This is a genomic window from Dolomitihabitans soli (genome assembly GCF_022213955.1).
Taxonomy (GTDB): Bacteria; Actinomycetota; Actinomycetes; order Streptosporangiales; family Streptosporangiaceae; genus Streptosporangium_A; species Streptosporangium_A soli.
In genome coordinates, this window is the sequence record NZ_JAKNTW010000051.1 from 1 (window position 1) to 56,502 (window position 56,502).

53 protein-coding genes (1 of these 53 only partly in view) are annotated in these 56,502 nt (G+C 70.1%); 23 read left to right on the forward strand and 30 right to left on the reverse strand.

Annotated features, from left to right (window positions below; genetic code table 11):
* Positions 1-315: thioredoxin-like domain-containing protein (locus MBA17_RS47375; protein WP_238505483.1), on the forward strand; the 315-nt coding region annotated here is incomplete at its 5' end.
* Positions 316-525: 210 nt separating this feature from the next.
* Here MBA17_RS47375 and MBA17_RS47385 read toward each other — a convergent pair.
* Entirely contained in the window at positions 526-1,809 is a 1,284-nt protein-coding gene (locus tag MBA17_RS47385; RefSeq protein ID WP_238505484.1) for a family 43 glycosylhydrolase, read from the reverse strand.
* Positions 1,810-1,946: 137 nt separating this feature from the next.
* Between MBA17_RS47385 and MBA17_RS50880 the strand changes: the two genes are divergently transcribed.
* Complete coding sequence (locus tag MBA17_RS50880; protein ID WP_455432988.1) at positions 1,947-2,195, forward strand: substrate-binding domain-containing protein; 249 nt, start codon at positions 1,947-1,949, stop codon at positions 2,193-2,195.
* 164 nt (positions 2,196-2,359) lie between these two features.
* On the opposite strand, the gene MBA17_RS47390 is transcribed toward MBA17_RS50880, so the two are convergent.
* Complete coding sequence (locus tag MBA17_RS47390) at positions 2,360-3,301, reverse strand: LacI family DNA-binding transcriptional regulator (protein WP_238505485.1); 942 nt, start codon at positions 3,299-3,301, stop codon at positions 2,360-2,362.
* Positions 3,302-3,465: 164 nt separating this feature from the next.
* Between MBA17_RS47390 and MBA17_RS47395 the strand changes: the two genes are divergently transcribed.
* The 5 genes from MBA17_RS47395 to MBA17_RS47415 are packed head-to-tail and all read left to right on the forward strand — an operon-like array spanning position 3,466 to position 8,155.
* On the forward strand, positions 3,466-4,257 hold the full coding sequence (locus MBA17_RS47395; protein ID WP_238505486.1) for an ABC transporter permease: 792 nt from the start codon (positions 3,466-3,468) through the stop codon (positions 4,255-4,257).
* A complete protein-coding gene (locus MBA17_RS47400) occupies positions 4,254-5,045 on the forward strand; it encodes an ABC transporter permease (protein WP_238505487.1) in 792 nt (263 codons plus the stop codon). The genes MBA17_RS47395 and MBA17_RS47400 overlap by 4 nt, the downstream gene beginning before the upstream one ends.
* Positions 5,042-6,019, forward strand: a complete 978-nt coding sequence (locus MBA17_RS47405) for an ABC transporter ATP-binding protein (protein WP_238505488.1) — start codon at positions 5,042-5,044, stop codon at positions 6,017-6,019. Before MBA17_RS47400 ends, MBA17_RS47405 begins: the two co-directional genes overlap by 4 nt.
* A gap of 13 nt (positions 6,020-6,032) precedes the next feature.
* The gene (locus MBA17_RS47410; RefSeq protein ID WP_238505489.1) at positions 6,033-7,085 is read left to right on the forward strand and encodes an ABC transporter substrate-binding protein; all 1,053 of its coding nucleotides are present in this window, start codon (positions 6,033-6,035) and stop codon (positions 7,083-7,085) included.
* Positions 7,082-8,155: an adenosine deaminase family protein gene (locus MBA17_RS47415; protein WP_238505490.1), complete on the forward strand. Its 1,074-nt coding sequence runs from the start codon at positions 7,082-7,084 to the stop codon at positions 8,153-8,155. The genes MBA17_RS47410 and MBA17_RS47415 overlap by 4 nt, the downstream gene beginning before the upstream one ends.
* A gap of 197 nt (positions 8,156-8,352) precedes the next feature.
* Here MBA17_RS47415 and MBA17_RS47420 read toward each other — a convergent pair whose 3' ends face one another.
* From MBA17_RS47420 to MBA17_RS47430, 3 genes are all read right to left on the reverse strand, one after another.
* Positions 8,353-9,612: a hypothetical protein gene (locus tag MBA17_RS47420; protein WP_238505491.1), complete on the reverse strand. Its 1,260-nt coding sequence runs from the start codon at positions 9,610-9,612 to the stop codon at positions 8,353-8,355.
* Entirely contained in the window at positions 9,609-10,121 is a 513-nt protein-coding gene (locus MBA17_RS47425; RefSeq protein ID WP_238505492.1) for an RNA polymerase sigma factor, read from the reverse strand. The genes MBA17_RS47420 and MBA17_RS47425 overlap by 4 nt, the downstream gene beginning before the upstream one ends.
* A gap of 251 nt (positions 10,122-10,372) precedes the next feature.
* Entirely contained in the window at positions 10,373-11,062 is a 690-nt protein-coding gene (locus MBA17_RS47430; protein ID WP_238505493.1) for a FadR/GntR family transcriptional regulator, read from the reverse strand.
* Positions 11,063-11,221: 159 nt separating this feature from the next.
* On the opposite strand from MBA17_RS47430, the gene MBA17_RS47435 reads away from it, so the two are divergent.
* Positions 11,222-12,178 carry a dihydrodipicolinate synthase family protein gene (locus MBA17_RS47435; protein ID WP_238505494.1) on the forward strand — a complete coding sequence of 319 codons (957 nt, stop codon included), beginning with the start codon at positions 11,222-11,224 and terminating at the stop codon, positions 12,176-12,178.
* Positions 12,179-12,304: 126 nt separating this feature from the next.
* On the opposite strand, the gene MBA17_RS47440 is transcribed toward MBA17_RS47435, so the two are convergent.
* From MBA17_RS47440 to MBA17_RS50105, 3 genes are all read right to left on the reverse strand, one after another.
* Positions 12,305-14,215: an exo-alpha-sialidase gene (locus MBA17_RS47440; RefSeq protein WP_238505495.1), complete on the reverse strand. Its 1,911-nt coding sequence runs from the start codon at positions 14,213-14,215 to the stop codon at positions 12,305-12,307.
* 466 nt (positions 14,216-14,681) lie between these two features.
* On the reverse strand, positions 14,682-14,915 hold the full coding sequence (locus MBA17_RS47445; protein ID WP_238505496.1) for a hypothetical protein: 234 nt from the start codon (positions 14,913-14,915) through the stop codon (positions 14,682-14,684).
* A 469-nt stretch (positions 14,916-15,384) separates the two neighbouring features.
* A complete protein-coding gene (locus tag MBA17_RS50105) occupies positions 15,385-15,516 on the reverse strand; it encodes an Ig-like domain-containing protein (protein ID WP_274387051.1) in 132 nt (43 codons plus the stop codon).
* Positions 15,517-15,939: 423 nt separating this feature from the next.
* Between MBA17_RS50105 and MBA17_RS47450 the strand changes: the two genes are divergently transcribed.
* The gene (locus MBA17_RS47450; protein ID WP_238505497.1) at positions 15,940-17,175 is read left to right on the forward strand and encodes an MFS transporter; all 1,236 of its coding nucleotides are present in this window, start codon (positions 15,940-15,942) and stop codon (positions 17,173-17,175) included.
* A 79-nt stretch (positions 17,176-17,254) separates the two neighbouring features.
* Here MBA17_RS47450 and MBA17_RS47455 read toward each other — a convergent pair whose 3' ends face one another.
* The 7 genes from MBA17_RS47455 to MBA17_RS47480 form a co-directional block, all read right to left on the reverse strand.
* Positions 17,255-18,124 carry a carbon-nitrogen hydrolase family protein gene (locus tag MBA17_RS47455; RefSeq protein WP_238505498.1) on the reverse strand — a complete coding sequence of 290 codons (870 nt, stop codon included), beginning with the start codon at positions 18,122-18,124 and terminating at the stop codon, positions 17,255-17,257.
* A gap of 50 nt (positions 18,125-18,174) precedes the next feature.
* Positions 18,175-18,801 (reverse strand): nitrile hydratase subunit alpha, encoded by a 627-nt coding sequence (locus MBA17_RS47460; RefSeq protein ID WP_238505499.1) that lies wholly within the window; start codon positions 18,799-18,801, stop codon positions 18,175-18,177.
* Positions 18,798-19,088, reverse strand: a complete 291-nt coding sequence (locus MBA17_RS50110) for an SH3-like domain-containing protein (protein ID WP_274387034.1) — start codon at positions 19,086-19,088, stop codon at positions 18,798-18,800. Before MBA17_RS50110 ends, MBA17_RS47460 begins: the two co-directional genes overlap by 4 nt.
* The gene (locus tag MBA17_RS50115; protein WP_274387035.1) at positions 19,085-19,348 is read right to left on the reverse strand and encodes an SH3-like domain-containing protein; all 264 of its coding nucleotides are present in this window, start codon (positions 19,346-19,348) and stop codon (positions 19,085-19,087) included. The genes MBA17_RS50110 and MBA17_RS50115 overlap by 4 nt, the downstream gene beginning before the upstream one ends.
* Positions 19,332-20,387, reverse strand: coding sequence for a zinc-binding dehydrogenase (locus MBA17_RS47470; protein ID WP_238505500.1), 1,056 nt, complete (start codon positions 20,385-20,387; stop codon positions 19,332-19,334). Before MBA17_RS47470 ends, MBA17_RS50115 begins: the two co-directional genes overlap by 17 nt.
* An 85-nt stretch (positions 20,388-20,472) precedes the next feature.
* On the reverse strand, positions 20,473-21,249 hold the full coding sequence (locus tag MBA17_RS47475; RefSeq protein ID WP_238505501.1) for an enoyl-CoA hydratase/isomerase family protein: 777 nt from the start codon (positions 21,247-21,249) through the stop codon (positions 20,473-20,475).
* Complete coding sequence (locus MBA17_RS47480) at positions 21,246-22,451, reverse strand: CaiB/BaiF CoA transferase family protein (protein ID WP_238505502.1); 1,206 nt, start codon at positions 22,449-22,451, stop codon at positions 21,246-21,248. Before MBA17_RS47480 ends, MBA17_RS47475 begins: the two co-directional genes overlap by 4 nt.
* A gap of 131 nt (positions 22,452-22,582) precedes the next feature.
* On the opposite strand from MBA17_RS47480, the gene MBA17_RS47485 reads away from it, so the two are divergent.
* Positions 22,583-23,332 (forward strand): IclR family transcriptional regulator, encoded by a 750-nt coding sequence (locus MBA17_RS47485; protein ID WP_238505503.1) that lies wholly within the window; start codon positions 22,583-22,585, stop codon positions 23,330-23,332.
* A gap of 11 nt (positions 23,333-23,343) precedes the next feature.
* On the opposite strand, the gene MBA17_RS47490 is transcribed toward MBA17_RS47485, so the two are convergent.
* Positions 23,344-25,035, reverse strand: coding sequence for an amidase (locus MBA17_RS47490; protein ID WP_455432989.1), 1,692 nt, complete (start codon positions 25,033-25,035; stop codon positions 23,344-23,346).
* Here MBA17_RS47490 and MBA17_RS47495 point away from each other — a divergent pair.
* From MBA17_RS47495 to dmpG, 3 genes are read left to right on the forward strand one after another with little or no spacing between them, the layout of a single operon-like run.
* Entirely contained in the window at positions 24,920-25,735 is an 816-nt protein-coding gene (locus MBA17_RS47495; protein ID WP_238505505.1) for a 2-keto-4-pentenoate hydratase, read from the forward strand. The genes MBA17_RS47490 and MBA17_RS47495 overlap by 116 nt on opposite strands.
* Positions 25,732-26,679 (forward strand): acetaldehyde dehydrogenase (acetylating), encoded by a 948-nt coding sequence (locus MBA17_RS47500; RefSeq protein WP_455432990.1) that lies wholly within the window; start codon positions 25,732-25,734, stop codon positions 26,677-26,679. Before MBA17_RS47495 ends, MBA17_RS47500 begins: the two co-directional genes overlap by 4 nt.
* Positions 26,676-27,701 (forward strand): 4-hydroxy-2-oxovalerate aldolase, encoded by a 1,026-nt coding sequence (gene dmpG / locus MBA17_RS47505; protein ID WP_238505506.1) that lies wholly within the window; start codon positions 26,676-26,678, stop codon positions 27,699-27,701. The genes MBA17_RS47500 and dmpG overlap by 4 nt, the downstream gene beginning before the upstream one ends.
* Positions 27,702-27,756: 55 nt before the next feature.
* Here the strand turns inward: dmpG and MBA17_RS47510 are convergent, their stop codons facing one another.
* Positions 27,757-28,341 carry a helix-turn-helix domain-containing protein gene (locus MBA17_RS47510; RefSeq protein ID WP_238505507.1) on the reverse strand — a complete coding sequence of 195 codons (585 nt, stop codon included), beginning with the start codon at positions 28,339-28,341 and terminating at the stop codon, positions 27,757-27,759.
* 119 nt (positions 28,342-28,460) lie between these two features.
* Here MBA17_RS47510 and MBA17_RS47515 point away from each other — a divergent pair, with 119 nt between their 5' ends.
* Both MBA17_RS47515 and MBA17_RS47520 read left to right on the forward strand, forming a co-directional pair.
* Positions 28,461-29,321, forward strand: a complete 861-nt coding sequence (locus MBA17_RS47515; RefSeq protein ID WP_238505508.1) for an IclR family transcriptional regulator — start codon at positions 28,461-28,463, stop codon at positions 29,319-29,321.
* 134 nt (positions 29,322-29,455) lie between these two features.
* The gene (locus MBA17_RS47520; protein ID WP_238505509.1) at positions 29,456-30,400 is read left to right on the forward strand and encodes a molybdopterin-dependent oxidoreductase; all 945 of its coding nucleotides are present in this window, start codon (positions 29,456-29,458) and stop codon (positions 30,398-30,400) included.
* Positions 30,401-30,405: 5 nt separating this feature from the next.
* On the opposite strand, the gene MBA17_RS47525 is transcribed toward MBA17_RS47520, so the two are convergent.
* The 7 genes from MBA17_RS47525 to MBA17_RS47555 form a co-directional block, all read right to left on the reverse strand.
* Entirely contained in the window at positions 30,406-30,867 is a 462-nt protein-coding gene (locus tag MBA17_RS47525) for a hypothetical protein (RefSeq protein WP_238505510.1), read from the reverse strand.
* Between the two features lie 100 nt (positions 30,868-30,967).
* Positions 30,968-31,801, reverse strand: a complete 834-nt coding sequence (gene hcaB / locus MBA17_RS47530; protein ID WP_238505511.1) for a 3-(cis-5,6-dihydroxycyclohexa-1,3-dien-1-yl)propanoate dehydrogenase — start codon at positions 31,799-31,801, stop codon at positions 30,968-30,970.
* Entirely contained in the window at positions 31,798-32,658 is an 861-nt protein-coding gene (locus MBA17_RS47535) for an alpha/beta fold hydrolase (protein WP_238505512.1), read from the reverse strand. The genes hcaB and MBA17_RS47535 overlap by 4 nt, the downstream gene beginning before the upstream one ends.
* A gap of 28 nt (positions 32,659-32,686) precedes the next feature.
* Positions 32,687-33,250 carry a 3-phenylpropionate/cinnamic acid dioxygenase subunit beta gene (locus tag MBA17_RS47540; protein WP_238505513.1) on the reverse strand — a complete coding sequence of 188 codons (564 nt, stop codon included), beginning with the start codon at positions 33,248-33,250 and terminating at the stop codon, positions 32,687-32,689.
* Positions 33,247-34,521, reverse strand: a complete 1,275-nt coding sequence (locus MBA17_RS47545; protein WP_238505514.1) for an NAD(P)/FAD-dependent oxidoreductase — start codon at positions 34,519-34,521, stop codon at positions 33,247-33,249. The genes MBA17_RS47540 and MBA17_RS47545 overlap by 4 nt, the downstream gene beginning before the upstream one ends.
* Complete coding sequence (locus MBA17_RS47550) at positions 34,518-34,859, reverse strand: bifunctional 3-phenylpropionate/cinnamic acid dioxygenase ferredoxin subunit (protein ID WP_238505515.1); 342 nt, start codon at positions 34,857-34,859, stop codon at positions 34,518-34,520. The genes MBA17_RS47545 and MBA17_RS47550 overlap by 4 nt, the downstream gene beginning before the upstream one ends.
* On the reverse strand, positions 34,856-36,259 hold the full coding sequence (locus tag MBA17_RS47555) for an aromatic ring-hydroxylating dioxygenase subunit alpha (protein ID WP_238505516.1): 1,404 nt from the start codon (positions 36,257-36,259) through the stop codon (positions 34,856-34,858). The genes MBA17_RS47550 and MBA17_RS47555 overlap by 4 nt, the downstream gene beginning before the upstream one ends.
* Before the next feature lie 100 nt (positions 36,260-36,359).
* Here MBA17_RS47555 and MBA17_RS47560 point away from each other — a divergent pair, with 100 nt between their 5' ends.
* The 8 genes from MBA17_RS47560 (at position 36,360) to MBA17_RS47595 (ending at position 48,994) form a co-directional block, all read left to right on the forward strand.
* Positions 36,360-37,340, forward strand: a complete 981-nt coding sequence (locus tag MBA17_RS47560) for a zinc-binding dehydrogenase (protein WP_238505517.1) — start codon at positions 36,360-36,362, stop codon at positions 37,338-37,340.
* Between the two features lie 11 nt (positions 37,341-37,351).
* Positions 37,352-38,296 carry a 3-carboxyethylcatechol 2,3-dioxygenase gene (locus MBA17_RS47565; protein ID WP_238505518.1) on the forward strand — a complete coding sequence of 315 codons (945 nt, stop codon included), beginning with the start codon at positions 37,352-37,354 and terminating at the stop codon, positions 38,294-38,296.
* Between the two features lie 111 nt (positions 38,297-38,407).
* On the forward strand, positions 38,408-41,353 hold the full coding sequence (locus tag MBA17_RS47570) for a helix-turn-helix transcriptional regulator (protein ID WP_238505519.1): 2,946 nt from the start codon (positions 38,408-38,410) through the stop codon (positions 41,351-41,353).
* A gap of 38 nt (positions 41,354-41,391) precedes the next feature.
* Positions 41,392-41,544: a hypothetical protein gene (locus MBA17_RS47575; RefSeq protein WP_238505520.1), complete on the forward strand. Its 153-nt coding sequence runs from the start codon at positions 41,392-41,394 to the stop codon at positions 41,542-41,544.
* 81 nt (positions 41,545-41,625) lie between these two features.
* Positions 41,626-44,049: a hypothetical protein gene (locus MBA17_RS47580; protein WP_238505521.1), complete on the forward strand. Its 2,424-nt coding sequence runs from the start codon at positions 41,626-41,628 to the stop codon at positions 44,047-44,049.
* Between the two features lie 12 nt (positions 44,050-44,061).
* Complete coding sequence (locus MBA17_RS47585) at positions 44,062-45,252, forward strand: S8/S53 family peptidase (RefSeq protein WP_238505522.1); 1,191 nt, start codon at positions 44,062-44,064, stop codon at positions 45,250-45,252.
* A gap of 9 nt (positions 45,253-45,261) precedes the next feature.
* A complete protein-coding gene (locus tag MBA17_RS47590; protein ID WP_238505523.1) occupies positions 45,262-46,476 on the forward strand; it encodes a WD40/YVTN/BNR-like repeat-containing protein in 1,215 nt (404 codons plus the stop codon).
* 1 nt (position 46,477) lies between these two features.
* Positions 46,478-48,994, forward strand: coding sequence for a S8 family serine peptidase (locus tag MBA17_RS47595; RefSeq protein ID WP_238505524.1), 2,517 nt, complete (start codon positions 46,478-46,480; stop codon positions 48,992-48,994).
* A gap of 125 nt (positions 48,995-49,119) precedes the next feature.
* Here MBA17_RS47595 and MBA17_RS47600 read toward each other — a convergent pair whose 3' ends face one another.
* The 6 genes in view from MBA17_RS47600 to MBA17_RS47625 are tightly spaced (at most 22 nt apart) and all read right to left on the reverse strand, a layout consistent with a single transcriptional unit that may run on beyond the window.
* The gene (locus MBA17_RS47600) at positions 49,120-49,962 is read right to left on the reverse strand and encodes an NAD-dependent epimerase/dehydratase family protein (protein ID WP_238505525.1); all 843 of its coding nucleotides are present in this window, start codon (positions 49,960-49,962) and stop codon (positions 49,120-49,122) included.
* Complete coding sequence (locus MBA17_RS47605; RefSeq protein WP_238505526.1) at positions 49,959-52,196, reverse strand: FAD-dependent oxidoreductase; 2,238 nt, start codon at positions 52,194-52,196, stop codon at positions 49,959-49,961. Before MBA17_RS47605 ends, MBA17_RS47600 begins: the two co-directional genes overlap by 4 nt.
* Positions 52,193-54,439, reverse strand: a complete 2,247-nt coding sequence (locus tag MBA17_RS47610) for a hypothetical protein (RefSeq protein ID WP_238505527.1) — start codon at positions 54,437-54,439, stop codon at positions 52,193-52,195. The genes MBA17_RS47605 and MBA17_RS47610 overlap by 4 nt, the downstream gene beginning before the upstream one ends.
* Before the next feature lie 22 nt (positions 54,440-54,461).
* Entirely contained in the window at positions 54,462-55,313 is an 852-nt protein-coding gene (locus MBA17_RS47615) for a carbohydrate ABC transporter permease (protein ID WP_238505528.1), read from the reverse strand.
* Positions 55,310-56,266, reverse strand: a complete 957-nt coding sequence (locus MBA17_RS47620; protein ID WP_238505529.1) for a carbohydrate ABC transporter permease — start codon at positions 56,264-56,266, stop codon at positions 55,310-55,312. Before MBA17_RS47620 ends, MBA17_RS47615 begins: the two co-directional genes overlap by 4 nt.
* Positions 56,263-56,502: the final stretch of an ABC transporter substrate-binding protein gene (locus tag MBA17_RS47625; RefSeq protein ID WP_238505530.1), read on the reverse strand. The gene runs 1,122 nt beyond the window's last position; the window shows 240 of its 1,362 coding nt (coding positions 1,123-1,362); the start codon falls outside the window, past its right edge; it ends in the stop codon at positions 56,263-56,265. The genes MBA17_RS47620 and MBA17_RS47625 overlap by 4 nt, the downstream gene beginning before the upstream one ends.

The following is a 56,502-nucleotide window of genomic DNA, read 5'->3' on the forward strand; positions in this document are numbered from 1 at the left end:
CTGCTCGAAGGGCCTGCCCTGATCGGCTTCTTCTCTCCGTCCTGCCAGCCCTGTACGGAGCTGATGCCGCGTTTCATCGACCATGCCCGCCACACCTCGGCTGCGGTGCTCGCTGTCGTCGTCACCCACAGTGATGATGAGGCCGTCGCCGACGTGGAACGCCTTGCTGAGGTGGCGCGTGTCGTGGTCGAGGCGCCTCAGGCCGCTATTCAGAGCGCTTTCCAGGTCGCCGGTTATCCGGCCCTCTTCGTGATCGGTGCGGATGGCAGGGTCACCGACAACGATCCCGTGTTGCCCGCCACGGTCAGCGCATGATCGGAACGGCGAAGGCGGCTGCGGGGGTCGCCCTGCGCGCGGCCCTGGGATTGATGGCGGTCTACGTCCTCCCGGCTGGACGCCGAGCGGCATCCTGACCTCCGGCGGCACCGGCAACTGCGCCGCCAGAGGCACCACTTACTTCCAGCCGGTCGGGGAGCCGCTGTCGGCCTTCGGGCTCACGCTGGTCACCGGTTGAGCCCCGGATCGTCAGCCGTGGTCGCGGCGCTGGACGTACAGGCGGCGGCCCTGCGGGCCGGTCCATTCCAGCCGGACGACACCGGGCACGGCGGCCTCGGCGCTGCGTGAGGGGTCGGCCCAGTAGCCGAAGCGCGGGTTGCGGAAGAACGTCGCCCAGAGCCGGCCGCTGTGGTCCTTGAAGATGTTGTTGTGGCCGGCGCCGACGCCCATGGTCCACCGTTCGGAATACGGCCCCTCGAAGCGGTCGGAGACGGCGACGACCGCGTCGTAGTGGTACTGCACGCGGCCGGCGGCAGGCGGGTCGTAGGCGTAGCGGGTGCTGCCGTCGGGGTTGGCCGAGCTCCGGTTCCAGGCGGCGTGCAGGAGGTAGTACTTGCCGCCGTGTTTGAACACGTACGCGCCTTCGAGGTACGGCTCGGGCGCGTAGGGCGTCTGCCGGAACGCCGGGAGACCGGTCACCGGGACGATGTCCTCCATGTCGTCCCTGAACTTGGCGTACAGGTGGTTGTGCAGCACCAGCCACGCGTCGTCGCCCTCGGTGTAAAGGCTGCCGTCGATGTGGTGGTACGCGCCGGGCTTGATGAAGGCGGGCCCGCCGATGAAGGAGTCGCCGAAGGGCTTGTCGTGGTTGCCCTCCACGAGCCGGTACGGCCCCTCGACCCCGCCCTCGCTCACGAGCAGAAACGAGCCGACCTTCTGGGAGTGGTCGCCCATGCACGCCGCGATGTACCACTTGCCGCGGAAGTGGTGCACCTCCGGGGCCCAGGCGTTGCCCCGCTTGCCGAACTGCTCGTCGTTCCAGTACTCCTGCCACGGGGCGACCACCACGCGTCCTGGCCGGTTCTCACCGGCGAACTCGGGCGACCACACCTTGCCCTTCTCGGCGCCGGGCCGGATACGTGTGGTGTCCGCCAGCCTCCACGGCCCCTGCAGGGACGAGGACACCCATACGAAGATGCCGTCGTTCCACGGGCCCGGCCCGGCGAGGCCGGCCGGGCGGGTGGTGCCCGTGGCTACGTAGACCGGGCGGCCGTTGACGACGAAGCAGTTCACGTAGGTGTCCCGCATCCAGACCCGGCCGAGCTCCTTGTCGCGGGGGCGCTGCTCGAGCGGGAGGATGAAGGAGTTGTCCGCGCGCGGCCACAGGTCCAGGCGGGTGTCGGCGAGGCCGTAGGGCTCGGGGTCGGGCCAGTTGGACGGGTGTCTCCGCAACGAAGCGGCCTCCGCGCTCGCGGGCAGCGCCGCCGCCCCCAGCACGCCGGCGGCCCCGGCCAGCACGAACCTACGGTTCACGTGCGACTCGTTTCCGGCATCAGTCATCGGTCATGTCCTCTCACATCAGCCCTCTGCCCAGCGGCCGGTTGTCGCGTGGCAGGCCGAGGACGAGCCCCTGGTGCCATAGCTGCGCGAAAGGGCCGCCGATGTGCAGCATGTGGAGAGTCTGCCGAAGTCTGCTGATTTACGTCAATAAGCCGGAAGAAATCCGTCGTCCTGGACCCAAGGAGACCTGTCCATCGCTCGCGGGCCGGCACCGGCTGCTCGACCGGGCCCCCGGCATCACCGCGATCTACGCGCAGAGCGACCTCATGGCGGTCGGCGTGCTCAACGCGCTGCACGAGCTAGGGCGTCCGATCCCTGGTGACCGCTCTGTCGTCGGCTGTGAACCATCCCGCCGCTGACGACCGTCCGCATGCCGTTCTTCGACGCCGGAGCGGCCGCCGTCCGCCGCCTCCTCCTCGATCGCATCGCGTCCAGAAGCGCATCGCCGAAGGATGTCATCGTCCCGTATCCATGGTCTGCCGCGCTTCCACCGCCTCCGCACCGGCCGGAAAAGACGATCCGCCTAGCTGATCGGGACGGTGAGGCGGCGTCTGGTGGGTGGTGGCTCCCTGCGCTCGCCGAGGAGGGTCATGAGCTGGTCCATGGCCACCTCGCCGAGCTTTTCGCCGTCCACGTCGATCGAGGGGACGTCGTCCAGGCCGAGACTCTCGACGACCATGCGCTCCGAGCTGACCACGACCTCGCGGATTCCGCGGCGCAGCAGGGCGAACATGAGGCCAAGGCCGATCGAGGTCGCGTAGGGGACTACGGCGGTGGCGCGGGCGGCCACCACGGCCTCCGCCGTCTCGACCCCGGCGGCGAACGTCGAGGGGTAGGGGCCGAGCATGGTCAGCGTCGCGCCGCTCGACTCGGCCGCGGCGCGGATGGCCGACTGGCGCTGGCGATCCTGCCAGGAGCCCGCCGGGCCGCCGATGTAGACGATGCGCTCGTGGCCCTTCTCGACGAACCAGGTGACGAGCGCGCCGAAGGCGGTGGCCGTGTCGGCGACCGCCGAGGTCATGCCCTCGATCTCGCGATCGATGAGCACGGTCGGCTTGAACGACGAGGCGGCGCGGACGATCTCGTCCGAACCTCGGGGCGCGGCAAGCAGGAAGCCGTCGACCTGGTGCGCAAGTTGCTCGACCGCGGCGAGCTGGGCTGCGTGCTCCAGAGAGTGCACCGCGATGGTCAGCTGCATGCCCGAGTCGGCCGCGCGCGCCTGGGCACCGCCGATGATCGGGTTGAAGAAGGTGTTGTCGAGCGTGGGCACCACGACCGCGACCACCCCGGCCTTCCCGCGGGCCAGCTGGGTGGCTGCCCGGTTGGGGACGAATCCGAGCTGCTCAGCGGCTGCGCGGACGCGGGCCACCGTTTCCGGGGCGGCCAGGTCCGGCCGGCCCAGGGCGCGGGAGGCCGTCGCCTTGGAAACCCCGGCCAGCGCGGCGACGTCCGCGAGTGTCGGCACTGATTCTCCTTGAGTCGTTACAGGGAATTCACAACGGGGTTTGTGCGCGAGGCCTCTCATAATCTATGGTCAGGCTCCTGGAACCGGTTCCGCAACCGGTTCCATCAAAGCGTACGCCACCGAGAAAGGACGCCGACATCTCCCGCAAATCGGCCTTTCTACTGGTGCCTGGTCTCGTCCTTCTCGTCGCGGGTTTCCTCATCCCCTCCGCCGCGATGCTCTTCGCGCCGCCGGACGTGCCGGCCAGCGAGATCTTCGCACGCCTGGGCGAGATGCTCACGGATCCCTACGACCTGGAGGTGATCGGGCGCACGGTCGGGCTGGCTCTGGCTGTCACGATCATCTGCGTCGTCCTCGGCTTTCCCATCGCCTACTGGCTCGCCCGCTCGCCGTCACGCTGGAGCGGAGTCTTCCTGGCAGTGGCGATCTTCCCATTGATGCTGAGCAACGTGGTGCGTACGTTCGGCTGGCTAGTGATTCTCGGCTCCAAGGGCGCGCTCGGCCAACTGCTCGTCCAGCTCGGCATCGTCGAGGTGGCGCCACAGCTGCTCTACACCAAGCTGGCGATCATCCTCGGCCTCACCCAGCTGTTCCTCCCGCTGGCGATCATCTCCTGCTACTCGGCCGTCGCGCAGGTCGATCCTGGCCTGGACGACGCCTCGCGCGGACTCGGCGGGAGCAGGATCCGCACGATGTGGAGCATCGTCATCCCGCTGACCATGCCGGGCATCGTGGTGGCCGCCACCCTGGTCTTCGCAGGGTCGGTCACCGCCTACACGACGCCCTATCTGCTCGGCGGGTCCAGCCAGCGGATGCTCTCCACGCAGCTCTTCAACTACGCGAGCACCACGGTCGACTGGGCCTCCGCCTCGGCGACGGCGCTCATCATGACGGTCCTGGTCTTCCTGATCTCCGGGCTCTCCTCGCTGATCGGGCGGAAGGGGGCCACCTCATGAAGCGGCCGATCACAGCGGCGCTCGCGGTCATCGGCTACGTCATCATGATCGTGCCGATCATCTTCGTGGTCGCCACCGCCTTCACGGCCGGAAGCACCCTGAGGTTCCCGCCCGAAGGGATCTCGCTGCGCTGGTTCGACGAGGCGCTCGGCTACGAGCCGTTCATCGAGGCCGCGATCTCCAGCCTGGGGCTCGCCGTACTCGCCACCGCGCTCGCGCTGCTGGTCGGCGTGCCTGTCACGCTCGCCATCCACCGTGGAAAACTCCCTGGTAAGGGCTTGGTCGAGGGGTTGTTCCTGTCGCCGCTCATCGTCCCTGAGCTGGTCGTCGGCCTCGCGCTGTACCAGCAGCTGATGATCGGCATGGACCTGGACAACTTCAGCACCCTGCTGGTCGGGCACACGGCGCTGATGCTGCCCTACGCGGTGCGCGTGACCGGTGCCTCGCTCGCGCTGGCCGACCCCGCGCTGGAGGAGGCCGCCCGGGGTCTCGGTGCCTCGCCGCTGCGCGCGTTCTTCACCGTGACGTTGCCCGTCCTGCGTCCGGGAATCTTCTCTGCCGGGCTGCTCAGCATGGTCACGTCCGTCAACAACGTGCCGCTGTCGCTGCTGCTGCAGGGACGCGACTTCCGGACGCTGCCGGTGACGATGCTCGACTACGTGCAGCAGTCGTATGACCCGATGGTCGCCGCCGCTTCCACCCTCATCCTGGCCGCCACCGTGGTCATCGCGGTGATCGCCGAGCGCACGGTCGGATTCGCCAAGATCTTCGGAGGGATCAATCAATGACCGCCGCCGCCGAGTTGATCGGAGTCACCCAGAGGTTCGGCTCCTTCACCGCCGTCGATGAGATCGACCTCGCCGTGCCGTCAGGGAAGCTGACGACGCTGCTGGGCCCGAGCGGCTGCGGCAAGACCACCACGCTCAGGATGATCGCGGGCTACTCGGCACCGACATCGGGGACGATCCGCATCGCCGGGATCGACAGCACGCGCACGCCGCCGGAGAAGCGGAATCTGGGGATGGTCTTCCAGTCGTACGCGTTGTTCCCGCATATGACGGTGGCCGACAACGTCGGTTACGGGCTCAAGCTGCGCAAGGTGCCATCCGCGGAAAGACGGTTGCGGGTCATGGAGACGCTCGAGCTCGTCGGGCTCGCGCACCTGGCCGACCGCAAGCCGAAAAAGCTCTCCGGCGGGCAGCAGCAGCGGGTGGCACTGGCCAGGGCGATCGCGATCAGGCCCAAGCTTCTGCTGCTCGACGAGCCGCTGTCCAACCTCGACGCCCGCCTGCGCGTCCAGATGCGGGCCGAGCTCAGGCGCATTCAGGCGGAGACCAAGCTGACCGTCATCCTCGTCACCCATGACCAGGACGAGGCGCTGGAGATGTCCGACGCGATGGTCATCATGAACGAGGGCAGGATCGTGCAGCAGGGCTCTCCTCAGCAGGTCTTCCCCCGCCCGGCCGACCGCTTCGTCGCCGAGTTCCTCGGCTACGAGAACTTCCTCACCGCGGCCGACGGCACTCCTCTGACCATCCGCCCCGAGCACCTGCACATCGTGGAGAAAGGTCACGGCCTTGACGCAACGGTGGTCGACGTGGCCTTTCGCGGCGTCGACCTGCTGGTCTCGCTCGACGTGGTCGACCCGTCGGGCGCGACCGTCAGGCTGCTCGCCGACGTACGCAGCGGCGCGACCCTGACACCCGGATCGGGCGTCACGGTGATCGCGCCGGACGACCATCTGGTCTCCCTGCCCCGCTGAAAGAAGGAACCCCATGCTCACGCGCCGTGCCGTACTGGCCGCTGCTCTGACAGTGCTCGCCGCAGCCGGATGTGCCGGCTCCGGCTCCGGTGACAAACAGGCCGATCAGGACACCATCGTCGTCAGCACCTTCCCTTTCGGTGTGAAGGAGTTCGAGCAGGCGGTCGTCGCTCCGTTCACCAAGCAGACGGGGATCAAGGTCGAGCTGGACACCGGGTCCAACGCCGACCGACTGTCGAAGCTGAAGCTCGCCAAGGGTGAGCCGGAGGCGGACGTGGTGCTGATCTCCGATTACTTCGCCGCACTCGGGCAGAAGGACGGCCTCTTCCAAAAGGTCGACGTGCCCACCATCAAGGAGCTCGCGCCGTTCGCGACCGAGGGCGCCTACGACGGGCCGGCCTACACGCACCAGCTCAACGGGATCATCTACAACACCGACAAGCTCAGCCAGAAGCAGGCCGCCGACTGGGAGCTGTTCGCGAGCGCGGCGCACAAGGGGAAGGTCGCGCTTCCCGATATTTCGGTGACCGCCGGACAACTCGTGATTTCGGGAGTGGGTGAGTCGTACGGCAAGGGCCCCTACGACATCGACACCTCGTTGAAGACCCTGGCCGGCTGGGCGCCGAACGTCCTGCAGTTCTACAACTCCTCGACCGAGGTCACGAACCTGCTGACCCAAGGCGAGATCGTCGCTGCCGACGCGCTGAGCGGCTTCGCCACCAAGCTCGTCACCTCGGGCGAGCCGATCGCCTGGACGGCTCCCGCCAAGGGCCGCTACATGGCCACCAACCGGGCGATGATCCCCAAGGGCGCGCGCAACCAGCAGGGAGCGGCGAAGTTCATCGACTACATGCTGTCGGTCGAGGCGCAGAGTGCCATGGCGAAGGCCGCCGGTGACCTGCCCACGAATCCGAAGGCCGAGATCCCGGCCGACATCGCCAAGGTGACGGGCGAGGCGGCGAAGGACCCCGTGGCCGCCGGGTTCAAGACGCTCGACCCCGCCCAACTCGTCGACACCCGCACCACCTGGGTCGACCGCTTCACCCGCGAGGTGGCCGGCAAGTGAATCTTGACCTGATGCCCAAGGTCGATCTGCACTGCCACCTCATCGGCACCGTGCGCGCCTCGACCTTCGCCGAACTGGCCAGGCGGGAGGGGCTCGACCTGCCCGACACACCCGAGCGGATCTACGCGGATGTGAACTCGCTTCCGCCGGACCCGGCGCTCTACCTGAACACCCGGATCCCGGTTCCGCAGGGCAGGAGCGCGGACGAGCCCGAGGTCTCCTACTCGCTGTTCCAGGTGTCCTCGTGGGTCGTCCAGGTCCTGCGCGACGCCGACGATCTCACCAGGATCACCTATGAGGCGTTCGAGGCCGCCCACCGGACCAGCGCGACCAGGCATCTCGAGCTCTCCTTCGACGCGCTGACCGAACATCAGGAGAAACTCGGCTACGCCACGGTGATCGAGGCGTACGCCGAGGGCATCAGGATGGCGGAACGCGACTTCGGCATGTCGGGCAGGCTCATCGCGGCCATCGACCGGAGCACGTCGGGCGAGGAGGCGCTCTCCTGGGTACGCACGGTTGTGGACGACCCGCACGACTACGTGGCGGGGATCGGGCTGGACAACCTGGAGACCGCCGGGCCGCCCGAGCGGTTCGAGGCCGCCTTCCGGCTCGCCGGTGAGGCCGGGCTCCGCCGTACCGCTCACTCCTCCGAGCACGCGCCCGTCGCCGTCAACACGATCACCTGCCTCGACACGCTCGGGTGCGACCGGATCGACCACGGCTACTTCGTACTCGAGGACGACGAGGTCGTCGCCAGGGTCAGGGACGAGCAGATCCCGTTCACCGTCATCTCGACCACCTCGCGGCGGTCGTGGCGGCCGTGGCGGAGGGCGTCGATCGCGGCGATGCTCGAGGCCGGGCTCAACGTCATTCCCGCTTCCGACGACCCGGGGATGTTCCCGACGTCGCTGGCGAACGAGTATCGGATCCTCTCCGACCAGCTCGCCGTACCGGATGAGCGGTTGCGTGCGATGGCGCTGGCCGGGGTGGAGGCGTGTTGGCTGCCGGAGCCTGAGAAGGACGCGCTGCGCAAGCGCTTCGAAAGCGAACTCGCGAACATGGAGTGACCGGCATGCCGCCGAGCCGGTTGGCCGCGTTGGCCTTGGCCACCAGGGAGACCAGTGCGGCGATCCGGTCGTCGTCGTAGTGCTCGCGCACCTGGGCCCAGGTCTGGCCGGACACGCCGTGGTGGGCGGGAGCGGCGGTCGGAGACGCGTGAATCGTGGAGACCCCGCCCGAGGTCTCCACGATCATGCCGCGCTCACTACTTCGGAGTGTCCCCCAGGTCATCGACATAGCCGGTGGTCTCGAAGGTCTGCTGCAGCAGCGGCGTGGCAGTCCCAGCCTCGAGGACGTCGAGTTCCAGCCCCTTGCCGGTCTTGGGGTCGAAGATCAGACGGTAGGTGATCCTGCCGGGCTCGCCGGCGTCGTCCGGTCCGGTCGTGTCGAGGGCCACCCCGGTACGGCCGAGCGCGTCGGTCACTCCCGTCTGCGACTTCAGCCCGGACGCCGAGTCGGCCAGCACCTGATAAAGAGCGGCCCGGGTTCCCGGCGTGATCGGCGCGGTCAGCAGATCGGCGCCCGTCTGCCACATGTAGTCGGCGAGCTTCTTGTCATCCTTGGCGGAACTCTTGGCGTACAGGCTCTCCAGCCTGGTCTTGAGCCCCTGCTTGTCGGTCGGCAGCTCCGAGAGGTTCGACCAGGTCAGGCTGGGGTTGGCGATCGACACAACGCTGTTGGGCAGGTCTTCTTCAATGCGGCCGGAGGCGTCGTCGGACAGGCGCGGCGAACCGGCCCGCTTCCAGTTCGCCTCGTCGGCCGGAGTCGCGAACGAGACCTTCACGTCCTGGTTGGGCACCCGGCGACCGTCCGTGCCATTGAGCGAGCGCCAGGTGTCCGTCGTCTCCGAAAGGCTCGCGGCGTACGGCAGTCGCGTGGTCTTCAGCTGATAAATCTTCTTGTCGAACTCCTTCATGGCGGCATTGAGCTCGTCGGGCTTGCCCTTCAGCTCCTCCTTCTTGGCTTCCTGCTCCTTGTGCAGCTTCTTGATCTCGGCCGCGTACTCGCCCGGGGCCACACGGACCAACTGGGCGGTGCGCACCCGGGAGTACCAGACGTTGCCGGAGCCGGCCGGCTCCTCGGCGGCCACCTTGGCCGCGGCCAGCAGAATGGTCCGGGTGTTTCCGATCTTCGTGCCGGTGGAGATCTCGACGTTTCCGGAGGTCACGCCGTCGGAAACGCTCGAACTCGCGCCGCTGGCGGTGACCGCGCTCGGCGAGGAGCCGCCTGAGACGACCTGGGGGACGATGATCGCGGCGGCGGCGAGCCCCGCCACGGCCATACCTGCGATCAGATAGAGGGGGCGACGCTGGGACATGAAGATCCTCCGGGTGTGCTGAGGGACGCGGGGCGTCTGGAATGCGCGGGCGAGATCCGCCGAGCGCCGCCGCCGATGCGCGTCCTCGGTGAGTGTGTCGGGACGCAGCGTGGCGATCACTTCGTTCACCGAGTCGTTGTCGTTCATGCCTGTTCCTGGAAGGTCAGCGGGGGGTGGGGCCGGAGCACGTCCGCGAGCCGGCGGCGTGCGCGGTGGAGCCGGACGTTGTACGTGCGGGCCGAGCAGCCCACGACCTCCGCCGCCTCCGCGGGCGTGAGGCCGTACCAACTGGCCAGGACGACCGCCTCGACGTCCTGCTCCCGCAGGCCGGCGAGTACGGCAAGCGCCTCCTGCCGGTTCGCCACGCGCTCGGCGACGTCTCCTTCGACGAACGTGCTCAGCTGGGCGAGCCGGACGACCAGTTCGTCACTGTGGAACCGCTTGACGCGCTGATTGCGCAGCAGGTTCCTGGTGACGCCGAGCAACCACGGCAACGGTGGCTCGGGTAGATCGTCCAAACGCCGCCAGGCGACCAGGAACGTCTCGCTGACCAAGTCCTCCGCCAGGGCCGACTCGGCACGCAGCAGGGCATAACCCAGCACGTTCCGATAGTGCCGGTCATAGAGGTTGGTGAATCGTTCTTCGGGATCGTCCACGCTTAGAACTGTTCCGAGGGCCCATCTGGATTACCGGCGTCCCGGAAAAGCTCACCGGCACTTCTATCGTTGCAGGTACGCCGCTTTGTGTCGCAGCGGGCCGTTCGGCGCGATCGTCGGCTTCCGGGAAGAGCAGGATCGATTCACCTTCGACGACGCCGCTGCGGCGCAGGCCCTGGCTCTGACACGTGGCAGACGCATGATGTCCTCCAGGGAAGGATCAGACGGGCGGCGCCACGAACACGCCGCGGTCAGGTCGGCGTGGGTACCGGCCGGGCCGCCGCCCGCGCGATGCGTGCCTTGACGTCGTGGAAGTGCAGCCGCATCGCCTCCCGGGCGGCCTCGGCGTCCCGGGCGCGAAGCGCCGCCACGATCCGGCGGTGGTTGACGACGATCTCCGCGGTCCGCTCCTCCGGCGGGCCGAGCGTCGGCTCGACCTCGTGGTAGACGTCCCAGAACAGGCCGATCAGCTGCAGCACCAGCTCGTTGCCGCACGACTCGTACAGCAGCGCGTGGAACGCCCGATCGGCTTCCCGGTCCCGATCCATGCCAGTGACCAGGGCGTCCAACGCGGCGAGCCGGGGGGCGCTGGTGCTCTGGGCCACCTGGCTGATCAGCCCGGTTTCGAGCAGTTCGCGGACCTCGACCAGATCGTGCAGCGCGCGGATCCCGCCGCCCGGCCCCGAACGCACCTGGAAGGCGAGCGACGGGGTCAGTACGTCGAGCGACGCGTGCCCGACGAACGTCCCATGTCCGTGCCGGATCTCGACGATGCCCAACGCCCGCAGGGCCCGCACGGCCTCGCGGACGCTGTTGCGGCTCACCCCGAGCAGATCCATCAACTGCACTTCGGTCGGCATCGGTGACCCGGGGGCCAGTCCGCGCTCGTGGATCAGGGCGACGATGCGCTCCTGAAGCGACGCGCCGTCACGCGTGGGCATGCTGCCTCCAGGCTCGTCGAAGACCTTGTGTCAAAACTTCCCACCTCTCGGTCCCGGAAGGCCAGGCGGGGCAGGAAATTCTATGCCGACGACACGGATGGGCCACTGGACGGACGCGGCTTGTTCGCCGCTCGTTCCAAGACATAGGATGTCCTATGTGTGTCGATCGGATGGCGGGGCGTCGTGGAGACATTGACGTCTGGGACGCTTGGCGGCACCTGGGGTACGGTCCTGCTGCCCATCCGGGACGACGAGTCGATCGACTGGGCACGCCTTGAGGCGGCGCTGGACGTGCTCGGCGCCGTGGGGCTCGACGGCCTGTACGCGCACGGCACCGCGGGCGAGTTCCACACGCTCGGCGAGGACGAGTACGACCGCGTCAACGCGCTGCTGGCCGAGCAGTGCGAACGGCATCGGCTGCCGTTCCAGATCGGTGCCGGCCACATGAGCGCGCAGACCTGCCTGGCCCGGGTGGCCCGCGCGCGGGCGCTCCGGCCCGGTGCGATCCAGGTGACGCTGCCGGACTGGTCGCCGCTGTCGCGCGGCGAGGTGGTGCGCTTCCTGGCCCGCGTCGCGGCCGTCGCCGACCCGGTGCCGCTCGTGCTGTACAACCCGCCGCACGCCAAGACGCAGGTGCCGGCCGACCTGTATCCGGTGATCCGCCGCGAGGTTCCCGCGGTCATCGGGATCAAGGTGGCCGGCGGTGACGCGCGGTGGTACGCGGAGATGGAGCGCCACGCGGCCGGCCTCGCCGTCTTCGTCGCCGGCCACGACCTGGCGACCGGACGGCGACACGGTGCCGCCGGCTCCTACTCGAATATCGCCGCCCTCAGCCCGGCCGGCGCCATGGCATGGCAGCGGATGATGGTCGCGCAACCCGATGCCGCGCTCGATGTGGAGCAACGGATCCGCGAGTTCTTCGCCGCGCATGTCCAGCCGCTCCAGCGCGGCGGGTACGCCAACGCCGCGCTGGACAAGTTCCTGGCCCACCTCGGCGACTGGGCCGACATCGGCACTCGAGTCCGGTGGCCGTACGACTCGGTCGACGCCTCGCTCGCCGTACGGCTCAGGCCGCTGGCCCGGGCACAACTGCCCGAGCTCTTCCCCGGGGCGTAGCGGGCACCCACAGGACGTAGGACGTCCTTCGCTGTTATCCATGATCGGCATCCGGATGCCGTCAAGGCGTGGCGATGACGCCCGCCGGGGTCCTGCGAGCGCCATCGCCAAGCGGTTCGTGTCCCTTCAGCTGACGTGATCGAACGGCAGCCGCAGCCCGAGCTGACCGCCGATCGGGAGGTTCGACCGTCGGATCAGGTCCAGTTCGGTGCCGGTGAGGGCGCGCCGGTAGACGCGTACCTCGTCCAGCGTCCCGCGGAAGCGGTCCGCACCGTCCAGCCGCTGTCCGATGTGCATCCCCTCGAGCCCGAACTCCTTGCCGAGGGTCAGCGAACCGGCCGGCGCCGCAGCCGACGAGACCTGTACGCCGTCCACCAGGAGCCGGAGCTCACCATGTACCCGCTGGAGCGCCACGAAGTGCCACTGCCCGTCGTTGTACGCGCTCGGCGACTGTACGGTCACGTCGAACCGGTCGACGGAGAGGGTCGCCCGGATGCGGTTGCTGGCCGGTTCGGCCCGCAGCCACAGCGCCGGCGGGTTGGTGCCCCGGTCCACCCGGTGGAACCAGAGGATCGAGTGCGCGCCGGCCCGGTCCGAGTACCGGATCCAGGAGGTCAGCGTGAAGTCCTTCGCGCCGAGGTCGATGGAGTCGTTGAACGCCACCTCCACCCGGTCGTCCACCCGGTCCAGGGCCAGCCCGTCGCCGAACCGCCCGTCGGTGGTCTGCGCACCACCGCGGACATACGCCTGGTTGCGGTGCGGCGACTGGTCCGGCGTCGTCGGGCCGGGCGCCGGGGGTCCGGGGATGCCGGGCGGGGCGCTGTTCGGCGTTTCCAGGTACGCCTCGTTGAACCGCGCGAACCGGATCTGCTCGTACGGCGTGACGGTGCCGGCCTCGTACATCAGGGCCGCCTCGTCGCCGTCCAGACGCACCATGTCCGAGTACGCCGACGGCCCCCAGTAGAAGACCTTGCCCTCGTCCCAGGTCTCGAAGCGGCTTCCCTCGTCGGAGGACGACCGGATCCCCATCGCTTCCCGGGCGCCCGGGTGCATCGGCGCGGAGAAGAGGAGGCGCTCTTCGCTGAACCGCAGCAGCGACGCCTGGATGTCGGTCGTCGCCAGCGCCGGCATGGTGCGGAACGGCGCGTCCCACGTCGCGCCGCTGTCGCTGCTGGTCGCGTACGCCCGGCTGCCCTCGTCGGTGCCGCGCTCGCGGGCCGAGGCGTAGATCCGCCCGTCGGTGAGCTCGACGACGGTGACCTCCTGGGCGATGACCGTGCCGTCGTCGCGGGACGTCTCGGCGCCGATGTTCCAGGTCACCCCGCTGTCGTCGCTGTAGAGCAGGTGCGTGCCGTAGACGTGCTTGCCGACCCGGTCCCAGCCTTCGAAACTCGCCCCGACGACCAGCCGGCCGGCGTGCGGGCCGAGCTTGAGCTGGATGCCGTGCATCGGGCCGGTGGCGTACCAGAAGTTCCACTCCGGACGCTTGCCCTCAGTCATCTCCCTGGCGGCCGACCAGGTCGCCCCGTGGTCGTCACTGGACTGCACCCAGGGGTCGCGGTCACAGCCGTTCGGGCACGGCTCCGCACCGTTGTGGGTGCTCACCAGCACGACTCGCCCGGTACGTTCGTCAACGATCGGCACCGGGTTGCCGTGGGTCGTGCCGTTGCCCTCCGAGATCACCTGCAGTGGTCCCCAGGTCAGCCCGCCGTCGGCGGAACGGCGCAGCACGAGGTCGATGTCCTCGTCGTCGCCGCAGTCCTTCACCCGCCCCTCGGCGAATGCCAGGAGCATGCCGTTCGTGGCCCGCACCACGGCGGGGATCCGGAAGCAGCCGTATCCGAAGTCGCCCTGCTTGTAGAGCACCTGCTCGTCCACGAACGGTGCGGTGTCGCCGGCCTCGAAGGTCTCCGCCGGCGCCGCGGCCGCCGGCGCGCCGAACGCGCTGACGAGTAAGCCGGCGAGCACCATCACGGCGCACATCCAGCGGCGCAGGGAGCGCCCGGTACGGCCCTCCGGGGGATAACCATCGTGCATGTCCTCGTCCTTCCAGACAGGAGAAGGTAATGAGAGGACATCCTACGTCCAACGTAGGATGTTAAACAGATGGTGAACGTAGAATGTTCGCTGGAGGGCGAATGTGTTGCCGGCTTGTAACAGCGCGTCCGGTGCCAGAACCGGTGCAGGGCAGTTGACCTGGTCTTCTAGGCCCAGCTGTCGTGCTATCTGCCGGCGGTCCGGGTGTCCGGTTGGCTCGTCATGCTCGCTCGCGGTGCTGCCGCCGAGGAGATGGAGATCTTGGTGCTGCGGCATGAGGTGGGGGTGCCGCTTCGCCAGGTCGCCCGTCAGAAGGTGGACTGGGCCGATCGGGTGGCTGCTGTCCGCGCCGGCTCCCGTGAGCCGGGACGTGCCGACAGGACGATCGGGACGGGCGGCATGGGGCCTCTTTTGAAGACGGTGGAAGGGGTGAGAGCGATGGCGGGCATCGCTCTCACCAGATCCGTCAGAGACGCGGCGCGACGCTGCTGAACGTCGTGAGCGGGCCGGCGGCCCCCGCTTCGGAGGTCGCCCTGCTGATGGCCTGAGCCAGCACGGAGCCGTCGTTCGCATTGACCTCGGCCAGGTCCACGCTCACCGTCGTGGGCGAGGCCGCGGCACTCGCCATCCCCGCGCCGGTGATCACTCCGATGACGGCCGTCGCGGCCACCGTCGCCAACCGAATCGTCTTCTTCTCCACGAGGTCTCCCTGGGTCGATCTGCAGCAGGCTTGTCGCCTTGTCACCTTCAGGGTCAGACGGTCTGGTTAAGCGACGGTTGCCGTCCGACTGCGTGCGGCGGAAGCCACCGGTTGGGCTAGAGAAGATCGGCACGTGAGACACGACGGACTCGGCGGAAAACGGCCTGCCAGGCGGACGCCACGTCCTACGACGAGACGAACCAGGTCGCCGAGCAGGAAAAGGACGTCAACTACGCATGGAGGGGTCCCGCCTCCCGGGCTACTCCCAAGAGCTGACCACCTACCGCGGTGGGTCGCCTCGCCGTACGCCACGGGCCGGCGTGATGAGTTCATCGCCGGCGAAGGCGAGCCGGCCGGGCAGCCCGTGCGGGGATCGAGGGGGCCGGGCTCGCGCGCGGACCGGCGGCTTCATCGTTCGTCGGGGCAGCCTCCGGTGTGGTGGCTGCCCCGTGGCTGGGTGGGGAATCCGTTACCGCCGCTCGGCGACGCGGAACTGCAGGACGTCGGTGAATCGGCGGCCGTGGGAGTCGGTCGCGGTCACCATGGCGCTGTGCGCGCCCTCGGCGAGGTCGGCGGACAGCTCGAACCGCCAGAGGTGCATCGACGGGTCCGCGATGCCGCCGCCGTTGACCAGTTGCCGCGCTCCGGTGAGTTGCCGGGGGGTGCCGACGTAGTGGCCAGCGAAACATGGAATGAAGATGCCTGATTGCGCAATGATTTCGTATCTGCATCGCGGAGAACAGTGCCGATATCTGAGAAATCGATCTTTCCGAATCAACCACGTTCCGTTGTGCGGCACGCTCGGCCGACGTCGAGTCGACCCTGAACGTAATATCGCCCAACAACTGCGCAAACCGGAGGATATACGCCCTGCGGTGAGATAGCCGATCTTAATATTCGGATCCGCTGCGGCATTCCTCCCATCGGAAGGCGTCGGCAGATGACCAATACGAACGTGTCCGCGAATCCAGAATCCGGATCGACTGAGACTAATCGCACTACCCGAAAGACCGCCTTCGCCAGCATGGTGGGCACCACCATCGAGTACTACGACTTCGCCGTGTACGGCACCGCCGCCGCTCTGGTGTTCGGGCCGGCGTTCTTCCCGACGGGCAGCCCGGCGTCGTCGACCCTCGCCTCTTTCCTGTCCTTCACGGCCGCGTTCGTGGCTCGCCCGGTCGGCGTGGTGCTGTTCAGCACGATCGGCGACCGCTACGGGCGCAAACCCGGCCTGTTCTTTTCCCTGCTGCTCATGGGCTTCGCCACGGTGGGTGTCGGCCTGCTGCCGACCTACGAGTCGGTGGGCGTACTCGCCCCGGTGCTCCTGGTGGTGCTGCGACTCGTCCAGGGGGTGAGCATGGGCGGCGAGTGGGGAGGCGCTGTGCTGCTGGTCGCCGAGCACGCCCCGCCCCGCCGCCGGGCGGCCCTCGCCGCGATCCCGCAGATCGGGCCGCTCGCCGGGTTCCTGCTGTCGAGCGCGGTCGTCCTGCCGACCCTCGGCATCGTCGGAGCCGACGGCTTCCGTGAATACGGGTGGCGCGTTCCCTTCCTGCTCAGCCTGGTGCTCATCGTCGTCGGACTCTGGGTCCGGGCGACGGTGCACGAGTCGCCCCGTTTCGTCGAGAAGTCCAGCGAGCAGGCTCCGCCGCGCTTCCCCTTCTGGACGCTCATCCGCACCTACCCCGCACGCGTCGTCCTGGGGATCGGCGCCGCCACCGGCGGTTCGGCGATCTACTTCATGACGATCGTCTACAGCCTGTCCTACGGACCGGCGGCGCTCGGCATCTCGCAGACCACGATGCTGATCGCCGCCAGCGCCGGTGCCGCGGCCGCCGCGGCGATCACCATCCCGGCGGCCCGGCTGGCCGACCGTGTCGGCCGCCGGCCGGTGATGATCTGCGGAGCGGTGGCGACCAGCGTCTGGTCCGTGCCGATGTTCGGCGCGTTGTCGACCCGCAACGAAGTACTCATCACTGGCGCCTTCGTTGTCGGGCTGTGCGCGTTCATGCTGATGTTCGCACCGATGGCCGCGTACCTGCCGGAGTTGTTCCCCACCCGCCTCCGGTACAGCGGGGCGTCGACGACGTTCATCTTCGCCAACACGCTGGGCGGGGGGTCGGCGCCGCTCGTCGCCTCCTGGCTCAACTCCCATTGGCAGACACCCGTGGTGCTGGGGGTGTACACCGGAATACTCTGCCTGATCAGCCTGGCCTGCATCCTGGCCCTGCCGGAGACCCGGGACGTGGAGTTCAACGCCTGAGCGAAGGCACGCGACGTCCACGGCACCACCGGCGGGAGACGCGGGTGGTGCCGTTCGTCGCCGGCCGGCGACGAACGGGTCAACGGGTCCGGTAGACGTCCGGCCGCCGGTCACGCAGATAGGGCACCCTTGACCGAACGTCCTTGACCAGGGCCAGATCGACGTCGGCGACGACGACGGCGGGGCCCTGCCGCAGCGGGCCCTCGGCGATGACACGGCCGGTGGGGTCGACTGCGCAAGAGCCGCCGAACATGGTCATGGCATGGTTCCCGACGGTTTCCGGGCCGCCCCGGTTGCAGGCGAACGCGAACACGCCGCTCTCGGCCGCCCGGGTCCTGAGCTCCGCCTGGAACAACTCCTCGCGGTAGCCGTAGGAGACGACGGGGATGAACACCGCCTCGGCGCCGGCGAGGACGACGCTCCGCCAGGACTCGGGGAACGAGCGGTCGTAGCAGATCAGGGCCGCGATGCGCCCATGCCTGGTCGAGAAGGTGGTGAAGCCCTCCCCGGGGCGGAACCAGTGCTTCTCGTCGGTCGCCACGCCGTACGCGTCTATCCGCGGGATGTGCATCTTCCGCGCCGCGGGGAGCGTCCCTCCCTCTGACAGATCAGCTGGGACGAGGTCCCCGGACGGTCCAACGAGCGCGCAGCTGTCGTAGAACTCGCCGGTGTCCGCGCGCTCGAACAAAGGGGCGAAGATATGGCAGTCGTACTCTCGCGCGTACCCGGCCAGCCGATCGGTCGTCGGCCCCGGGATCGGCTCGGCGAGCCCGAAATGGCTGTCGTCCCGCGAACCACAGAAATACGGCGAAACGAACATCTCGGGCAGCAGCACGATGTCCGGCCGGTGCTCGGCAAGCGCCCCGTCCAGCAGGCCCAGGCACAGGCCGAGATTCGCCTGGACATCGAAGGAGGCGGGCGAACCCCAGCCCGCGGTCTGGACGAGCATGACCCTCGTACGGCCCGGCGACCGAGCCGGGCCGTCTGCGTGCCGGGCGGTCAAGGGCGCCGGCCGGTCGTGGGGAACCCCGTGCCGATCAGGCAGTTCCGGGTGACCAAGGCCATCAAGGACTCCTCGTCCAGCCCTTCCGAGCCGATCGGACGTTCGGGGATGACGATGTAGCGCACGTCGGCGGTGGAGTCCCACACCCGGACCTCGACGGACTCGGGGATGTCCAGGCCGAACTCGCCCAGCACGCCGCGCGGATCGTGCACGACACGGGACCGGTACGCCTCGGCCTTGTACCAGGGCGGCGGAGGGCCCATCAGTGTCAGCGGATAGCAGGAGCACAGGGTGCACACGATGACGTTGTGCTGCGTCGGCGAGTTGAAGACCGCCCGCAGGCGCATGTCCGACTGGTGGCCGCCCGAGAAACCGAGTTCCTGTACGGCGGTCGTCGCGTCATCCCGGAGCCGGTCGGCGAATCCGGCGTCGAGCCAGGCGCGCGCGACCACCCGGGAGCCGTTCTCCGGAGACGTCTTCGACAGAAACGCGTCGACTCGCTCGTCGACGGCGGCCGGGGTGGTGAGGCCGTGCCGTTCGGCGATCTCCAGCAGCCGGTTGACGCGTGCCTGCAAGGTGGCGTTCTTGTTGTGGCCGTGCTCGGGCGAGTGCTCTGCGCTCATGCGGGCTCCAGATAAAGCGAGTAGAGATCGACGTAGACGGAGTCGGACGGGTGACCGTCCGCTCCCCACAGGGCCTCGGCACGGAAGCACACCGTGAACAGCCGGTCCGTGCGGACCGGGCGGCCCGGCTCCGCCAGGTCGTCAGGAAGGCCGAACCGGCCGACGTAGCTTTCGATGCGCCCGCACCGGCCATGGACGTACCGGGGAGCCCGGTGGTGCCCGGCGGAGTTGGACACTTTCACCCGGACCCGATTCCCGACCGCGAAAGCATCGGATCGCCCGCTCATGACAGGCAATGCCGATCGAAAATGCCCTCAAGAGCAGTCAGCCAGCGCTCGTAATAGGGCAGGGAAAGGTACTGCTGAGGCGGAAGCGACTCGACCGCGTGCCGAAATTCGTCCAGGGTGAAAACACCCCGGTCCACCATTGCGAGAATGAGCATCATGCACTGGGCCTCCCAGACGGAATGGAACGGCTCGTCGTCGTCACCGCCGAACTGGACGGGGCCGAAACCTCGCATGCCTCCGACATCATTGATGTGGCTCATTGAATCCCCTGCCTTGATCGGTTGCCTCGACATGCCGGTCGGTGCCTGCCCGGCCGAAGCCGGTCAAGATGATCTTTCCGGTGGTGCTCTGCGTGCTCAGCCGCGTAGCGGCCTCCTCCGCGCGCGACAGCGGGAACACGGTCTCGACGATGGGCCGTACCGCCCCCTCTGTGACCAGGGGGAGCACCTTCTCCCGTAGCTCTGCGGTCAGCCTCGCCAACTCGTCCATCCGGCGGCCACGGAACGTGGTGCCGATGAGCTCCAGCCGGCGACTCGCCAGGATGTCCAGATCCACCGTCGTGCTCCCGCCGCCCAGGCGGCCGATCTGCACGATCCGGGCGCCGGATGCCGCCGCCGCGAGCGACCGTTCCAGCACGCTCCCGCCGAGGTGATCGAGCATGACGTCGAAGCCGTGCCCGCCGGTGGCGTCGTTGACGGCATCGGACGGCGACTCGGCAGAGGTGTCGATGACCCGATCCACCCCGAGCTCACGCAGCTGTGCCGCCTTGCCTGCGGATCGGGTGGTGGCGAGTACCAGTGACGCTCCGAGAGCCCGGGCGAGCTGGACGCCGACGAGACCCGCCCCGGTGGTGCCGCCGGTCACGAACACGACGTCGCCCACCCGCATCCGGCCCCGGATCGCCAGCGCGTCGTACTCGGTCGCCAGCGCGCTGGGCAGCGCGGCGGCCCGTGCCCAGCCCAGCCCGGCGGGGACCGGCAGCAGGATGCGGTGGTCGACGGCGAGCAGGTCCGCGCACGCGCCGCCGGCCATCGCCATCACCGCCTGGCCGCCCTCCACACCGTGTACCTCCGGGCCGACGGCACGGACCGTACCGGCCATGTCGAAGCCGACCCGGTCGAACGGAACGTTCCAGCTGGCGCTGGTGGGAAGGTACTTGCCCGCGCGCATGAGCAGATCGCCCCGGTTGAGACCGGCGGCCCGCACCTCCACCAGGACGTCCGCCGGACCGCAGGCCGGTTCCGGCCGATCCGCCAGAACCCAGGCCGAGTTTTCGCTCGCCGTCACCAGAGCGCGCACCCGCTCTCCTTTCCGCCGGATTTGTCCGGTTTGTCTTTCCAATTTACGAAATGATCGGTTGCATCGGAAGCCCCGCTGCCGGGTGTCACGACCGGGTGGTGAACCGCGGGCTGCGGCGATCTCGGAAGGCCGCGACGCCTTCCGCGAGGTCGATGTTCGGCGCCGTCGCCCAGTACTCGGCGAGGCCGGGGCCGACCCCGCCGCACGCCGCGGCGTCGATCATCTGCTTGGCGGCGAGCAGGCTGATCGGCGAGCGGGTCGCGACGGTGTCCGCGAGCCGCCGGGTGCGCGACGTCAGCTCGCCGGCCATGACGACCTCGCTCACCAGTCCCATGCGCAGTCCCGTCGCCGCGTCGACGAATTCGGCCGTGAAGAGCAGGTATCTGGCGACCGCGGGCCCCACCGCGCGGACGAGCCGGTCGACTGAGCTCGCCGGGTAGACCAGGCCGATCTTGGCGGGGGTGATGGCGATGCGCGAGCCCTCGGCGGCCACCCGCAGGTCGCAGGCGATGGCCAGCTGCGCGCCACCTCCCAGGCAGTAGCCGTCGATGGCGGCGATGGTCGGCTTCGGGAACGCGGCCAGCACCTCTTCGGCGGCGGTGAACTCCTCGCCGTACCGCTCGTCCTGGTCGGCGCGCGGCCACTCGGACAGGTCCATTCCCGCGCAGAAGTCGCCTTCCCCGGTGAGGACGAGCACGGAGACCGCGCCATCCTGGGCCAGCTCGCGAACCGAGCTCGTCAGCTGCCGCAGCATCGAGGACGTCAGCGCGTTGCGGTGCGCGGGGTTCACCATGGTGATGGTCGCCACTCCGGCGGCGACACCGACGGCTATGTGCGGGGAGATCGCGGGCACCGGCGTCACCCCGCCACTTCTCCGCAGCCGACGACCCGGCCGGCCCGCAGGCCGGCCACGTCCTCGGGCGTCAGGCCGATCTCGAGCAGGATCTCTTCGGTGTTCTGGCCCACCGTGCGGGGAGGGGCGTGCTTGACGGGCGTGGCCGTGCCGTCCACCCAGAACGGCCCACGGGTGAGGGGAACCGGTTTGCCGTCGCCGTCCACCACGGTCTGCACCATGCCCAGCGCGCGGACCTGAGGATCGGCGAAGACCTGGTCCATGGTGTGGATCGGCCCGCACGGCACGCCCGCGGCCCGGATGAGCGGTATCCACTCCGCCGCCCCGCGCCCGGAGAGTAGCCGCTCGATGTCCTGGTTGACGTCCTCGCGCAGGCGCAACCGGTTCCGGCTGGTGAGGTACTGCGGGCGCCGGGCCAGCTCCGGTTCGCCCAGCGCCTCGCACAGGTTCGCCCAGCCGGCCTCCGACCCGACCGCGATGTTGATCGGCGCGTCGGCCGTCCGGAACATGCCGTAGGGCGTGATGGTCGGATGGTCGTTGCCCGTCGGTTCCGCGACCTCGCCCAGACTGAGGAACCGCTGCGCCTGGAAGACCGTGACCGAGATCGCGGCCTCCAGCAGGGACGTCTGGACGTGCTGCCCGGACCCGTTCGCGCGCCGGGACGCCAGCCCCGCCGCGATTCCCAGCGCGGCATAGATGCCGGCCAGGGCGTCGACGATCGGCACGCCCATGCGCATCGGCGTCTGCTCGCCCGCTCCGGTGAGGGACATCAGCCCGGACATGCCCTGGGCGATCTGGTCCAGCCCCGGCGTCGTACGTTCGGGGCCTACCGGTCCGTAGCCGCTGATGCTCATCAGGATCAGCTCTGGGTGTCGTTCTCTCAGCTCGGCCGGGTCGACGATGGTCTCGAAGACGCCGGGGCGGAAGTTCTCCACGACCACGTCCGAACGGGCGATGAGGCGGTGCAGCAGTGCCAGCCCCTCGTCGGTGCGCAGATCGAGGGCCAGGCTCCGCTTCCCGCGGTTGACGGCGGCGAAGTAGAGGCTGGTGTCCTCGTCGAACGGCGGCCAGTTCCGGGCGGGGTCGCCGCCTCCGATGGACTCGACCTTGACGACGTCGGCGCCGAGATCGGCGAGCAGCGCCGTGCAGAGCGGACCGGCGAGCGCTCGGGTGAGGTCAAGGACGCGGACACCGTCCAGCAGTGGCTTCACAGGTGGCCTCTCTCTCAGTGGCGGGCTTCGCGGATCCTGTGAGCCCGAGTGGACCGCTATGCGGTCCGATGGTCTAGAATGCGGTCCAAGTATGCAACGGAACCCCCCCGGACCGTCAAGGAAGGCTGCGCGTGACGATTCAGAGTGCGAAGACGACGCTTCTGGTTCTGGAGGCGGTCTCGGAGCATCAGCCCGTGGGTCTCAGCGAACTGGCGCGCACGATGGAAATGTCCAAGACCACCGTGCAGAGATGCCTCGTCACCCTCGCGGAGGCCGGCTGGATCCGGGCCGTCGATCCTGACCGGCCGCGCTGGGTCCTCACCACGCGTGCCCTGACGATCGGGCGCCGGGTCGGCGAGCCGGGCAGCCTCAGGGTGATCGCCATGCCGCTGCTCAGCGCCCTTCAGGCGTACGCGAACGAGACGATCCATCTCATGGTTCCCGAGGCCCGGAACATGGTGCTCATCGAGAGGCTGGACACCTCGCACGAACTGCGCACGATCTCCCCACTCGGTGTCGCGGTGCCCATGCATGCGATCGCCAGCGGCAAGGCGGTTCTCGCGGCCATGGCGGACGACGCCGTCGAGGGCTACATCGCGCGCGGGCTGGAGCCGGTGACGCCGCGCACCGTCACGGATCCCCGGGCGCTGCGGGAGGAGATCACCAAGATCAGGCGAGACGGATACGCGGTGATCGAGGAGGAGTGGCAGTCCGGCGTCGTCGCCATAGCGGCCGCGATCGCACCTGGGCAGGGCCGTCCGATCGCGTCGATCTCCATCTCGGCGCCGGGAGTCAGGGTCACCCCCGACCTCTACGAGAACTACGGCGAGCACGTGCGCGAGACCGCCGAGCGGATCGCGGGGGAGTTGCGGCACCGGTAGGCCCGTGCGGGCTACCTTCGGCTGCGCAACCGCGCCTCCAGCCATCGTCCCGCCGCGAACAACCGCTCCTCGGACCGGGGGTTCCCGACGAGTTGCAGGCCAAGCGGCATCGACGCGTGATCGACGAGCCCGGGAACGGTCACCACCGGAAGTCCCATCGCCTGCCATGGCCGGCTCATCACCGCGTCACCGGTCGTTCGGCCGGGCGGGGCCGCCCCGGGCACGGCGGGCGCCAGCACGGCGTCGTACTCCGACAGCAACTCCAGCGCGCGAGCACGTTGCAGGGCGATGCCGCCGAGCGCGCGCTCGTACGCCCCCCGCGGTGTGCGCGCTCCCAGATCCAGCAGGTGCCGCAGGGACGCGCTCAGGTGCCGCCGCTCCGCCGGCTCGAACCGCAGGGCGCCGGCCGCTTCGAAGGTCAGCACGGTCGAATGCGCGCCGAGAAGGCTCTTGAGGTCCAGGTCAGCGGGCAGAGTGTCGACGCGCGCCCCCTGCCGCACCAGCAGGGAGACCACCCGTTCCAATTCCTCCTCGAACCCCGGATCCAGCACGGCCAGCTCCGAACATTTCGCCATCAGCAGGCGCGGCCGGGACATCTCCGGGAGAGCCGGCACCTGGCGAAGGCCGAGAAGGGCGGCCCGGACTACTTCGAGATCGGCCACGTCACGGGCGAGAATCCCGACGGAGTCGAGAGTCTCGCTGAGCGGCTCGATCCCGTCCATGGGAAACGCGCCCGGCGGCGCCACGTACCCGGCGATCCCGCAGAAGGCGGCGGGCCGGGTGATCGATCCGCCCGTCTGCGTGCCCAGGGCGAAGGGAACCATGCCGCTCGCCACGGCGGCGGCCGAACCGCTCGACGACCCGCCCGGCGTCCGGGCCTGATCGTGGGGATTGCGGGTGGGGCCCGGCTCGGAACAGGCGAACTCGGCGGTGACCGTCTTGCCGAGCACGATCATCCCCGCCGCCCGCAACCGGGTGACGACCCATGCATCGCCCCCGGCGATCCTGCCCGCACGCAGGACCGACCCGCACTCCGTCGGGAGACCCGCCACGTCGATCGTGTCCTTGACGCCCGCGGGGAGACCGTGCAGGAGGCCCGGGTCCGCCGCCTCGTCCAGACGGGCCGCCTCCCGCTCGGCTCCCTCGGCATCGACCCGGACCCAGGCGCGGATCTCCCCGTCCACGGCTGACACGCGGTCCAGGCTCTGGCGCACCAGGTGCGATGGCGACACACTCCCACCCGCCGTCGAGCGGGCCAGGTCACGCAGGGTCGGATACGAGGAGTGCATACGAGGCGACCTCTTCGGTTCGAATCGGCGATCAGCCTGTCGTCGATCGTGACAGTGCCGCGCAGCCGCCACGGCATCCCGGGAGAAGCGAGTGTACAACCGCCGATCCAGAGTGGTCCACCGGTCGGCCTGTCGGTCCGACCAGCGGACCGGTTTCCCTTGCTGTGCCGATTCGCGGCACGCCGGGTGCCGGGCATCCGGCGCGGTGTCTATACCGGAGTGGTGGCGAGATCCTCGCCAACGCTCCCCGACCACGGAGGTGTCCCATGCCCGCTCCCCGCCCAGCCAGGCGGTGCCCATGACCGTCGCCGCCCCGCCCACCGAGTCCCTGAGGGCCGCCGACGCCCTGGCGGAAGCCACCCGTACCGCGGTTCCCTGCGCACCTCTGAGAGGCATGTTCGCCGACGGCGACATCGCGGCGGCGTACGCCGTGCAGCGGGTGAACGTCGAGCGGGCGCTCGCGGACGGCCGGCGGGTGGTCGGACGCAAGATCGGCCTCACCTCACCGGCCGTCCAGCGGCAACTCGGCGTGGACCGGCCGGACTTCGGGACGCTGCTGTCCGACATGGCCGTGCCGCCGGGCGGGACGGTGTCCGCCGGCCGGCTGATCCAGCCGAAGGTGGAGGCGGAGGTCGCCCTCGTCCTCGGCGCCGGCCTGCCGTACGGCGACTGCACGATGGCGGACCTGCTGCGCGCGGTCGACTTCGCCCTGCCCGCCCTGGAGATCGTGGACAGCCGGATCGCGGACTGGGACATCACCATCGTGGACACGATCGCCGACAACGCGTCCTCCGGCCTGTTCGTACTGGGTGGTACCCCCGTGCCGCTGACCGCCGTGGACCTGCGAACCGTCACGATGACCCTCGCCCGGAACGGGGAAGAGATCTCCACGGGCACCGGCGCCGACTGTCTCGGCGGGCCGCTCAACGCGGCCCTGTGGCTCGCCTCCGTCCTCGCCGGGATGGGCGAACCGCTCCAGCGGGGCGACGTGGTGCTGACCGGCGCTCTCGGCCCGATGGCCGTCGCCTCTCCCGGCGACGTGTTCGAGGCCCGCATCTCCGGCCTCGGCCAGGTAGACGTGTGCTTCGCCGCGCAGGAAGGAGGAGCACGGTGAGGACCAAGGTCGCCGTCATCGGCTCGGGCAACATCGGAACCGATCTGATGATCAAGATAATCCGGCTGTCCGGCCGGTTGGAGATCGCCGCCATGGCCGGCATCGACCCTGAGTCGGACGGGCTGGCACGCGCCCGCCGGCTGAAGGTGGCCACCACCCACCAGGGCGTGGACGGGCTGGTCGCGATGGACGAGTTCGCCGACGTCGAGATCGTCTTCGACGCCACCTCGGCCGGCGCGCACCGCCGCCACGACGAGGTGTTGCGGGCGGTGGGTCGTACCGTGGTCGATCTGACCCCGGCGGCGCTCGGCCCGTACGTGGTGCCGCCGGTGAACCTGGACGCGCACCTGGACGCCCCGAACGTCAACATGGTCACGTGCGGGGGGCAGGCCACCATCCCGATCGTCGCGGCCGTCTCGGCGGTCACGCCGGTGCACTACGGAGAGATCGTCGCCTCCATCGCATCCCGTTCCGCAGGGCCGGGCACCCGGGCGAACATCGACGAGTTCACCGAGACCACATCCCTCGCCATCGAGCAGGTCGGCGGCGCCACCCGCGGCAAGGCCGTCATCGTGCTCAACCCGGCCGACCCTCCCCTGGTCATGCGCGACACCGTGTACTGCCTGACGCACGACTGCGACCAGGATGCGGTGACCGCCTCCGTGTCGGAGATGGTGGAGCGGGTCCGGGCCTACGTGCCCGGCTATCGGCTCAAGCAGGATGTGCAGTTCGACCGCGTCGCCCAGGAGGACCCGCTGCGTCGGCTGACGCCCGGCACGTCCGCCGCGCGGACGGTCACCCGGGTGTCGGTGTTCCTGGAAGTCGAGGGTGCCGCGCACTATCTGCCCGCCTACGCGGGAAATCTCGACATCATGACCTCAGCCGCGATGCGCACCGCTGAGCGCATCGCCGCACATCGCACCCCGAAGGCGATCTCCCGATGACCGAGACCGAGCCGCTGTACATCCAGGACGTGACCCTGCGGGACGGCATGCACGCCGTCCGGCACCGCTACACCGTCGAACAGGCCGCCGCGATTGCCGCGGCCCTGGACGCGGCCGGTGTCGCCGCCATCGAGATCGCCCACGGCGACGGCCTGTCGGGCTCCAGCGTCACCTACGGGGTCGGCTCCCACACCGACTGGGAGTGGATCGAGGCCGTCGTCGCCGCCGTCCGCGAGGCCGTCCCCACCACGCTGCTCCTGCCTGGCATCGGCACGCTCCGCGACCTCAGGCAGGCCCACGCCCTGGGCATCCGCTCGGTGCGCGTCGCCACCCACTGCACCGAGGCTGACATCTCCGCCCAGCACATCGCCGCCGCCCGCGAGCTCGGCATGGACGTGGCCGGGTTTCTGATGATGTCCCATATGGCGGAGCCGGCCGAACTCGCCCGCCAGGCCAAACTCATGGAGTCGTACGGCGCGCTCTGCGTTTACGTCACCGACTCAGGCGGGCGGCTGACCATGGACGGTGTCCGGGCCCGCGTCCGCGCCTTTCGCGACGTGCTCGACTCCGCGACCGAGACGGGTATCCACGCCCATCACAACCTGGCTCTGGGCGTGGCCAATACGGTGGTGGCCGTCGAGAACGGCGTGACCCGCGTCGACGCCTCCCTCGCGGGGATGGGCGCGGGAGCGGGTAACTGCCCCTTGGAGGCGTTCGTCGCCGTCGCGGACCTGACGGGCCTGCAGCACGGCTGCGACCTGTTCGCGCTCATGGACGCGGCCGACGACCTCGTCCGCCCGCTGCAGGACCGGCCGGTGCGGGTGGACCGGGAGACCCTCACCCTGGGTTACGCGGGGGTGTACTCCAGCTTCCTGCGCCATGCCGAGATCGCGGCCGCCCGGTACGGGGTGAACGCCCGCACCATCCTGGTGGAGGCAGGGCGGCGCGGCATGGTCGGCGGGCAGGAGGACATGCTCACCGATATCGCACTGGACCTCGCGGGCCACGACGTCCCGTCCTGATGGGAGCCACCGGATCAGCTGATCGGGCGGACCCGGTGCGATGTGGCCGCGATGGTCAGGCCGCCTTCGGGCCGCCAGGGCCGAACTGCGGGACCTGGGGCACGGTGGTGACCACGTGCATCAGGGCCTTGGGGGTGAGGGACTGCTGCGTGTGCACCGTGTCACCGGGGAACCGGACGAAGTCTCCCGCCGCCACCTCCACCTGCTCGCCCGCCGGGCCGATCCGCGCCCGGCCGCTGATCACGTACACGTGGTACAACGTGCCGGTCGGATGCGCGGGGATCTCTTCGGGCGGCCCGTCGTCCTTGACCAGCTCGATGAGCGCGGTGTGGACCCGGCCGGAACCATAGACCTGGTCGAGCAGGCGGGACGCCGCGCCGCCCTGCCTCTCCCACAGGCCGTCGCCCTCGCGCTGGATGTACACCGGCGTTCCCCACTCGGTCACCAGATGGCGGAGCGGAACGTCCAGCGCGTCGCCTACCGCCACAAGGGTTTCGACAGTGGGGTTGCCGATGCCCTGCTCCAGTTTCGAGAGCGTCTGTTTCGACAGCCCTGCTCTGCGCGCCAGTTCCCCCAGCGACAGTTGTCTCTCCTGCCGGAACCGCCGGAGGTTCCGTGCGACCAGAAGGTTCCCGTTCACCTAGGCCGTCACTTTCAATATCGAGGTCGTCATCTTGACGTGACAACGTCCGGATGAGCATTATGTCCACTATAGAGGCCGATCGGCACTCTATAAATGACACTGGAGGGGGTGCCGTGATGCCCGACAAGCCCCTGCGCCGCGACGAGCGCGCCGCCATAGACAAGGCGATGAGCCTGCTGGGTGCGTTCGGCGACCAGGCGTCCTCGGGAGTGGGCGTGAGCGAGCTGGCCCGGCGGACCGGGATGAGCAAGTCCACGGCCTTTCGCCTGCTCGGCATGCTGGAACGCAACGCGGTCGTGGAGCGGGTGGGCAGCGATTACCGGCTCGGCCTGCGGCTGTACGACCTGGGCACGCGTGTCTACGCGCCGCAGTCCGATCAGCTGCGCGACGCGTTGACGCCCTGCCTGATCGACCTCTACGAGCACACCCGCCAGACCGTCCATCTCGCGACGCTGCACGGCACCGAAGTCGTCTATTTGAGCAAGCTGTACGGCCATCGGCCACACCCGCCGACCCGAATCGGCAGCCGGGCGCCGGCCCACTGCACCGGTCTGGGCAAGGCGCTCCTCGCCTACGACGCCCAGGCCGTGGAGCGGGTCCTCGCCGGATCGTTGACCGCGCTGACCGAGCACAGTCTTTCCACGCCTGCGGCCCTGCAAGCAGAGCTGAAGCAGATCCGCGACGACGGGATCGCGTTCGACTTCGAGGAGTCGGTGCTCGGCCTCGCCTGCGTGGCCGTGCCGATCATGGGGCCCGGTGGGAGGGCGGTGGCAGCCCTGTCGGTGAGCGGGGCCGCGGGCCGGATGGACATCAGGGCACATGCCGCCTTGTTGCGCCGGGTCGGTCACACCGCGACCGCCGCGCTCGCGCGAGCACGGATCTCCGCGGCCGGCCGCGGCCGGCCCGCCGCGCTCGCCGGCGGCTACCCCGGCGCCGTCAGCCGGCGCGGTGAGATCCGGTCGAGCCTCGTCGAATGAGCGCCGGGTTTCGCCGTCGAAGCCCGGCCGACCCGCACCGGTGAACGCCGTGAACGGCGCACCGGTCCCTGGACCGCACACCACCCGCACAGCGGTTCGCGAACCGCTCCGACTCACCTGGGAAATCGAGACACATGCGCGTTCTGCCGCCGTCACCCATGCGCGACTTCATCACTCCCCCCGGCGAGATCTTCACGATCGCGCACCTCGGCATGCCGACAGTGGACATGTCCACGTGGTCGCTGAGCGTGGAGGGGCTCGTCGCCCATCCGATCCGGCTGAATCTGGAGGAGTTACAGGCTCGCCCCGCGACCGAGAAGACGGTCTTCCACGAGTGTTTCGGGAACCCGCTGGAACCTCACGTTCCGGTGCGCCGGGTGGTCAACGTCACGTGGCTCGGCGTCCGTCTGGCGGAGCTGCTGGCCGAAGCGGCGCCGCGGCCGAGCGCCTCACATATCTGGTTCGAGGGCCTGGACACCGGTGACTTCGGCGAGCATGTGGGCATCCACTATCTCAAGGACCTCCCGCTGGACGTCGCCCGCCGGGACGTCCTGCTCGCCTACGGGATGAACGGCGCCCCGCTGGAACCCGCCCGCGGATACCCGTTGCGCAGCGTGGCGCAGGGGATGTTCGGCACCAACGCCGTCAAGTGGCTGAGGCGCGTCATCGTCGCCGACGCCAGGCCGGATCACCTGTTCACCACCGAGCTGTACAACCGTCTCGAGCCGGGACGGGACGAACCTGTGCCAGTCCGGGAGGTCGACGTCAACAGCGTCCTGGCCTACCCGCGCGGCGGGGCGGAGCTGCCCGCCGGGACGGTGGAGGTCACGGGCTGGGCATGGAGCACGACCGAGGTGGTCTCCGTCGAGATCTGCGTCGATGACGGCCCCTGGGAACGGGCGCAGCTGGCCCCGCGCGGTGACGATCCGGCCTGGCAGCGGTTCCACCAGCCGCGCCGGCTCGATCCCGGACGGCACCGGATCCGTTGCCGAGCCGCCGACGCGGCCGGGAGGGTGCAGCCGGAGGCTCCCACCCGCAATCGCGTCCAGGAGGTGCGGGTGCTGGTCCGCGAACCGTGAACCGGTCAGGTCTGCGGAACCTGATCGAGGTTCAGGTCCACGGCGGTCACCCAAGCGGGTTCGGCGACGAACAGCCGGATGCTCCCGGCGGCGACGTCCACCGTGACGACGTAGCGGAACCCCGCGCCCTGGGCCGCGTCGAAGAGGATGTCGTCGCCGACCGTGGCCCCGCACACGACACGCCGACACAGTGGGTCGGCCTGCTGGATCGCGCCGGCGAGTTCGCGCAGCAGGGCCCTCGCCGGTTCGCCGCCGGGCGGGCCGGCGGCGAACCTGACCTCGGTGTCGTGACCGCTCACCGGGTAGGCGTCGCGCAGCCGTCCGGCCGCGCATCGTTCCAGAAGCACCGGCATCCGGATGCCCCCGATCGTCACCAGCAGCCGCCCCGCCGTGCGTGACCAGCCATCCGCGGTGGTGGCGTGCCAGCGCGGCCCGAGGACCGGAATCGGTAGCGGTGGGATGCTCATACCGGTGCGCCATCCCGCTGTCGCCACGATCCCGCCGAGCGCGAAACCCTCCAGGCCCGCTCAAGCAGGATGGACGGGCGGCGATCTGACCTGGGGTCACTCACAGGTGGTCGCCCCCCGCCGCTGTGGCGAACCCGCGGACGCCGATCCCGCCGTCGGCCTGGATGGCCTGCCCGGTGATGGCGCCGCTCTGCGCACGGGAGGCGAGCAGCACGTACGGGCCGGTGAAGTCGGCCGGATCGACGCTGGAGCCGTCCAGTGGGATCGGCGGCCGTCTGCCCGCGGGCATGCGGTCGAAGGAGGCCGCGAGGGATCGGCCGCCGAGGGCCAGCGACTCCGGCCCGCGCAGGTCCGTCCGCATCCCGCCGCAGGCCACGCCGTTGACCCGCACCTTCGGCGCCAGCTCGTAGGCCAGCTCGCGCATCAGGCCGAGGCAGGCGTGCTTGCTCGCGGTGTAGAGCGGTCCGCCGCCGTTGACATAGAAGGATGCGTTGGACAGCGTCATCACTATGCTGCCCGTGGTCCGCACGAGTTCTCGCCAGGCGGCCTCGGCGGCCAGCAGGTAGCCCTTGACGTTGATCGCGAAGATCTCGTCGAAGCCGGCGTCGAGCTCCGCGACCGTCAGCCGGGTGAGTTGCCGCTGGTAGTCCCAGATGCCGGCGTTCGCCACCAGCGTGTCCAGTCGACCGAACCTGGTCACCGCCTCGCCGACGGCCCGGTGTAGATCCTCGCTCGAACGGACGTCGCCCGCCACGGCATGCGCTCGGGCGGGATCGCCGCAGGCCGCGACGACGGCCGCCAACCGATCCGGGTCGCGGTCCAGTACGACGACGCGGGCGCCCTCCTGAACGAAGCGTCGGGCGACGGCGGCGCCGATCCCGGAACCGCCACCGGTGATCAGGGCGACATCGCCTGCCAGCCAGCCCGCGTTCATGCCGGAGCGCCGAGGAAGTCGGTCACGAGGCGCTCGAACTCCGCCTGCCGTTCCAGCTGGACCCAGTGCCCGCAGCGGCCGAACACGTGCAGCCGCACATCGGGGATCCGTGTGAGCATGAGCCAGGCGCCGTCGAGGGTGATCGTACGGTCGTCGCGGCCCCACAGCAGCAGCGTCGGTGCTTGAATCCCGTGGACGTCGCGCCAGAGGGGGTCCATGCCGCCCCGTCTGGCGAACGCGGCGTTGTACCGGTGGTAGAACTCGATATGGCTGTCGTCCAGGGACGCCTCGTAGCGCGCACGGATCGCGTCCGGGCCGAACCGCCTGGGGTCAGCGACCATCGCCTTGATGAAGTCGGCCATCTTCTGCTCGCTCGGCCCCGACCCGTTGTAGTAGCGCCACATCGCCTTCTGGCCCTCTGTGGGGGTCGGTCCGGTGGGCAGCCAGCCACCGCCCGGCGCCATCAGCACGAGCCGCAGCACCCGCTGAGGCTCGGCCAGTGCCATCGCGAGCGCCGCGGCGCCGCCGAGGCTGTTGCCGAGCAGGTGGAACTCCTCTACCTCCAGTGCGTCGAGCGCCTGGAACAGCGCATCGGCGGTGATCTGGGTGATGGACCGCTCGGCCAGGTCGGTCTCGGTCGGGCGGTAGCTGCCGCCGAAGCCCGGCTGGTCCAGGAGCAGGACGCGGAAGTGTTCGGCCAGTGCCGGCAGGTTCTGGTGGAAGTTGCCGGTGCCGGACGCGCCGGGGCCGCCGCCGTGCAGCATCACCAGCGCGGGGCCCGCGCCCGACTCGGTGACGGAGATGGTCCCGAGCGTGGTCCGCACGCTGTGGCGTACCGGCTCGGCGGTGGACGTCATGATCGGTTCCTCCGGGGATGGTCTCGGGTCAGAAGAAGACGCTGATGTTCTTGGACAGCAGGACGTTCTGGTCGAGCAGGATGGTGCGCCGGGCGATCTGGAGCCGCCCGCCGCCGGTGCGCCGCAGCACGTCGACCCGCCCACCGGCGTACACGTTCTCCTCGCGTTCCAGCCGGTTGCGGTAGATGAGGAACGCCGACCGGGCGACATACTCCGCCGGCTCCTGCCGGGGGTCGGCGTGCCGGACGGTGACGTTGGCGATCAGGTGCCGGGTCCGCGAGGGCGGATCCTCCGCCCAGGCCATCCCGGAGTCGAATCGGCGGATCCGCCACGCGAGGCTCTCCTTGGTCTCGTCGTAGAAGGCGGCCTCGCCCGGGGCGGCCACCGACAGCGCCTGCTGCCGCCGCAGCCGGTTGCTGCGTGTCGGCATCCAGTAGTGCAGGTCGTCGGCGAGCAAGTCCAGCCAGTCGGTCAGCCGGCCGTCGTCGAGCAACTCAGCCTCTTCGAAGTAGAACTGCTCCACTTCGAAGTGGGTCACCGCGTCGGCGCGCTCGCCCGCCTGCACGACGCCCTCATGTGCTGCGCTTTTCATGATCCCCATCCAGATTCTTGAGGGACGGCCGTTTCGTCCTGAGGTATCCGGGGTCGGCGCGACAGCCGACGCAGATCCACCGCTGGGTCCGCCAGCAGCCCGCGATCCACTTCGGCGTGCCGGTCGATCAACCGGCGGGCGGCCCGAACGGCGAGCGGCTGGTCCACCGCCACGGCGGACACGATCTGCGGGCCGCGCAGGCCGAAGGCGGCGAACGGGCCGTCGCCGGCCGCTCCCCGGAACACGATCTCCCCGGCGTCCGCCATGCTGCCGACGACCTCGACGTGCCGGCCGTACCGGTCCGTCCAGAACCAAGGCGCGGTGGCGGCCGGCTGCGGGGCGCCGAGAATGGTCGCGGCGGCCCGCAGAGCGTCGTGCTGGGCGGCCTCCCAGTGCTCGGCGCGCCGGCCGAGTCGGCCGTCCGGCAGACGAGGCCTCGCCGGATCACCCACAGCGAGCACCGCCGGGCTGGACGTCACCTGGCCCTGGTCGACGATGATGCCGCCGGACACCTCCAGTCCGGCGGTCTCGGCCAGCTCGGCCGCCGGAGTCATCCCGGTGCCCAGCACCACCGCGTCGAACTCTCGGGAGCCGCCGGTCAGACCGGCGAGAACCGTCCGGCCGGTGTCGCGCAGGTACGCCACGGCCTCGCGGAGCACGGTCATGCCCCGCGCCGCGTGCTGGTCGTGCAGCCATCCGGCGAGCCGGTCACCGACGGCGCCGGCCAGCGGCCGGGCATCCGGGTCGACCAGGCAGACCTCGCAGCCGAGCTCGACCGCGGTGGAGGTGACCTCCGCGCCGATGAGGCCCGCGCCCACAACGAGCAGCCGGACTCCGGGGCCGAGGGACGCACGCAGCCTGATCGCGTCGTTCACGGTGCGCAGCACGTGGACCCTCGGGCCGTCCGCTCCAGGGATCGGCGGGCGTGCGGCCCGGCCGCCGGTAGCGAGGACCACCCGGTCGGCGCCGATCACGCCGCCGTCGGCGAGCCGGACCGACGCCTCGCCGGGCAGCAGTCCCGCCACGCGGGAGTTCGTCAGCAACGTGATCCGTTGGTCGTCGTACCACGCGTCCGGTCGCAGGGCGATGAGCGGGAACCCGCCGGAAGCGCCGAGGAACCGCTTGCTCAGCGGCGGCCGGTCGTAGGGGTACTCGCCCTCGTCGATCAGAGTGAGCGCGCCGTCGTACCCGCCGGAGCGGAGCGCCGCGCAGGTGCTCACTCCGCCGATGCCGCCGCCGACCACGACGATCCTGCGCACCTGCCCGCTCACGGGACCGGCGCCATGTCCGGAAGCAACCAGATCTCGCCGTCACGCACCTCGACCTGGTGGCGGCGGATGTGGCGCGTGGCGGGCAGGCAGAGCGCCGCGCCGGTCCTGAGGCAGAACCTCGCGGCGTGCAGAGGGCACTCGACCTGGCCGTTCTCGATCCAGCCCTCGGCGAGCGAGGCCTCCTCGTGGGTGCAGGTGTCGTCCAGGGCGTAGAACTCGCCGTCGTCGTCGCGGAGGACGGCGATGTGGTCGGCGGTGCCGGTGACGGAACGGTCGACCTTGAGTCCTTCGCCCTCGGCGATGTCCTCGACCGGGGCGACCCTGATCGCTGGGCTCATGGCTGCTCCTCGTGCCAGGCAGGGGTGGTCATCAGTTCCTTCCAGCGGGCGTAGAAGGCCCGGCCGGCGGCGTCGCTGTACAGCTCGCTGGTCATCCCCGGGTAGCGGCCGTCGTCGCGCTCGGAGCCGATGCCCATCTGGTAGTTCAGCGGCACCCGGTTGGTGATGAACCCGCGGGAGATGGACTGCACCTCGCTCCAGTTCTCACCGTCGTCCTGCTCGAAGATGCCGCTGGGACCGAAAGTGCGCAGGTTGTACAGCCGCTGGGCCTCCTTGACCTCGGGAGGCATCGACCGGTCGAGCACGGTCCACGCCCATACCTCCATGCGATCGGGCCCTTTGGGGTGCCAGACCCGGATGCTGCCGTTGACGGGCAGGTACGAGAAGTTCGGGAACACGGTTGCGTGCCCGTTCGTCAGCGGTCCCTCGACTCGGGCATCGCCGAGCCGTTCCCGGAGCGCGCCGTAGTCGTACCAGTCGTGCACCGTCTGCGCGTCGAAGCGGTTCTTCGGGTGCACCGGAAAGCCGGCGCCGTGCCCGCGCGGGTCGACGTACTGGCGGCCGGTGCGGTGCACGATCTCGGTCTTGGGCCCCTTGGCCTTCGGTGCCAGCAGCTGCAGGGCTGAGGCGTGGCTCATGTTCACGTGGTACCAGTCGGTGGCGAACTGCTCCGCGGCCAGCTTCCAGTTGCCTTCCAGCACCCATTTGTGGATGCCGCCCACCACGACGGTGCCCTCGGGGTCGCGGTCCAGCATGGCGTCCATGTACCAGGTCATCTCGCCGAGCGCGGTGCGCAGCGGTGGCGCCTCGGAGTTCCAGGTGCCGAAGATCAGGCCGTGGTAGCTGTCGATTCCGGGCACCTCGACGAGGCCCCACTGCCCGGTCTCGAAGTCGCCGGGGTAACCGTCCCTGTTGGGGACGCTGACCAGCTTTCCCGCAAGGTCGTACGACCAGCCGTGATACGTGCAGGTGAAGTTGCGGGTGGTGCCGAAATCGGCGCGGCAGACCCGGGCGCCCCGGTGCCGGCACGAGTTGAGGAAGGCGCGGATCGTGTTCGTCCGGTCCCGGGTGACGATTACCGGGTCCTCACCCATGTACGTGGTGAAGAAGTCGCCCGGCTTGGCGAACTGGTCCTCGTGCGCGAGGAACAGCCAGCTGGGCGCGAAGACCCGGCGCAGTTCCTGGCGGTAGATCCGCTCGTCGGTGAAGATCGCCCGATCGACGAGCCCGGCCTCGGTGTCGACGAGCCCGCCGACATCGATACCGGGTTCGAGGCCGGCGGGCCGGTGCAGCGCGCCACGCCGGGTGACCGTCGCCCGGCTCCGGCGGGGCTCGGGCTCCGAGCGGGCGGCGGGATCGGAAGGCACTGCCGCTCCGGGGCCGGTACGTGAATCGGTCATGTCGCCACGACACCAGTACCGGCGCGCGGGCCGCCACGCCGCGTGCTACTGGGCGGCACATCTGGTGGGAAGGGCTGGGTGGCCAGAGGATCGTGAAGGCATGCTCGCCGCCGTCGCCGTTGCGCAGAACCCCGCCCACCCCTTGTCCGGGCTCGTCTTGGACGATGTCCCCCTGCCGGACAGACCGGACGGCTGGGCTCTGGTCCGGGTCGTCTCATCGTCGCTCAACATGCACGACCTGTGGACACTGCTCGGGGTCGGGCATCCGCCGGAGCGGCTGCCGATCACGCTGGGCTGCGACGCGGCCGGCATCGACGAGAACGGAAACGAGGTCATCGTCCATCCGGTGCTCGGCGACCCAGACGCCGGAGGCGGCGACGAGACGCTCGACCCGGACCGGGCGCTGCTGTCGGAGCGTCACGACGGCGCGTTCGCCGAGTACCTCGCCGTTCCTCGGCGCAACCTGGTGCCGAAACCCTCCTGGCTGACGTTCGATGAGGCGGCCTGCCTGCCGGTGGCGTGGACCACCGCCTACCGGATGCTTTTCACCCAGGCCCGGATCACCGCTGGTGACAGGGTGCTGGTGCAGGGCGCCGGGGGCGGTGTGGCGTCGGCCGCGATCCACCTGGCCGCGGCCGCCGGCGCCGTGGTGTACGCGACCAGCCGCGACGCGGGCAAGCGCGCTGCGGCGGTGCGGTGGGGGGCACGCGATGCGCTGCCGACCGGCGAACGCCTGCCGGAGAAGGTCGACGTCGTCATCGAGACCGTCGGCGCGGCGACCTGGTCGCACTCGCTGAAGTCCCTCCGGTCGGGAGGCACCGTTGTGGTAGCCGGCGCGACCAGCGGGCCGAACCCGCCCGCTGACCTTGGCCGCATCTTCTACCTGCAGCAACGCATTCTCGGTTCGACCGGCTGCACCCGCGGCGAACTCGTCGCGATGCTGCGGATGATGGAGGCCACCGGCCTGCGCCCTGTCATCGATCAGTGCCTCCCGCTCGATCGGATCCACGCCGGCTTCCAGCTGATGATCGACCGCAAGATCACCGGAAAGATCGTTGTCAATCCGCCGACCAACCAATAAAGGGGCAATTCATGCCGGTGGCACTCGTCGGTCTGTCGCACTCGCCACTGATCGGCTCCAACCAGCCCGCGCCCGAGGTCGTCGAAACCGTGGACCAGGCGGTCGACGACGCCCGCTCCTTCGTGCGGGACTTCGACCCCGACCTGGTGGTGCTCTACGCACCCGACCACTACAACGGCTTCTTCTACGAGAAGATGCCGCCGTTCTGTCTTGGCACGGCGGCCCGAGCGGTCGGCGACTTCGGCTCGGCCGCGGGCGAGATCTCCGTCGACGCCGACGCGGCCGGGCACATCGCCGCACGTGTCCTCGACGCCGGAATCGACCTGACGATCTCGGCCAGGATGCGGGTGGACCACGGCTTCGCGCAACCGCTGGAGATGCTGTTCGGCGGGATCGGGGTCGTGCCCGTCGTTCCGGTCTTCGTCAACGGCGTCGCCGCTCCGTTCGGGCCGGTCAGCCGGGTCCGCGCGCTCGGCTCGGCGATCGGTACGACTGCGGCTGCGCTCGGCCGGCGAGTACTGTTCGTCGCGTCGGGCGGGCTGTCGCATGACCCACCGGTGCCGGTGCTGGCGGGCGCGCCGCCACGGGTCGCCGACGCGCTGACCGACGGCGTCGAACCGACGCGGGAGCAGCGCGCCCGCAGCGAGCAGCGCGTTCTGCGGGCCGGAATCGAGTACGCCGCCGGGTCGACGGCGAGGACACCGATCAATCCCGCATGGGATGAGCTGGTGCTCGACACCTTCAAGTCGGGCCGGCTCAGTGACATCGACGCCTGGAGCAACGACTGGTTCGAGCGGGAGGGCGGCGGCTCGTCACACGAAGTGCGTACCTGGATCGCCGCGTACGCCTCGCTTGCCGCGTCCGGCCCGTACCGGATGCGGTCCCGGTTCTACCGCGCCATTCCGGAATGGATCGCCGGATTCGCCGTCACGACCGCACTCCCGGTGGCCGGCTGAGCATAGGCCCGATCACCCTGTCGGCTGGTACGCATCCTCCCTGAGAGAAGTCTGGTGCTGGACGGGCAGGGATAGTCATGTGACGAATCGTGAGGTATATGCATGTAGAGAATGAATGATGCAAAAGCGACAGTAGGCGTAACACTGGACGCCGAGGGCCCGGCGTTCATCGGCCGGGCCGGCGCCATGGCGACGGTGGTCGACGCGCTCGAACGGCCCGCCGCGCTCATCCTGATCGAGGGCGAGGCGGGTATCGGCAAGTCCCGCCTGGTCGACGAATGTATGGCCACTCCCGCACTGTGTGGCCTGCAGGTGCTGATGGCGGTGTGCCCGGATCTGCGGGAGCCCTTTCCGCTCGGCGCCGTGGTCGATGGACTGCGGCTCTTCCACGATCGGCTGGGCGCGCTCGAGCTGAGCCCGCTGGCCGGAGCGCTACGACCACTGTTCCCGGAGTGGAGCGCGCTGCTGCCGCCTGCGCTGGAGTCGCTCGCCGATCCGCAGGAGACTCGCCACCGGCTGTTTCGCGCACTCACCGAACTGATCGATGCCCTGGGCATCGACGTGCTGGTCGTCGAGGACGCGCACTGGGCGGACGCGGCGACCCTCGACTGGCTGCTCATGCTCTGCGCGTCGGGCGGCGGGAGACGCTCGATCGTGGCGACCTACCGACCGGTGGACGTCAGCGAACGATCCCCGCTGTTGCGCCTGACCTCGCGGCTGCCGAGGAAGATGACGCAGGAACGCGTCTCCCTGGAACCCCTGGACGTGCCGCAGACCCGAGCGTTCGTGGCGTCGATGTTCTCGGACACGGAGGTATCTGAGAAGTTCGCGGCGTTCTTGCGCGAGCACACTGGCGGCATCCCGCTGGCCGTGGAGGAGACCGTCCGGCTGCTGCGCGATCGGCGCGACATCTTCAAAACCGAGACCGGGTGGCGGCGGCGGCTCATGGCGGAGTTGCAGGTGCCGCCCACGGTGCGGGACTCGGTGCTGGAGCGCGCCGCCAGATTCTCCCCGGCCACCCGGGCGGTGCTGCAGGCGGCCGCGGTCCTGGAGGCGCCTGCGGACGAGTACCTGATCGCCGCCGTGGCCGATCTGGACGAGCACGCCACCCGCGACAGCCTGGCCGAGGCCCTGGCGAGCGGGCTGATGCGGGAGACCGCCCGCGGCGCCTTCGCCTTCCGCCACGTCCTGGCCTCGCGCGCGGTGGCGGACGCGATCCCGGTCCCGACCCGGCGCCTGCTGCACCGGCGAGCGGCCGTGTCGCTCCGCGACAGGGAACACCCTCCGGCGGTACGGCTCTGCCGCCACTTCCGGGAGGCGGGCGACGTGGGGGAGTGGTGCCGCTACGCCGAGGCCAGCGCCGAACTGGCCCTGGAGTCGGGTGACGACCAGACCGGCGTGGCCCTGCTCCACGAACTGCTGACCATGGCCGACCATCCCGTCGACCGGCGGGTACGGCTGGCGCAGAAGCTGGGCCAGGCCGCGACGCTGACCGCCGAACCGCTGTTCGGGCTGGGCGAGTTGGTCCGCGAAGCGCTGGAGCACGTGCTCGCCGACCCCGACCTGCCACAGGGCGACCGCGGGGAGATCAGGCTACGTCTGGGGCAGGTGGTCCTGCACCTCGGCAGGTTCGAGGACGGCGCGGCCCACGTGGAGGCAGCCGTGTCCGACCTGGAGTCTCGCCCCGCCCTGGCCGTGCAGGGCATGTTCATCCTCGCGACGCCCTTCAACGCGGCATGGCCGGCGGCACGGCACCTGGCCTGGGTGGATCGTGCCGTGGCGCTGCTCCCGTACCTTCAGGCTCCGGTGGAGCGCCAGGTCTTCCTCACCGGCCATGTCATGTCGCTGCTCCTGCTCGGAGAGGGCGAGGGGTGGCGGGTGGCGGAGACCATCCCGCGGACGGCGGAGAGCCAACTGGAGCGCCGGGGGATCGTCAGGACACGGCTGATCGTGGCCCAGTCCGCCCTGCTCTGGGGGCGATACCCGGAGGCCCGCGCCGGCTTGGCCGCCGTGGGCGCCATGGTGGAGGACATCGGCTACCGGCGGGTCGCCGACACCGTGCGGATCGGCCAGGCCCGGCTGGCCTGGCACGCCGGCGACTGGCAGGGGTTGGATGAGATCGTCGAGGATCTGGCCACCTCGGAGTCGGCCGACGCGGCGACCCGCCTGGAAGCCAGGACCATCCAGGGGCAGCTCGATCTCGCGTCGGGGGCGCGGCCGCGGGCCGAGCGCCGCCTCGGCCTGGTGCTGGAAGCCAACGGGCCACGCGGCAGCGCGGATCCTTTCGTGTTACCCAACGCCGCCCTGGCCAGGATCGCACTGTCCGGGGGCGACCACGAGGGCGCGATCGAGCTCACCGAGCCGATCATAGGCATGATCGACCGCAAGGGGGTGTGGCTGTGGGCCACCGACCTCATGCCGGTCCACGTCAACGCTCTCATCGCCGCCGGCCGGACGGGCGAGGCCCGCGCGCTCGTCAACACCTTCGCCGACGGGCTGGCCGGTCGGGACACCCCAGGTCCCGCCGCGTCTCTGGCCACCTGCCTGGCGATCGTCGCCGAGGCCGAAGGCCGGGACGCGGAAGCGCTCTTCGCCGCGGCCGCGCGAGCGTGGGCGGCCCTGCCCCAGCCGTATGACGAGCTCCTGACGCTGGAGCGGCAGGGGAGATTCCTGCTCGGCTCGGGAGCGGGCGAGCGAGGGCTGGCGGTGCTGTCGGACGCGCAGCGGCGGCTGCAGGACCTCGGCGCCCGCTGGGACGCCGACCGGGTGGCCCATCTCCTTCGCGGGCACGGCGTGGAGGTGTCCCGCCCGTGGCGGGGCGGCCGCAAGGGGTACGGCGACCGGCTGTCGCCCCGAGAGCTGGAGATCGTGAACCTGCTCGCCCTCGGCTGGACCAACAAGAGGATCGCGGAGAGCCTGCAGCTGTCGCCGCGGACGGTGGAGCGGCACCTGAGCGCGGCCATGCGCAAGGTCGGCGTGGCCTCGCGCACCGCACTGGTCGTGGCGGTCGCCCCCGCCGGCCTGCCGAACGCCGTGCCCGACCAGGAACCGACGTAGGCGGGTCCCGACCGACACGTAGGTTCCCGCGGCATTAAATGGGTGATTTGCCGACTCGCGGCGGTGACCGTGCCGAGCTGATCATGATCTTCATGAAAGGTGATCAGCAAGAGCAGGAACCACCGGTGGAAGAGCCTGAGGAGACTTCCCCGGATGAAGTGCCGCTCGTAGACGAGCACGAACCGCTGTAACCACCGCGCGGATCCTTACCCCCCACGTTCGCGTGCCAGGCGTCGTCCGACGCATGGCACGCGGCAGAAAGCCGGGAATCCATGAGATTTCTCAGAGATCGGGCGACCGCGGTCGGTGCGGCGCTGGCCCTGACGATAGCCGCGGGAGGCGGTACGGCCGGCTCGGCCGCCGCCTCCCCCACCCCTCCGGACATCCAGCACGGTTCACCCCAGACCGCCCGAGCAGACCCGAGCACCACGGGAAACCAGAGCGCCCCGGATAAGACGACGACGTCCACGGTGACGCTGCTCACCGGTGACCGGTTCCGGGTCGAGACCGCGGAGGACGGCACCCAGCAGGTCAACCTGCTCCCGGACGGGCAGGACGCCGCCGGCGGCACGTTCTCCCAGTTCACCCTCGGCCGCGACACCTATGTGGTGCCCTCGGAGGCGGTGCCGTACCTCGGCAAGACGATCGACATGCGCCTGTTCAACGTCAGCTACCTGGTGCGGGCGAAGCTGGACGACGAGCGCAGCAAGACCCTGCCGGTGAAGGTGACAGCGACCAAGGCCAAGGCGGAGGGGCTGCCCGCGACCAGCGTCGCCTCCGCGACCAGCGGGATCGCCAAGGCGAAGGTGACCAAGAAGGACGCCGACGGCTTCGGCCGGCTGCTGGCCAAGCAGTGGCGCGGCGCCTCGTCGGACAGCGCCACGATCGGCACCCTGCCGGGGGTGGAGCGGATCGAGCTCGCCGTGCCCAAGGGCGCGCCGGAGGCTCCCGCCGCGCCGCTGGGGACGAGCACCGCCAAGGCGGCGAGCAAGGGAGTGCGCTTCCACCGGTTGACCGTCGACGCGATCGGCCGCGACGGCAAGCCGGGAGTGATGCTCGGGGCCGTGACCAACGTCGCCGACGGGCAACTGGCCAATTTCGGCTTCACCTACCCAGGGCAAGGAAAGAAGTCGTTCATGGTGCCGGCCGGCACCTACAACATCATGGCCAGCGTCCTCACCGGCCCGGCCGACGACCTCACCTCGCAGATGGCGCTGGTGACGAAGCCGGAGGTGCGCGTCGGCTCCGACACCACGGTCACTCTGGACGCGCGCGGCGCCGTGCCGTACCAGGCGAATCTGGAAACCCCGCCGCAGCGGGACCTGCAGCGGCTCGACGCCTTCACCTTCCTGCGCACCAGCGCCGCAGGCGACCAGACCGGAGTGGCGCCGTCCGGCCTGCTCTTCGGTCTCCTCTGGAAGACGATCTCCTACCCGCCGAACGGGAACCCCGGCCTGTTCGCCACCCCGACCCAGCCGGTCACGAAGGGCCGCTTCGACTTCATGGCGATGACGTCGCTGGCCGAGGGCGCGGTCTCCGGCCCCGAGATGGGCTCCACCTACGAACTGCTCTTCCCGTACGGCGGTGCGGTCCCCGCCTCGATGACGCACACCGTCAAGGCGTCGGACCTGACCACGGTGCGTTCGGCCCTGCACGACGCGCCGTCGGACGATCCTTCGCCCAGCCCGCTCAACCGGCACAACTACGCGTTCCTGCCGTGGGGCTGGACCGATTTCGGCTACGGCGGCCAACCGGTCAACGGCGAGCGCACCGACTACCTCTACAGCAGCCGCCCCGATCAGGTGATCTGGCAGAGCATCATGGGCCCCGACCGCGGCGAGCGGATCCACGGCCCGCGCAGGAAGATCCAGCCGGGACAGGTGATCAGGGAGGAGTGGAACCGGGGGCCCGACGTGCCGTCGGCCGCCGCCACCTACGTCATGCGGGCCCAGCACGGCATGCTCGGCACCCCGGACACGCAGGTGGGCGCCCCGCTGCGTCAGGTCTGCGTCGCCTGCAGGCAGGGCGACCTGGGCATGGTCTACCTCCAGGGCTTCGGCGACTCCGACCCGCTGCACTTCACCGAATACGGGTGGACGTCGTCGAAGCTGGCCTTCTACCGGGACGGCAAGCCGGTCTTCGGCACGGGAGACCTAGGGGGGTACGACCCCACCCCCGAGACGCTTCCCCTGCTGTCTCGCCCGGCGGAGTACCGGCTGACGTGGACCACGGCCAACGAGAGCACCCCTGACTCGCCGGGCACCACGGACTGGACGTTCCGCTCCGGACCGCAGGACAGCGCGGCGACCCTGCCCGGCGACCTGCAGTGTGCGGACCCGTCGATGGCGTGCTCGTTCCTGCCGCTTCTGTTCGTGCACTGGGACCTGGCCCTGGACCACGAGTCACGGGCGAAGGCCGGGCAGCCGTTCGACCTGGGATTCCGGGTGTCGCGCCAGGAGTACCAGCCCGCGCCCGTCGAGGTGGCGGCCGCGGTCGAGGTGTCCTACGACGACGGGAAGACCTGGTCGGAGCCGAAGGCGGCCACGCGGAAGGCGGACGGCACGTTCACCGCGCCGATCACGCACCCCGGCTACGCCGAGGCGACCCGGTGGGTGTCGCTGCGCGTCAAGGCGCACGACGCCGGCGGCAGCACCGTCACGCAGACCAACATCCGCGCCTACCGGCTGACCGGCTGACCGGGAGATGACATGCGCACCAAACGGATCATGATGCTCACGGGCGTGGTGGCCGCCCTGCTCACCACGCTCGTGCCGGTTGCCCCGGCCGTCGCCGACGCGCCACCGCCGTCCACCCGGGCGATCTGCCCTGGGGACGCCGAAAAGGCGGCCTGCCTGCTGCGGGTGGCCACCGACAGCACCGGCCGCACTCTGCGCCCCGCCGAGGCCGCGAAGGTCACCTCGGGGCCGTTGACCGCCAAGGATCTGCAGGAGGCCTACCGGCTGCCCGTCGACCTCCTCGGCGGCGGCCAGACCATCGCCGTCGTCGTGCCGTACGACATCAGCTCGGCTGAGCAGGACCTGGCCGTCTTCCGGGAGACCAACGGCCTGCCCGCCTGCGACGAGGTCTTCACCTGCTTCAGGAAGGTCAACCAGCGCGGTGGAGAAACGCCGCCGCCCTCCAGCCCCAGCTACGCGGCGCACGCCGCGGCCGGTCTGGACATGGCCTCGGCGGCCTGCCCCAACTGCAGGCTGGTGCTGGTGCAGGCGGATGACACCTCCTTCGCCAACCTGGCCCTGGCCGTGGACCAGGCCGCCGCCCAGGGAGCGGACGCCATCGTCCCCATGTGGGGGGTCGCGGAGTTCGAGGACCAGGCCGCGCAGGCCGCTCACTTCAACCATCCGGGCGTCGCGATCACCGCGGCGGCGGGGGCCGGCTTCAACACCGACGGCCGCCAGCTGCTCCCTGCGGCCTACTCCTCGGTGATCGCGGTGGGCGGCACCGAGCTGTGGCGGGACCCGGCCGCCGAACGCGGCTGGAGTGAGACCGTCTGGCGGGACACCGGCTCGGGCTGTTCCCTCTACGAGGCGCGCCCGTCCTGGCAGCCGCGTGGCGACTGCGGGAGCCGGCGGACCGTGGCCGACGTGTCGTCCGTGGCCTCCTCCCAAACCCCGACCCAGATCTACAGCAGCGCTCTCGGCGGCTGGGCCGCGGCCTCGGGCACCCCGCTGGCGGCGGCGTTCATCGCCGGCGTGTACGGCCTGGCGGGCACCGACTCGGCCACGCCCGCGGGCAAGCGCCTGTACGGCGGCTCGCGGTACCTGTTCGACGTCACAGCCGGTGCCAACGGCAGCTGCGCCGGCAGCAACGTGTGCGCGGCGAACCGCGGCTACGACGGGCCCAGCGGCATGGGCACCCCCAACGGCACCGGCGCCTTCTAGGAGATCCCCATGCGAAGAACACGTCATCATCTACGCCGCGCGACGCTCGCGGCCGGGCTCACCGCCCTACTGAGCACGTTCGTCTCCACGGGCGCCCCCACCCCCGCCAGCGCGGGACTCGGCTGCACCCCGGCCTGGAGCATCATGCCCGCCGCGGCCGTCGACGCCGACATCGTCGACGTCAGCGTCATCGCACCCAACGACGTCAGGTTCACCGAGAACCTCTCCTTCGCCGGCATCCGTACGCTGCGCTGGGACGGCCGGTCGCTGATCGAGAACGGCCCGCAGATCGCGGTCCCCCCGCGGACCTCCACCGCGTTCGAGGCCGGTAACGCCTCGTTCGACTCGGCGGGAAGCGGCTGGGCGCACGTGCGGATGAACGGCTCCGCCAGGCCTGACGGAGCGCGCATGCTCGCCCGATGGGCAGGGGGCCGGTGGACGCTCACCCCGGGCGCGCCGGGCACCGATCCCACCTCGGGCGGGCCCAGGGCGGAGGACATCGCCTCTCTGGCACCGGATCTGGCGTGGGCGGTCGGCACCATCCACGGCACCGGATATCAGGCCTTCATCGAGCGCTGGGACGGCACGGAATGGACGATGGTCGACCATCCCGCCGCAGACCGCCCCACCACCAGTCTGAGCGCCCTGAAGGCGGTGTCGGCCACCGACGTCTGGGCGGTCGGCTTCTCCCGAAGCGACGGCGCCTACCACCCCCTGGTGCTGCACAACGACGGTACCGCCTGGACGGAGAGCCCGCTGCCGGACATCGGGCCGAGCGGGTACCTCAAATCGATCAGCGCGACCGGGCCCGACGACGTCTGGATCGGCGGGTTCACCGGTGACGAGTTCGAATCCGCGCCGCTCCTGCTGCACTGGGACGGGAAGAGCTGGAGCTCGATGCCCACTCCCGAGCCAGGACCCCACGGGACGGAGATCACCCGCCTGTACGCCGCGGCCCCCGGCGACCTCTGGGCCGTCGCCGTCGACACCCAGCAGAACAACGGGTTCCGGCTGACCCACTGGGACGGCACCACCTGGCAGGACGTCAAGCCCCAGGGAGCACAACCGTCGGAGTACGGATTCAACTTCTCCGACGTGGGCGGCAGCGGCCCCGACGACGTGTGGGTGGTGGGCACCTCCACCTTCACCGAACCCTCGGGCATCGACTACCCCTTCTTGCGGTCGCGACGGCTGATCGCCCACCTGAGCTGCGGGGGTAAGTGAGATGAGACTGGCACACATCGCGGCCGCGTGCGTCCTGACGCTGGTCACGGGGACGTTCGCCGCCACACCTGGTGCGGCACAGGCCGACCCGGCGCCTACCGCCGCACCCGCGCCGAAGCCGAAGATCGCCCAGGATCTGCTGGCGACCTTCGACAAGGCCGACACTGCGGACTTCTGGGTACGTCTGTCCGACAAGGCGGACATCTCCTCCGCGAAGAAGATCCAAAGCAGGACACCCCGTGGCCAGGAGGTCGTGGAACGGCTCCAGGCCACCGCCACCGACTCGCAGAAGCCGTTACGCGAGCTCCTGAAGGCCGAAGGGCTGAAGTCGACCGCGTTCTGGGCCACCAACGCGGTGTACGTCAAGGACGCCTCCGAGGCCGTCGCCCGGAAGATCGCCGGTATGAAGGGGGTCGAGGAGGTCCGCGCGCCGAAGACCTACGCGATCCCCGAACCGGTGCGGACCGAGGCCCTGTCCACCGCCGTCCAGGGCGTCGCGTGGGGGGTGAGCAACATCAACGCCGACGACGTGTGGGCCCAGACCGGCCGCCGCGGCGAGGACATCGTGGTCGCCAACGTCGACTCCGGGGTCCAGTTCGACCACCCCGCCCTGGTCAAGTCCTACCGGGGCAACAACGGCGACGGCACCTTCACCCACGACCACAACTGGATCGACCCGCTCGGCGACTGCTCCACCGCCGAACCGTGCGACGAACACGGGCACGGCACGCACACCATGGGCACCATGGCCGGCGACGACGGCGCGGGCAACCAGATCGGCGTCGCCCCCGGCGTGAAGTGGATCGCCGGCATCGGCTGCCCCGCGGGCTCCTGCCCAGAGGAAGCCCTGATCAAGTCGTCGCAGTGGATGCTCGCCCCCACCGACCTGTCCGGCCAGAACCCCGACGTGTCCAAGCGGCCGCACATCGTCAACAACTCCTGGGGCTCGGACCCCTCCAACGACCCCCTGTTCGAGGACATCCAGCTCGCCTGGGCAGCTTCGGGGATCATGGCCATCTGGGCCAACGGCAACAACGGCGCCGGGTGCCACACCTCCGGCGCCCCCGGTAGCCGTACCATCAACTACTCCGTCGGCGCCTACGACGCCAACAACAAGATCGCGAGCTTCTCCAGCCGCGGGAGCGGCCAGGACGGCGAGGTCAAGCCGGACATCTCCGCCCCCGGCGTCCGGGTGGTCTCCTCCCTGCCCGGCAGCACCTACTCCGCCTGGGACGGCACCTCCATGGCGGCACCGCACGTGGCCGGGGCGGTCGCGCTGCTGTGGTCGGCGCGCCCTGAGTACGCCCGCGACATCGACGGCACCCGGGTCCTGCTGGACCTGTCGGCGATCGACACCGACGACACCACCTGCGGAGGCACCGCCGCCAACAACAACGTGTACGGCGAGGGCCGCCTGGACGCGCTGGGCCTGGTCCAGGCCGGTTTGGTCGGCACCGCCACCCTGACGGGAACCGTCACCGACGCGAACACCAAGCAGCCCGTCGGCGGCGCCACCGTCACCGTCACCGGCCCGTTGACCCGCAGCTTCACCCTCGGCCTCGACGCCGCCTACGCCTTCACCCTCGTCGCCGGCGACTACCAGGTGAAGGTGACGGCCTTCGGCTACCAGCCCACGACCCAGACCGTCACCCTGACCAAGGAGAGCGCACTCACCCACGACGTGGCCCTGCCGCCCACCGTACGGATCAACCTGACCGGCACGGTCGCCGACGGCTCCGGCCTGGGCCGCCCGCTGGGCGCGAAGATCACCGCCGACGACGGCGCCGGCCACCGCTGGAGCACCGAGGCAGACCCCGACACCGGCGCCTACACCCTGCCCCTGCTCCCAGCGACGACCTACTCCCTCACCTACATCTCCACCGAACCCGGCTACGATCCGGCCACCCACCAGGTGATCATGGGCGACGCCGGCCAGCCCCTCGATGTAAATCTGACCGTCTCGCTCGCCTGCACCGCATCCGGCTACCAGGTCACCCGCGACGGCAGCAACCAGCCCTTCAACGGCACCGGAAAGCCCAAGGGCTGGACGGTCACCAACATCAACCTGGGGATCCCCAACTACGACTATCAGCCTGGCTGGGAGTTCTCCGACCCCGGCAAGCGGGGCAACCACACCGGGGGCGAGGGCGGCTTCGCGATCGTCGACTCCCTCAACTCCGGCAAGGGCCATATTCAGAACACCTACCTCACCAGCCCCGCCTACAACCTGACCGGCCGCACCAAGGCCACCCTGGAACTGGCCCACGACCTGAAACCGGCCATCAACTCCACCACCTCCGTGGACCTCAGCCTGGACGGCGGCCGCACCTGGAAGACGGTCTGGACCGCCAAGGGCTATCCCGGAGCCCCCGGGCCGGCCACGCAGGTCATTCCCGTTCCCCAGGCCTCCGGCCAGAGCGAAGTCAAGTTCCGCCTCCACTACCGGGGCCAGCACTCAGGCTGGTGGGCCGTCGACAACGCCTTCGTCGGCGACCGCACCTGCACCGTGGCCGCCTGATCCCCACCGGCACACACGACCGCCGCGACGGGCCAAGTCCCCGGCGCGGCGGTCGGCCTGTCGTCCGTGCCCGCGACAGTCCGTGCCCGCGACCAGGACACCCGATGAGGGCCTCTACTACTGGCCTAGAGGGTGAACCGGGCGGCGAATCCCAGCACGCCGGCCGCCGGCGTGAGGTCGATGGGCACCGCGCGGCCGGGCAGCGGGGAGCGTAGCTCGGTCGTCGGGTGGTAGCGGCGCATCAGATCCTCGGTCGGGTGGGGGACCAGCGTCTCGGGCGCGGCGACCAGCACCGTGCGCGCTCCGGGCCCCGGCACGTCCAGGGCCAGCACGCACGCGCGGGCCGCGTCGCGGGTCTCCAGGTAGGCCCACAGGCCCCGCGCGTGCAGGCCGGGGTCGGCGGCGCATCGATCGGCGAAGTCGCGCAGCCGCTCGTCGAACCCGCCGACGTAGGGCAGGCGCAGGGCGACCACGCTCATCCCGTGCCTGCGCGCCATCGTCTCCGCCGTCAGCTCGTCGACCAGTTTGGACAGCGCGTACGGGTCCTCGGCCTGCGACGGCAGGGCGGCGTCGACCGGGGCGTAGGCGGGATGCAGCTCCCTCGCGGCGAACGCCAGGCCGTCGGCCGCCTGGGAGGTCGCCACGCACGCCTGCCGGATTCCCGCCCGCCCCGCCTGTTCGAGCACGGTGAACGTGGACTGGGTGTTGACCGCGAACACCTTCCCGGCCGGCTCCCACTCGGGCGTCGGGATGGCGGCGAGGTGGATGACGGCATCGGCCCCCTTGAGAGCGGCGTCCACCGCGGCGGGGTCGGTCGCGTCGCCCTCGACCACCAGGTCGGCCGGGAGGTCGCCGGGATCCGCCAGGACGAGCGCGCCGGCCGCGATCCCGCGGTCGGCCAGCAGGTCCAGGACGGCACGCCCGATCCGCCCGGCCGCCCCGGTCACCAGCACCCGTCGCACGCTCACCGGTCTACCCCCGATCCCACGCTCATCCCGACTTCCCCCGGAGGGTACGCGCGGACCGAGGTCAGGTGGGCCGAAGGCGCGCCGTTCGTCGACTCGACCACGATCCGCAACCCGTCCGCGAGCACCGGCTCGGCGAGCGGGTGCACGATACGCCGCCGCCGGTTCTCGCGGGCCTCGGCGACAGCGTGCCAGGCGCCGCCCTGCCGTACCTCGACCCGATAGTCCCGGACCAGGGTGGGCAGCACCTCGAACGGGGTGCGGTGGTGGTGGAGGTTGATCAGGTCCTCGTTCACGTCGTCGTCGGCGATCACCTCGACGCGCCCGATCGTCACCGGCTCCGCCCACTCCAGCTCCAGCGCGGCGGGGAGCGTGCCGGAGACCCACATGTGCGGCCCGGCGTAGGGGCGCTGGTAGCCGTCGAGCGCCTTACCGGGGGCGAACGCGGTCGTGTCACCCGTCTCCAGGCAGAACGTACGGCGGAGCAGACCGGCGTCCGTCCACTCGCGCAGCGGCTGGGGCGACTCGTCCTGCGGCCGCAGCGGCACCCTGGTGAAGCAGAGCACCCCGGGCGCGGGCTCGTCCGCGACGTGCAAGGAGACCAGGGGATTGGCCTTGACGACGACGAAGGCGTTGCGCGGCGTGTCCGGCCGCCAGTCCAGGGCCAGGTCGACCCATTGTTTCTCGCCCGCGGAAAGCGGGATCACGCTCGTGGCGGCGAGCTCGCGAGGCACGTAGTTCTGGCCGAGCACGGGATCGTGCAGCTCGACGGCCAGCGAGGTGTCCCCGGCGGCGTCGAGCAGGAGCCGTACGCCGCCGAGCGCCGGATCGGCGGGCAGCACGACCCCCGCGTCCGCGTCGAGCGGCCACAGGCCGGCCGGGGTGTCCACCATGAGGCGGGACAGCGTGCTGGTCGCGGAGGCGGCGGCCGTGCGGGCGAGGTCGGCCGGATCGTCCAGCGGGAGGCCGACGATGGAGGCGTCCTCGCGTAGCAGGGTGCGCTGCAGGTCGGCCGCGGTGAGGTCGCGCGGGCGCGTGCCGCGCTCGACGCAGAGCGCGGCGGCCGTGCCCGCCGCCTGGCCGATCGTCGCGCAGGTGGCCATCACCCGGGTCGAGCCGAACGCCACGTGCGAGGCGGAGATGTTGCGCCCGGCCATGAGCAGATTGGGCACGTTGACGGAATAGAGCGAGCGGTAGGGGATGTGGTAGATCCCGTCGGCGTAGCGCTGCTTGGCCCCGGCCTCGGTGGCGTACATGCCCTGCGGCGGATGCAGGTCGATCGACCAGCCGCCGAACGCCACCCGGTCCTCGAACGGCGTCTGCCCGAGCACGTCGTGCTGGGTGAGCACGTGGTCGCCGAGGAAGCGGCGGTACTCCCGCTTGCCGGGCAGCGCGCCCACCCATTCGAGCGTCATCGTGTCGGCGTCGAACTTGCCCGAGTTCTTGATGTGGTCCCAGATGCCGTAGATCACCGACCACAGCTCGTCCCGGATGCGGTCGTTGTCGTGCACGGTGTCCAGTTCGCCGCCGAACTCGATCCACCAGTACGCGCAGCCGTTGTCGCCGGCCTTGATGATGCGCCGCTCGGGGGTCGAGGTCGTGGTGATGTCCTTGGCGAATCCCGGCGGCACGTAGCGGACGGGCTCGCCCGCGTCCTTGGTGTAGAACAGCAGCGTGCTGCCGAGCGTGATGTCGTCGGGCTCCTCCGGCGCCCACGGCTCGCCGTACTCTGCCCGGCCCTCGCGGCCGATCCGGTGGTCCGCGCCCGCGAGGTGGCCGACCAGGCCGTCGCCGGTGCAGTCCAGGAAGAGCGGCGACTCGAACGTGATGAGCCGTTCCGAGCCCATCATCCAGCCCGTGACCGAGGCGATCCCGTTCTCGTCCGCGTCGACGAGGCGGACGTCGGTGTTGAGGAAGAGCGAGATGTTGGGCTCGGCGCGGACGGCGTCCAGCACCGTGGTGTCCCAGAAGTAGGGGTTGCCGTGCGGGTTGCGGTACTGGTTCTCGACGAACAGCTCGCCCATGATGCCGCCCTCGCGGGCGTGGTGGTTCTTGCCGTGACCGGTCGCGCCGCACACCCAGACGCGCACCTCGCTGCTGGAGTTGCCGCCCAGCACGGGCCGGTTGCCGACCAGCGCCACCGTACGGCCGAGCCGGGCGGCCGCGACGGCCGCGCACACTCCGGCCAGCCCGCCGCCCACTACCGTTATGTCATGATCTACGGTCTCTTGTCTCATTGGCTCAATCCGTAGTAGATGCGGGGCGCGCCGTCCAGGGTCAGCCTCACCTGGCCGTTCCGTACGGGCACGGTGCGCTCGCGGCCGATGCAGTCGACCTCGCGGACGCTCGTGCCCTTCGCCCGGAGGGTCAGGGAGGTCTTGGTGGGCCAGTGGTCGACCCAGGCTTCCTTGTGCGGGTACCACTGCTCGGTGCCGTGGTCGTTGTTCAGGAGATATCCGTCTTTGCGGCTCCACAGGATCGCGAATCCGTCGAACAGCAGGCCCTTGAGGTCCGGATCGGCGAAGGTCAGCCACCGGACGAACGTCGCTCCCTCCAGGGTCCGCGTGGCCGTGGCGTAGGCGAGCAACGCCGCCTTGACGCTGGTGTCGCGGTTCATCAGCCCGAAGTGGTACTCGGGGTTGGCGGGGTCGGCCTCCTGCGGGTGGTGGATGGTGCTGTCGTGGGGCTGATACCAGTTCACCCCGTCCACCCGCTCCGAGACCGCCAGGGCCAGGGTGAGCAGCACGTTCTCGGCCGCCTGCCGGTGGTTGTCGTTCCACCACCTGTTGGGCCTGGTGCAGGCGTACGCCTCGGTCAGCCACAGCTCCTTGCCGCCGCCCTGCTCGTCGACGATCCTGCGGGCCTCCTTCAGCGCGCCGAGGAAGTTCCAGTAGGTGCCGTTCTCGCCCTGCTGCCACTCCTCGGGCGGCGGCGCGTAGTCGGGGGTGAAGTTGCCGCGCCCGGGGTGGAAGGCGAAGGCGTCGATCAGGTCCCAGCCGCCGGCCTCGACGAACTTCGCGGTCCACACGGTGTCCATGCCGCCGAGGCCGCAGTTCATCAGCTTGATGCCGGAGTCCTTGAGCCGGTCGTGAATGGGTTTGAGGCCGTCGCGCAGGTACTCGAGCACTCGCTCCCCTTTCATCCACGGGTTGTTCAGCTCGTTGGCCACCTCGAACCAGCGGGCGCCCGAGGCCCTCGCGATGGCCGCCCGGTCGTCGGCCCAGGCGGCGACCTGCTCGGCCGTGCCGTTGAAGATGACGCCGCCGAGCTGCACGTTGTGCGGGATGTCGAGCGCGTCCAGTTCGGCAGGGGAGTGACCGGGGGCGCCGTCGTAGGCGATGCGCACCGACTTCACGCCGATCTTCCGCATCAGCGCGCCGACCGACGCCTTGTCCGGAACCAGCATCCAGCTGTAGTTGGCGATGCCGAACCTGCCCTCGGCCTGGTAGGCGTACGGCTTGAGCGTGGCCAGGTTGGTCCTGGCGAACGCCTCGTCAGTACCGGAGACGGCCTTGACCTCGGCGAAGACGATGCCCTGCGGGTCGCCCCCGACGGTGAACGTCTCGTCCCAGACCGCGCCGGGCGCGAGGGTTCTGGTCAGCGCGCCCTTCCCGGCCTTCTTGCCGTCGAAGTCGCGGGCGCACCAGGTCAGGCGTACGTCGCGCGCGGTGGCGGAGCCGTTGACCACCTGCGCCCTGAGCCGCATGGCCGCGCCGGGGTCGTACAGGCCGAACGGCTGCTCGCTCCATGCGTCCACGCTCAGCGGGAGCGCGGCGGCGATCCCGTCGGCCGCGGCCGGGCGCATCGCGCCGAGCACCAGCTCGGCCTCGGTCACGTTCGCGGCGGATCCGGGAGCGTGGATCCAGGTGGCGTTGGTGAAGCCGGGCGTGGTCTTCGCCAGCCTGAAGAACGCGCCGGTGCCGGCCCAGGTCTCCTGGTAGAGCGCGCTGGCGTTGACCTCGTACGGGACGCCGCCGCGGGTGTCGCGGGTCCACCTGGTGACGGGTACGTAGCGCTCGGGGGCCGAAGGGCTCAGCACGGCTCTGGCGAACATGAAACCCGATGGCGTCAGGGTGGTGCTGCCGCTCACCTCCCAGCGCAGGTGCGCCCGGCGGGCGGTGACGGTGAACAGGCCGCGCACCTTGACCTGCTGCGCCGACGCCGACATCGTGTAGTCGATCTGGATGGCGGGCCGGCCGTCGACGGTCACCAGCGAGGGCGTGCCGCCGAACGTGCGCTGCTGGCCGAGCACGGTGTCCTTGATCATGAAGTGGCTGAGCCGGATGCGGTCGGCGTCGTCGCGGACCAGGACCGAGCCGCCCGGCTCGGCCACCAGCGTGATGCCGTCGGCCTGGATGGAGATCGGCTCGGCGGTGGCGCCTGCCGGGCTGCCGTCTGAGGTGCTCGGCGTGGCCACGAACGTGGCCCCGGCGGCGGCGGGGAGGGCCTGGATGATGATGCGGCGGGAAATGTCGGCCATGGGGGGTGCCTTTCGTGAAATTTCAGCCCTTGATGCCGGTGAAGCCGAGCCCGGCCACGATGTGCTTCTGGAAGACCAGGAACACCAGGACCGGCGGGGCGAGCGCCATCGCCATCGCGGCGATCAGCTCGTCCTGCGGCGCCTGTACGGCCAGGCTGGCCAGGGCGACGCTGATCGGCTGCTTCTCGGGGTCGGTGATGGCCACCAGCGGCCAGATGAAGTCCTTCCAGCTGTGCATGACGGCCAGCAGGCTGATCACGGCGAGGATCGGCCGGCTCATCGGCAGCACGATCCTGGTCAGCAACTGCCAGGTGTTCGCCCCGTCGACCCTGGCCGCGGCGAACAGCTCGGGAGGCAGCGCGTCGAAGAACCGCTTGGCCAGCAGCACGTTGAACGCGTAGGCCCCGGAAGGGAGCCAGATCGACCAGTACGAGTCGACCAGCCCCAGGTCGATGACCGTCAGGAACAGGCTGGTCATCGACACCGTGTAGGGGACGAACATCGTGGCCAGGATCGCGCCGTACACGTACCTGCCGAACCTGGGCCGCAGCACCGACAGCGCGAAGCCCGCGGTGACCGCCACGACGAGCTGCACCGCCCACGAGCCGCCCACGACCTGCAGGGTGTTGAGCAGGTAGTGCCCGATGCCGAGGTCGGCCCAGGCCGTGGCGAAGTTCTCGGGACGCGGGTCCGCCGGCCAGAGGTCGAGCGGCCTGGAGATCAGGTCGGTGCTCGGCGACATCGCGCCCTTGACCGTCATGTAGAGCGGGCCGAGGCCGATCAGCACCAGGAAGGCGAGCGTGAGCCCCTGGATCGAGCGCAGTCCCGCCCGGACGGCCGGCCGGCGCTCCTCGACGTGCGAGATCAGGCTCATGCGGCGCTCCAACTGCGGGTGGCCCGCAGGTAGACGGCCGACAGCAGGCCCAGGATGATCGCCAGGAGGAACGACAGCGCCGCCGCCTGGCCGTACGCGCCGTCCTGGAAGGCGTACCGGAAGATCAGCAGCAGCACGGTGAGCGTGGCGTTCTCCGGGCCTCCGCCGGTGAAGACGTACGGCTCGGTGAAGACCTGCATGGTGTTGATGAGCTGCATGAGCAGCAGCAGCCCGATCACCGGGCGCAGTTGCGGCAGCGTGATGTGCCACACGCGCGTCCAGATCGAGGCCCCGTCCATCTGGGCGGCCTCGTAAAGCTCGGACGGGACGCCGACGATCGCGGCGAGATAGATCAGCACGGCGCCGCCCATGCCCGCCCAGGTGGACTGCAGGACCAGGCTGACCATCGCGGTGTCGGGCGAGTCCAGCCACAGGTACGGGCCCAGCCCGACGAGGCCGAGCAGCCCGTTGAACAAGCCGTGGCCCGGGTCGTAGAACCACTTCCACAGCAGGATCGCCACCACCGGCGGCACCACCACGGGCAGGTAGACGAGGAACCGGTACACCCCCGCGCTCCGGCGCACGGTGGACAGCACGACGGCCAGCACCAGCGGCGCCGGGAAGCCGATGAGCAGCGCGAGCCCGACGAACAGCAGGGTGTTGGCGATGGCCGTGCCCAGCAGCGGGTCGGCGAACAGCGCGCGGAAGTTCTCCAGGCCCACCCAGGTGGCGGGGTCGATCAGGTTCGTCTGCTGGAAGCTGATCAGCAGTCCCCTGACGATCGGCCACCAGGAGAACACCCCGAACACCACGAGCGCCGGGATGAGGAACACCAGCGCCGTCAGCGCGTTGCGCCCGAACAGGCTCCGCCTGGGCGCGTCTCGCCCGAGCCCGGGCGTCGCCCCGGCGGCAGGGCCGGCGGGAAGGGGTGCGGTCCGCGTGCCGGCACTCACTGCCGGGCCGCCGCGAGCTTGGTGTTGACGTCCGTCTCCGCCTTGGCCAGCAGGTCGTCCACGGACGCGTCCTTGTTGGTGAGCACCGCCTGGACCACGGTGTCCAGCACCGCGTACACCTGCTGGGCCTGCACGGGGGGCTCGGGGCGCAGGGTGAGCGCCGGGGTCCCGTCCAGCCACGGCCGGAAGTGCTCCAGCTTGACATTCACGTACGGCAGGACGGCCTCGTCGATCTT

Excerpts from the sequence above, each read along its gene's own strand:
- MBA17_RS47555 (WP_238505516.1), bottom strand. The coding sequence starts at position 36,259 with ATGACCGATTCACGTACCGGCCCCGGAGCGGCAGTGCCTTCCGATCCC.
- MBA17_RS47560 (WP_238505517.1), top strand. The coding sequence starts at position 36,360 with ATGCTCGCCGCCGTCGCCGTTGCGCAGAACCCCGCCCACCCCTTGTCC.
- MBA17_RS47400 (WP_238505487.1), top strand. The coding sequence starts at position 4,254 with ATGAAGCGGCCGATCACAGCGGCGCTCGCGGTCATCGGCTACGTCATC.
- MBA17_RS47450 (WP_238505497.1), top strand. The coding sequence starts at position 15,940 with ATGGTGGGCACCACCATCGAGTACTACGACTTCGCCGTGTACGGCACC.
- MBA17_RS47595 (WP_238505524.1), top strand. The coding sequence starts at position 46,478 with ATGAGACTGGCACACATCGCGGCCGCGTGCGTCCTGACGCTGGTCACG.
- MBA17_RS47540 (WP_238505513.1), bottom strand. The coding sequence starts at position 33,250 with ATGAAAAGCGCAGCACATGAGGGCGTCGTGCAGGCGGGCGAGCGCGCC.
- MBA17_RS47525 (WP_238505510.1), bottom strand. The coding sequence starts at position 30,867 with ATGAGCATCCCACCGCTACCGATTCCGGTCCTCGGGCCGCGCTGGCAC.
- MBA17_RS47570 (WP_238505519.1), top strand. The coding sequence starts at position 38,408 with ATGAATGATGCAAAAGCGACAGTAGGCGTAACACTGGACGCCGAGGGC.
- dmpG (WP_238505506.1), top strand. The coding sequence starts at position 26,676 with ATGACCGAGACCGAGCCGCTGTACATCCAGGACGTGACCCTGCGGGAC.
- MBA17_RS47550 (WP_238505515.1), bottom strand. The coding sequence starts at position 34,859 with ATGAGCCCAGCGATCAGGGTCGCCCCGGTCGAGGACATCGCCGAGGGC.
- MBA17_RS47495 (WP_238505505.1), top strand. The coding sequence starts at position 24,920 with ATGACCGTCGCCGCCCCGCCCACCGAGTCCCTGAGGGCCGCCGACGCC.
- MBA17_RS47490 (WP_455432989.1), bottom strand. The coding sequence starts at position 25,035 with ATGTCGCCGTCGGCGAACATGCCTCTCAGAGGTGCGCAGGGAACCGCG.
- MBA17_RS47535 (WP_238505512.1), bottom strand. The coding sequence starts at position 32,658 with ATGACGTCCACCGCCGAGCCGGTACGCCACAGCGTGCGGACCACGCTC.
- MBA17_RS50880 (WP_455432988.1), top strand. The coding sequence starts at position 1,947 with ATGTGGAGAGTCTGCCGAAGTCTGCTGATTTACGTCAATAAGCCGGAA.
- MBA17_RS47410 (WP_238505489.1), top strand. The coding sequence starts at position 6,033 with ATGCTCACGCGCCGTGCCGTACTGGCCGCTGCTCTGACAGTGCTCGCC.
- MBA17_RS47460 (WP_238505499.1), bottom strand. The coding sequence starts at position 18,801 with ATGAGCGCAGAGCACTCGCCCGAGCACGGCCACAACAAGAACGCCACC.
- MBA17_RS47520 (WP_238505509.1), top strand. The coding sequence starts at position 29,456 with ATGCGCGTTCTGCCGCCGTCACCCATGCGCGACTTCATCACTCCCCCC.
- MBA17_RS47420 (WP_238505491.1), bottom strand. The coding sequence starts at position 9,612 with ATGAACGACAACGACTCGGTGAACGAAGTGATCGCCACGCTGCGTCCC.
- MBA17_RS47455 (WP_238505498.1), bottom strand. The coding sequence starts at position 18,124 with ATGCTCGTCCAGACCGCGGGCTGGGGTTCGCCCGCCTCCTTCGATGTC.
- MBA17_RS47515 (WP_238505508.1), top strand. The coding sequence starts at position 28,461 with ATGCCCGACAAGCCCCTGCGCCGCGACGAGCGCGCCGCCATAGACAAG.
- MBA17_RS47405 (WP_238505488.1), top strand. The coding sequence starts at position 5,042 with ATGACCGCCGCCGCCGAGTTGATCGGAGTCACCCAGAGGTTCGGCTCC.
- MBA17_RS47610 (WP_238505527.1), bottom strand. The coding sequence starts at position 54,439 with ATGGCCGACATTTCCCGCCGCATCATCATCCAGGCCCTCCCCGCCGCC.
- hcaB (WP_238505511.1), bottom strand. The coding sequence starts at position 31,801 with ATGAACGCGGGCTGGCTGGCAGGCGATGTCGCCCTGATCACCGGTGGC.
- MBA17_RS47585 (WP_238505522.1), top strand. The coding sequence starts at position 44,062 with ATGCGCACCAAACGGATCATGATGCTCACGGGCGTGGTGGCCGCCCTG.
- MBA17_RS47440 (WP_238505495.1), bottom strand. The coding sequence starts at position 14,215 with ATGCACGATGGTTATCCCCCGGAGGGCCGTACCGGGCGCTCCCTGCGC.
- MBA17_RS50115 (WP_274387035.1), bottom strand. The coding sequence starts at position 19,348 with ATGAGCCACATCAATGATGTCGGAGGCATGCGAGGTTTCGGCCCCGTC.
- MBA17_RS47430 (WP_238505493.1), bottom strand. The coding sequence starts at position 11,062 with ATGCCCACGCGTGACGGCGCGTCGCTTCAGGAGCGCATCGTCGCCCTG.
- MBA17_RS47590 (WP_238505523.1), top strand. The coding sequence starts at position 45,262 with ATGCGAAGAACACGTCATCATCTACGCCGCGCGACGCTCGCGGCCGGG.
- MBA17_RS50110 (WP_274387034.1), bottom strand. The coding sequence starts at position 19,088 with ATGAGCGGGCGATCCGATGCTTTCGCGGTCGGGAATCGGGTCCGGGTG.
- MBA17_RS50105 (WP_274387051.1), bottom strand. The coding sequence starts at position 15,516 with ATGCACCTCTGGCGGTTCGAGCTGTCCGCCGACCTCGCCGAGGGCGCG.
- MBA17_RS47565 (WP_238505518.1), top strand. The coding sequence starts at position 37,352 with ATGCCGGTGGCACTCGTCGGTCTGTCGCACTCGCCACTGATCGGCTCC.
- MBA17_RS47580 (WP_238505521.1), top strand. The coding sequence starts at position 41,626 with ATGAGATTTCTCAGAGATCGGGCGACCGCGGTCGGTGCGGCGCTGGCC.
- MBA17_RS47605 (WP_238505526.1), bottom strand. The coding sequence starts at position 52,196 with ATGAGACAAGAGACCGTAGATCATGACATAACGGTAGTGGGCGGCGGG.
- MBA17_RS47615 (WP_238505528.1), bottom strand. The coding sequence starts at position 55,313 with ATGAGCCTGATCTCGCACGTCGAGGAGCGCCGGCCGGCCGTCCGGGCG.
- MBA17_RS47575 (WP_238505520.1), top strand. The coding sequence starts at position 41,392 with ATGGGTGATTTGCCGACTCGCGGCGGTGACCGTGCCGAGCTGATCATG.